Genomic DNA, 55499 nt, shown 5'->3' on the forward strand with positions numbered 1-55499 from the left:
GCGCCGTCGCGGACGCCATGGGTGTGGAGTTCCGCCACGTGCCCCCGGGACCGTGGCGGATCCCTTCGACCGCCCACTGCCGAGGCCGGCGCCGTCGCGGACGCCATGGGTGTGGAGTTCCGCCACGTGCCCCCGGGACCGTGGCGGATCCCTTCGACCGCCCACTGCCGAGGCCGGCGCCGTCGCCGTCGCCGACCGCCAGGGACGGGAGGTCGATGACATCCTCGGCACCGAAATGCGGGCAGGCGGCACGCTGATGAACCTCTTCGCCGACAACCCTGGCCTCCTCCACACCGCCCTGACCCGCCTGCCTCCGGCCTGGCACCGTCTCGACGCCTACCTCGCCGGCCGCACCGCCGTCGCGGGGATCATGACCGCGCCCCTGGCGCGCAGCGTCACTGCCCTGGCCACCCGGCTTCCCCGCCACGCCCGCGAGCACGCCCGCCTGTGAACCGCTCCGCCGCTGTCACGCCTCACAGGTCGGCTGCGTCCACCACGTCGCCCAGGTCGACGAACTTGAAGCCGGTCGCGGTGCGCGTGCCGCCCTCGCCGTCGGGGACGTCGGGGGTCTCGTGGCCGTCCTGGACGACCAGCAGGCCGTTCGGGTAGCGGCTGCCGAGCGGGGCGTTCAGGACGGCGGCGCCGTCGCACTCCTGCACCCCGTCGAGGGTCGCCGAGGCCGCTCCGACGCGGAAGCCGCCTTCGTACTCGTTGTCCTCGCTCACCTCGCGGTCGTACAGGGCGAAGGTGTCGTCGCCCTGGCTGGAGGCGAGCAGGTAGCCGTCGCCGTCGGACTCCTGGAACAGGGTCAGGCCCTCGACATCGGCGGACAGCCGGTCACCGCCGTAGCCGGGGTCGGCGCCCGCCGCGCACTCCTCGGTCTCCTCGTCGTAGACGCCGGGCACGCCGTACTCACGGACCTTGTCCACCAGGACCGGCTTGCCGGTGAGGTCGGCGCGGATCCGCCAGATGCCGATGTCCTCCTGGCCGGCGTAGAGCGTGCCCGTGGCGGGGTCCACCACCATGCCCTCGACCTGCGGGAGCTCGCCGGGCTCCGCGCAGGGGGACCAGGTGGTGCCGTTCGGGAGGCGGAAGGACGCGGGCAGGTCGAGTGTGCGGACCTGCTGGTAAGTGACGGTCCCGCTCGCGGTCGGCTTCAGTTCGACCAGCGCGAGGCGGGTCCGCTCCCGCCGGCTGACCAGGGCGTAGGAGCGTCCGGTGGACTTGTCCTGCCAGGTGGCGAGGCCGTAGGCGGTGCGCTGGTCGTTGATCTCGGCCTGGTCGGTGGAGAAGACCGGGGCGGTCGCCGGGTCGGTGATGTCGGTCAGCGGGCCGCCGGGCTTCGACGGGTCGATGCGGTAGATCCGCAGCCGGTCGTTGCCTCGGTCGCTGACCACGGCGACATCGGCCCGGCCGGTGGAGGTGCGCAGACCCGTGACGAGGTCGACGTTGTTGTACCGGCCCGGGGCGTCGTCCTCGGCGGGCGGGTGGGGAGCGGGCAGCGACTGCACCAAGCGGGCGCCCAGGTCGTACACCCGCAGGCCGCCCTCCTTGGCGGTGGCGATGACGAGGCTGCGGTCGGGGTCGGCCGCGTTGCGCCAGATCGCCGGATCGTCCGCGTCGGAGTTGCCGCCCGCCTCGTCGTCGTAGAGGGCGGGGGTCTCGCTGACGGGGGTGACCGTCGGCAGTCCCCCGTCGTCGGCCCCGGCCGGGGCGCGGGTCAGGAGGGCGAGCACGGCGGTGCCCAGGACGAGGGCGGCGGTTCTGCACGGAGTGCGGTGCGTTCTCACAACCACTTCCTTGGTCGATGTCGAGGACATGCCGATCGTGCGGGGAGAACTTTGCGTGGAGGAGACTGTGATCTGTACTCGTGATCACAGGAAAGACGATTGCCCGCCAACTGCCGTTCAGCTCACGCCGTACCCTGACGCCATGCGCATGCGCCCCACTCTGAGCTGGACGCCCACCGAGGACCTGCCGCCGGGCACCACGGATGCGGAGCCGGTCGCGGATGCGCTGAGCACCGGACGTGTGCTGGTGCTCAGCGGCGCGGGCATCTCCACGGAGTCGGGCATTCCCGACTACCGGGGCGAGGGCGGGAGCCTCAGCCGGCACACACCGATGACCTACCAAGACTTCACCGCCAGCGCCCGGGCCCGGCGCCGATACTGGGCGCGCAGCCATCTCGGCTGGCGCACCTTCGGTCGCGCCCGTCCCAACGCCGGGCACCGGGCCGTGGCCGCTTTCGGGCGGCACGGCCTGCTCTCGGGGGTCATCACGCAGAACGTCGACGGCCTGCACCAGGCCGCCGGCAGTGAGGACGTGGTGGAACTCCACGGAAGCCTGGCCCGGGTCGTCTGCCTTGCCTGTGGCGCCTTCAGCCCGCGCCGCGAACTCGCCGAGCGGCTGGAGGAGGCCAATCCGGGCTTCGCGCCCGTGGCCGCCGGAATCAACCCGGACGGTGACGCCGACCTCACCGACGCGCAGGTCGCGGACTTCCGCGTGGTGCCCTGCGCGAGCTGCGGCGGCATCCTCAAACCGGACGTGGTGTTCTTCGGTGAGAACGTTCCGCCCCGACGGGTCGAGCACTGCCGCGAACTGGTCCGTGAGTCGGCCTCGCTGCTGGTCCTCGGCTCCTCCCTGACGGTGATGTCCGGGCTCCGCTTCGTCCGCCAGGCGGCTCAGGACGGGAAGCCGGTGCTGATCGTCAACCGGGAGCCGACCAGGGGCGACCGGCACGCCTTCACCCGGGTCTCGCTCTCGCTGGGAGCAGCGCTCACCACCGTGGCGGAGCGGCTGGGCATCACCGTCGGCTCACAGGCGGCGCTGCGAAGGTGACAGCAGGCGTCTGATCCCGACCCGCGAAGCGCATGGCGAGGAACGCCCCGAGGTACAGGACGGCGACGACCAGGAGCAGTGCCTGATAGCCCGTCACCAGGGCGAGGTACTCGATCGCGCCCCCGGTCATCGCGCCGAGCAGGTTCGCGCCGAACGCGGAGGTCGGGTCCGGGGCGAGGGCGAGGCGGTCCGAGAAGATGAGGTTGGCGCAGAAGATCGGGGTGAAGGCCAGGGCGATGGCGGCGGCGAGCCGGGCGGCGAAGGGCAGGGACAGCACCGCGCTCACGGGGACGAGCCAGACCACCGCTAGGGAGCCGAAGAGCAGCAGTTGCAGCAGCAGTTGGTTGACCTTCCGCAGCCTGCGCCGGACCTCCACCGCCGCGAGGACGGCGACCAGGACGCCGAAGAAGACGAGGGCGTTGACCAGCCAGGTCGTGCCGAAGTAGAGGGCGAAGCCGATCACGTTCTTGGTTTCGAGCAGCAGGAAGGCCGCACCGAGCAGGAACATGTCGGTGTAGCGGAGCGTGCCGCGGATGCGGACCCCGGCCAGGCGCACCGACAGGAGTGTCACCAGCAGGATCGCGCCCAGGGCGCCCAGGTAGAGCGTGGGGATGCTCCGGTGCAGCAGGTACGGGAAGGGGTGGTCGTCGCTCGCGGCCGCCGGGACCGCGCCGCTGGGCTGCCAGGTCTTCGCGCAGGACTGGTCGGCGGGTGTCATACCGGCCACCAGCACGGCGGCGTTCCTCTTGAACGTCGTCATGCAGGGGGCGTGACCGTAGACGTCGTCGAGGCTCCCTGCGAAACGGTCGACCAGCCAGCTCTGGCGGTAGTAGTTGTACATGGCGAACGCGCCGTTCGGCGCCAGGTGATCGCGTGCGGCCTCGAAGGCCTGCCGGGTGAACAGGTAGCTCTCCAGGCGCAGGTTGCTCGCACCGGCGACCAGCGTGAGCGAGTCGGGCAGGGCCAGGACGATCAGGTCGTACTTGGTGTTCGTCCGCTCCAGGAAGGCGCGCCCGTCGTCGATGTGCACGTGCACCCTCGGGTCGTCGTAGGGCCTCGCGGGGTGCAGGTCCGAGCCGATCTCCTGGAGCCGGGGATCGATCTCGACCGCGTCCACACGCTGGGCTCCGTACGCGAGTGCGACCGCGACGTCGTTGCCGTTTCCGGCCCCGATGATCAGCACGCGCTTGTGCGGGTTGCGGGGTGTCTGGTCGTACGCCTGGCGGTAGGGCGAGTCCTTGCGCATCAGCACCGGCAGCGGGGCGGTGCTCTGGTGAGGGACGCCGTTGGCGGAGATGTACCAGGTCCGGGTGGTGGTCGGCGAGGGTTCGAGTTCGATCTTGTAGTAGGGCGACCAGGAGATGCCGCTGGTCGCCGTCTCCAGGAACAGGGCGCCGACCATCGCCGTGAGGGGAATGCCGTACAGCAGGGTGTTGCGGCGCCCTCCGAGGACCAGCAGGGCCGCGGCGGCGAGTACGCCCCACGCGACCGACGGGGCACGCAACCAGGACAGCACGGCGAAGGACAGGGAGCCGGTGATGCTGCCGAGCAGGTCGTAACGGTAGGCGTCGAGCGAGGGAAGCAGGCGGAAGAGATCCGCGGTGATCTTTCCGATCCCCGCCATGATCAGCGCCGTCAGCAGGAAGATGGCCGGAAGTGTCACCCACTCGGGAAGGCCGGTGGTCTTCACGGCGGTGAAGTAGAGGACCTCGCTGCTGTTCTGGCGCACCTGCACCGGGTATTCGCGCACCAGAATGACCAGCAGCGCGAGCGGAACGGGTGTCCAGCGCTTGAGCCACTGTCCGCGCTCGGCGGGGATCAGGAAGCCGATGCCGATCCCGAGGAACGATCCCAGCAGGATGAAGTTCGAGAAGTAGCTCAGGTGGACGACGTTGGCACCCGCCCATCTGATGAGCGCCAGCTCGACGAAGAGCATGGTGGTGCTGGCCAGTACGAGCCTCCAGCGCACCGATCGCACTGTTTGCCCTGACTCGGTACGCTTCATGGTCATTTACGGTGCCATCCCTGGTGCGGTGAGTCGAGGTGCCGTGCCGTGCCGCGTGTCACTCCCGCGCGCCCGCCGGGCCCGCCAGCATGGCGACGGTCGCGGAGAACAGCCACGGCAGCCGTTGCGCGACCGGCACCAGCGCCGCGCGCAGCGGGGGCTTCCGCGTGGCGCCGAGGAGCGCGTGTGTCAGCCAGCGGTAGCGCCGGGTGAGGCGCCGCCACTCCCGCTCGTAGGCCACCGGGTCACCGCTGGTGATGGCCCGCACCGCGGCAGGTGCCTGCGCGAGTGCCAGCGCGATGCCCTCGCCGGTGAGCGCGTCGACGTACCCGGCGGCGTCGCCCACGAGCAGTACCCGGCCGGCGGTGCGCGCGCTCGCGACCTGGCGGAGGGGTCCTGCTCCCCGTACCGGTCCGGCGAGGCCGGCCCCGGCCAGCCGCTCCCGCAGCTCGGGGAAGGCGGCGAGGTGGTCGTCGAACGGCCGGCGGACGGTGGTGAGCACCGCGACGCCCACGAGGTCGTCGGCCACGGGGGTCACGTAGGCCTCCGCTTCACGGGCCCAGTGCACCTCGACGTGGTCGCTCCAGGGGGCAAGCGCGTAGTGGCGCCGCAGCCCGTGGCGCGGAGGGGACCGGCGCGGCCGGTTCAGCCCGAGAGCGCGGCGGATCGGCGAGTGCAGGCCGTCGGCGGCTACGAGGTGGCCGGCGCGGGTGCCGTCGACCACCACCCCGTCCTGGTCCTGCTCGACGTGACGCGCGGTGCGCTGGTCGACGCGTACGCCCGCTGCCAGCACCGCCTCGCGCAGCAGCGCGTGCAGCGTCGTACGACGCACTCCGCGCCCCGGGCCCGCCCCGAAGGCGGCGTCGACCCGGCGGGAACCGGCGACGTAGCGGATGCCTCGCAGGGAGTGCCCCGGCGGGTGCACGCCCAACGCGCTCAACGCGGCGACGGCGCCCGGCATCAGGCCCTCGCCGCACGCCTTGTCGACGATGCCGGCCCGCTGCTCCCAAACGGTGACGTCGAGCCCCGCGCGGGCCGCGTGCAAGGCCGTGGCTAGGCCCGCGGGTCCCCCGCCGACGACGAGCAGGTCCATGCGCGCCTCCTCAGGCCAGCCGTGTCAGGGCAGCGTCCTCGGCGCGGACGCGGGTGGCGAGCAGGAGCCCGTTGAGGGCGGTGAAGACGACCGCCGTGATCCAGGCCGAGTGCACGAGCGGAAGCGCGAGCCCCTCGACGGCGACGGCGACGTAGTTCGGGTGCGGGATCCAGCGGTAGGGTCCGCCGGTCACTCGCGCGGCGCCGGGTACGACGATCACCCGGGTGTTCCACTGCCGGCCCAGCGTGGCGATGCACCACCAGCGCAGCCCCTGCGCGAGCGCGACGAGGGCGAGCATCGACCAGGCCAGGACGGGGACGACGTCCGGCCGGCGCAGCCACACCTCCGCGAGCGCGCCGACGAGCAGGCCGGTGTGCAGCACCACCATGAACGGATAATGCCCCCGCCCGGACTCCACGCCGCCCCTCGCGAGACTCCAGGCGGCGTTGCGGTGGGAGACGGCCAGCTCGGCGACCCGCTCCAGGCCCACGGCCAGCACCAGGACGGTGAACCAGGCCTCGCTGCTCACTGCCCACCACCCGGGGCGCGCAGGAGTACGAGTTCGGAGCAGAAACCCGGGCCCATGGCGAGCATGAGGCCGTAGGAGCCGGGCGGCGGCGGTCGGTCGGCGAGCGTGTCCGCCAGGACGTGCAGCACCGAGGCGGAGGACAGATTGCCGATCCGGCGCAGCGACTCCCAGGTCACGCTCAGCGCGTCCCGCTCGACGCCGAGGGCGTCCTGCAACGCATCGAGGACCTTGGGGCCGCCGGGGTGCGCGACGTACCAGTCGAGGTCGCGGCCGGTCAGCCCGTGGTCGGCGAGGAACCCGCGGACGTCGTCGCCGACGTGTCGGCGCACCAGGTCGGGGACCGCGGAGTCGAGGACGACTCTGAACCCGCCGGAGCCGACGTCCCAGCCCATCATGCGTTCCGAATCGGGGTAGAGGCGGCTGCGCGAGGCGAGTACTTCGGGAGCGGCGGGGTCGTCGTTCTGTGCGAGAGGGTGCTCGCGCCCGACGGCGACCACGGCGGCGGCGCCGTCCCCGAACAGACCGCTCGCCACGGCGTTGGCGACCGAGGTGTCGTCGCGCTGGAGCGTGAGGGAGCACAACTCGACGGACATCAGCACCGCGACGGCGTCGGGTCGCCCGCGCAGCAGGTCGTTGAGGCGGGCGATGCCGGCCGCGCCGGCGACGCAGCCGAGACCGACGAGGGGCAGGCGCACCACGTCGGGGCGCAGTCCGATCTCCGCCGCGACGCGGGCCTCCAGGGAGGGCACGGCCAGGCCGGTCACCGTGCAGGAGACGATGTAGTCGACGTCGGCCGGTGTGAGGCCGACGCTCTTGAGCGCGTCGACGACCGCGCGCCCGCCGAGTTCGACGCCGGCCCGGATGAAGACGTCGTTCGACTGGCCGAAGTCCTCGATCCGGCCGTACTCCTCCAGCGGCAGCACGGTGTGCCGCGTCTCGACGCACACGTTGCGGTGAAGCCGCTCCACGACGCCGCGATCGACGGTCCGTCCGACCAGGGTGGTGGTGAAGGACTCGGTGATCCTCTCCTGCCGGTGGCAGTGCTCGGGCAGGGTGCCGCGGACGCTGAGGACGCGCATGTTCATGCTGGCTCCTGGAACGGGACGGTGGGGCGCGGGGAGCACCCGGCCGAGGCCGAGCACGAGCTCGGCCGTGACGGTGAGCGCGGGGGCTGGGGCGGTACTGCCGGGGCGGTCGTGGCGCGGGGCGGGCCGGCGCCGGCCGGAGCGGTGTGTGCCGGTGCCATCAGGCGGCCGCCAGCAGCACGACGTCGAGCAGGGCGATGGTCACCGCGGCTCGGAAGGCAGTCCGCCCGCGGCCCAACCAGGTGAGCCCCGCGAGGACGGTGACCAGTGCCAGGGCCGTCCACGCCCACGCCGGAGGGGAGCCGGCGGGACCGGTGACGGCGAGCACCGAGGCGGCGGTGAGCAGCGCGGCGGCCAGGGCGCGCGAGGGGAGTTCGCCGATCCGATGCGGCAGGCCGCGGACCCCGGTTGCCGCGTCGTCGGCCAGGTCGGGCAGCACGTTGAGCAGATGCGCTCCGACGCCGAGCGCGGCGCCGGCCGCGGTCATCCACCAGGGCGCCCAGTGAGGGGGCGAGGCGGCGAGGGTGACGACCGAGGGCAGCATCCCGAAGCCGCAGGTGTACGGCACCCATGACCAGGGGGTCGCCTTGAGGCCGAAGTTGTAGGCGTGGCCCGCGCCGGTGGCCAGGACGGCGTTGACCAGCGCGCTGCGCCAGCCGACGAGCGCGGACAGCACGAGGGAGGCCGCTGCGGCCACGGCGAGGGCGCGTGCCACCCAGCCGACCGGGAGGGAACCGACGGCCAGCGGCTTGTCGGTGCGGCCCACGGTGCGATCGCGCGAGAGGTCGAGCAGGTCGTTGCCCCAGCCGATGGTGAGCTGGCCGGTGAAGACCGCCGCGGTGACGGCTGCGGCGTCCATCGGGCGCAGGCCGCCGCGGAGCGCCAGCAGGCCCGTGCCGGCGGTGACGGCCAGAGCGGGCCCGCCGTGGGCGGCGGCGAGCAGTGCGAGCGCGCGCGGCGGTCCGGGGCGGGCGGGAGCCGTGCCGGCGGTCACGGGCATCGCCCCACCGTGTCCTGCGCCCGGCGGATCGCATCACTGGGGGCACGGGCCACCGTGCCCAGGCCCAGCATGGTGCCCTTGCCGCACCCCTCCGCTCTGTTTCCGGTCGCCCGGGACCACGGCCCGCCGTCACCGGTGATCACGTTGCGCATGCAGCATCGCTCCCACGTTGTCCGCCCGCTCACACGGGGTGGTCCGGCATCCGGTGGAACGGGCATGACCGGGAAGCGGAGCCGGTGCGGCTTCCGAGACGGTCGGCTAGGTGTGCTGTTCGGGGACGTTGGTGACGGGCGACACGCCTTGAGCGGTCCTTGAAAGGGGTGAGGGCCTTCTGGTTTCGGTGTGGACTGCGAGATCTACAACCGACTGCCAGGAGGCCCTCGTTGTCCCACCGTAACGCCCCGCTGACGCCGACCGGCCGGCTGCGTCTGGCTCGGTGTGTCGTCGAGGACCGCTGGCCGATACGGCGGGCCGCGGAGCGCTTCCAGGTCAGCCACACCACCGCATGTGCGGATCGTTCCCGCTCATGGGCCCTCCCCGCCCCGGCGACCGGACCGTGCCCACGAGGGCTCGCCCCAGCCCGTAGATCATTCGCTCGTCAGGACTACTCTGTCAGCCAGGGCCGGCGGCGATTTTCGGCCTGTCGGGTGACGAAATCAGTCACGTAGGCCGACGACATCCTGTCGAGGAGGACCGTTGCACCACGACGAACGGGCAGACCGGCCCGGTAGCCACGGCGAGCACCAGATGCAACGTGAGTTGGGCACGGTCGGCCGCGCCGACCGGTTCTACGACGAGCAGGTTCTGGACCGGCTCAACCCCCGTATGAAGGACTTCGTGGCCCGCCAGGAGATGTTCTTCCTCGCGACCGCGGACCGTCACGGCGAGTGCGACAACACCTTCCGGGCCGGTCCACCGGGGTTTCTCCGGGTACTCGACGACACGACTCTGACATACCCGGAGTACCGCGGGAACGGCGTCATGGCCTCGCTCGGCAACATCCGGGAGAACCCGCACGTCGGCCTGCTGATGATCGACTTTTCCCAGGACCGCATCGGCCTCCATGTCAACGGCCGCGCACAGCTGGTCACCGATGACATCATGCGCCAGAGGATCCCGGACCTGCCGGTAGATCCCGTACCCGGCCGCCGCCCGCACATGTGGGTGGAGGTCGAGGTCGAAGAGGCGTACATCCACTGCTCGAAGCACATACCGAGGCTGGTCAGAGCACCGGTCCGGCCGAACACCGGCAGTGCGGGCCGTTCCGCCGCCGACGACGAGCGGGCCTGGGGCACCGACGACGTCAAGCGCAAGGGTGGCGACTACTTCGGAGCGGCGGCCCGGGAGCGCGGACTGACTCCCCGCTGAAGGGTGCCGCGGTCCGCATCCGCCGGTGGACGATGCCCATGGCTTTCCCGCGAGCTTGGCGACGGACCCGGAAGCCGGTCGCGGCTGCCGGGTCGTCGGTTCGGCGCTGACGTAGCTCAATGGCCCTTCGAAGCAAACCAGTCGATCAGGCCGCGGGCGTCGAGCTCGGGCATCTCGTCGACGGCGGTCTCGGCGCTGCGGGGGAACATGGCCCGCTCGTACTCGGTGAGCGCCGTCTCGATGTCGCCGGTGTGCGCGGCCAGGGCTTCACCGAGTTCGGCGCCGTCGAGCATGGCCAGGTTGGCGCCCTCGCCGTTGGGAGCCGCGAGGTGGGCGGCGTCGCCGAGCAGGGTCACCCCCGGCACCCGGTCCCACCGGTGCTCGGCCGGCAGAGCGTAGAGGGGGCGCAGCACCGGCGGGACGTCGCTGTCGGTGATCAGCGCGGTGAGCTCCGGCGCCCAGCCGTCGAATTCCTGCGCGATCCGCGCGGTGGCCGTTGCGGCATCGGTGAAATCGATGGCGGCGAACCAGTCCTGCGGCTCGGACAGCATCACATAGGCGTGCAGAGTGTCGTTCTTCTCCCGGTGAGCGAAGATCTCCCTGCCCGGCGAAGGGGCCATCAGCATCCCTGCGCCGACCGCCTCCGCAGCGGCCGGGTGCCGGGTGCCGGCGTCGAACAGGTAGGTCTCGACGACCGATTTACCGATGTACTCGGGTGTGGCGGAGGACAGCAGCGGCCGGACCCGTGACCACGCGCCGTCCGCGCCGACGAGCAGGCCGGTGACGACGGTGCCGCCGTCGGCGAACGTCACCTCGTGGCGGCCGTCGCCGAGGGCACGGGTGCGGCTGACCTTGTGCCCCCATCGCACGGTGCCCGCCGGGAGAGAGTCGAGCAGGACCTTCCGCAGGTCGCCGCGCTGCACCTCGGGGCGTCCGCCCATGCCATCGTCGGGCTGGTCGAGCAGGACGGTCCCGTCCCGGTCGAGGACACGCGTCGCCTGGCGGCCCTCCAGAACGATGGCCTGGAACTCGTCCATCAGCCCGGCCGCCTTGAGGGCGAGTTGCCCGTTGTAGTCGTGGATGTCGAGCAATCCGCCCTGGGCGCGCGCCGATGGGGAGGACTCCGCCTCGTAGATCGTGACCGGGATTCCGTGAACGTGCAGGACGCGGGCCAGCGTGAGTCCGCCGAGTCCGGCGCCGATGATCGTGACTGCGGTGTGCATGGTGGCTCCTTCGGGATCGGGCCGCGCGGTGAGCTTCGGGCGGCGTCTCTCGAAAGGTGCCAGCCGCCACCGACGAGCCACCGACATCGCACCGACAGCCCCCGACAGTGCTCCGACCTGGCACCGACGCCGCAGATCAGCCGACTGTCAGGGGAACACCCCGGCCCCTGAGTTGAGCCCGCGACCGAGTGGCGACGGCGAGCGGTGGTCCGGCGTTTCAGCGGGTACGCCCGCGGCGGCGGACGACAAGGACGACGGCGCCGAGCAGCACAGCCCCGGCTGCGACGGCGAACAGCGTGCGGTCCGCGGCGGTCGGACTGTCACCGGACGGTGCCGCCGCGGGGCGTGCGGCCTGCGCGCCGAAGGCGAAGGTGACGCTGTCGTTGGAGGCGTCCGGGTCGTGAAGGGGGATACCTGCCGGGCCGGGACGCACGGTCGCCCTGCCCTTGGCGCCGTCGTACCCCTTGGCCGGCTTCACCCACAGTTCGAACAACTGGCTCTTGCCGGCGGCGACACCGAACGGCACGCTGCACACGTAATGGCGGTGGCCCGTCTCGAAGGGGGCAGTCGTGGTGCTGCCGACGCGGACCAGGCAGGGGCCGTAAGGGCCGTCCTCCTGCTCCATGTGAGCGGTGCCGCTGACGACCACACCCTTGGGCAGGACGACGTCGACCACGGCGACGGACTTGTCGTCGATCCCGTACGCGGAGGCCGGTCCGTGGTTCACGGCGTTGATGTCCAGGAGCCATTCGCCCGCCCTGCGGGCCGGCTTGGTCGTGGCACCGGCCGCGAGATCCGCGGAGTTGTCGGCCGCGACGGTGAACCGGCCCTCGCCACCGTGCTCGAATCCGCCTCCCCCGCCGGACGCCCGTACCAGGGTGAGCGCCGGCCCGGTGCCCTGGTGACTGCCGCCGCCGGGCTGTTCGCGCGGCTTCAGCAGTCTGACCTCGTAGTCGGTCACGGCGGTCAGGACGCGCTTGCCGACCGTGGCGGTCAGGGGGCTGCTCAGCTCCACGGTGCCCCCCGCGGGCACGGAGCCCGAGGAAACCGGGAAGACGCATGTGACGGATGTCCGGCCGCCGGGTTCCCGGGGTTCATCGCCTTCGCCGTAGGCGCAGTTGGAGAACTTACGGTCGAAGACCAGCCCGCCCTCCGACTCCCCACGCAGCATGATGCGCCGGTCCGTGGCCAGATTCCCGGTGTTGCGCAGCCGGAGCGGCACAGTGATCCGGGAACCGATCCTGGCGTGCGTCACGTCCGGCACCTTGCCGACGTCCAGTTTCGGGATGCCCACGACCACTTCGGCCTTCGCGGTGGCGCCCGTGGCACGGTCGGCGGTGAGGGTGTACCTGATCGTGCCGCCGGCGCCGGGTGCGGCGTCCGCGTCCGCACGCAGGGCGAACTCGACCGAACGGCTCTGTGACGCCTTCTTGTTGACGCAGCGGAAGACCCGCCCGTCTCCCGTGCACCGCGGATCGTCGACCGTGACGCTCGCGATGCCCGCCAGGTCGCGCGCATCGATCACGAGCGAGTCGTTCGTGGGAACGGGGACCTGCGCCCCGCCGTCCCAGAACATCCAGTCCACGGTGGCCGGCTGCGCCCCCGGCCCCACGTTGATCTGCTCTTCGGCGTTGATCGTCGCGTGCGCCTGAGTCGGCAGGGGGGACGGTGTCGGCGACGGCGCGGCAGACGCATCGTGGCCTATGGCGACTGCTCCGGGTGCGCTGGGCGCCAGGGCGAGCACCATGGCAGTCAACACTGCCCCGAACACCGTGCGCTTGGGGTTCATGCACGTTTGATACGCGAGGTGCCCTGATAGTTGCACCCGGACATGCGGGCCAGGCCTGCCGGTTGAGGGTGTGTGCCGTATCACGCAACCCAACGCGCCTAAGTTGCGCACATCACAGCGGAAATGTCCATTTAGCGTCCATGCTCGAAACGGACGCCGACGCCCGAAGTCGAACTCATCGGCATCCTCTGGGCGCAAGAGCCCAAAGTGACCCACGGCACAGCACTAGTGACGTTCCCCTGTCAGCCCCTGTTTTCCCTGGAAGGTGCCCCGATATGGCCGCTTACCTCTGTCCCCCTGCCGTGATACACGGCGAGCACCCCGTAACGACCAGCCAGATCGTGGCAGAGGTGAGCGGCCGGCACCCGCACGCGGCGTGGACGCCGCGGATCGACGGCATCGCGGCCAGTACGGGCATCGAGTCCCGCGGATGGATGCTGCCGCTGGAGACCGCGGTCGCCCCCGGCAACGGCAGCGGCCTGCGGGCTGTCGGCGTCGAACCGGCCCAACAGGCGCTGGCACGCGACGGGTTCACCCAGCAGGACGTCGACCGGGTGATCGCCGCCCTCGAGACCATACCCGCGCCGCAGACCGTTCAGGAGCGCACCGCGCCCGCCTGGGAGGCCGTGCAGTCCTACGGGGAGCGTGCGGCGCGCGGGGCCCTGCAGACAGCCGGGCTGGACGCCGCGGACGTCGACTGCGTGATCACCAGCCACTCCACCACCCCGGCGCTGCCGGGGCTGGACGTCACGCTGGCCAACAGACTTCCGCTCCGCAGCGACGTGATGATGCTGCCGGCGACGCAGTGGGCCTGTATCGCGGGCACCCGTTCCCTGGCGCTGGCGGCGGATCTCGTGGCCGCGGACCCCGACCGGGTGGTCCTGGTCGTGATCGCGGAGGCGCTGAGCACGACCTACCAGCCCGGGGACGACACCCTTGAGTCGCTGATCGTCCGGCTGCTGTTCGCGGACACCGCGGTCGCCGCGGTGGTCACGGGCCGCCCGAGGCCCGAGTCGGTGCTGCGGCTGGACGCCGCCTGGCACCACACCCTGCCCGGCACCCAGGACCTGCACCGCCTGGAGACGCGGGCGGACGGCACCCACTTCGTGATGGACCGGCGCGGGCCGCGCGCCGTGCAGGAGACGGTCACCGCGATGTGGGAGTGGCTGCGCGTCCGTTACGAGGACGAGCCCGGCTCCTGGCACCCCGACGTCCTGCTCGCGCACCCCGGCGGGACCCGGGTACTGGAGTACATGGAGCAGACGATGCCCGACGCATGGCCGTCGGGGCTGCTGGACTACAGCCGGGACAGCTACACCAGCGGCAACCGCGGAGGTGCCGCCGTGTTCGACATCCTGCGGCGGGCGTATGACGCCGGACGGCTGAAGCCCGGTGCTCGCGCCGTTCTGTACGCGGCGGCACCGGGGCTCACCGCCACCGCACTGGAAGGGGAGTGGCTGTAGGGCGAGGCCGCGCCGGCGGACCGCCGGCGCGGCCCGCCACGCCCGCCGTGGCCTCGCCGCGCTACCTCGCGATTTCCGCCCAGACCACCTTCCCGGTGTCCGTCCACCGCACCCCCCACCGCGTGGTGAGGCGGTGCACGACGCCGAGGCCACGACCGCCGTCGTCGAGCAGGCCGCCCCGCCTCAGACGCGGCCTGCCGTTGCCGGTGTCGCCCACCTCGCACAGCAGGCCGTGACCGGTCCTGATCAGCCGTACCGTGAGGGGGCCGGAGGCGAAGCGCACCGCGTTCGTGACCAGCTCACTGACCAGCAGCACCACGCTGTCCCGGGTGTCGTCCCTGGTGCGCCACTGCCCCAGGAGCACGGAGACCTGCGCGCGGGCACGGGCGGGGGCGTCCTGGCGGGCGGGCAGCCGCCAGGTCGCGGTGTCCCCCTTGCGGTAACCGATCATCCGCGCGAGCAGCAGGGTCACATCGTCGCGCTGGCGCGCTGGCGCCAGCGCGGCGACGACGTGCCGTGCGGCCTGCTGCAGGGCGTCCCAGGGGTGCACCGTGGACACGGCGTCCGCCAGCCTGCCGATGCCCTCGTCGATCGACACGGCGGGGTCCTCCACCAGGCCGTCGGTGTAGAGCGCGAGCAGGGAGCCCGGGGGTGCGTCGAACATGTGCACGTCGAACGGCTCCCGCAGCGCGAACTCGGCGCCCAGGCCGGGGTGCGGGTGGACCGCGAGCGGGCCCGCCGTCCCGTCCGGGGAGACCAGGACCGGGGGGAGGTGGCCGGCGCTGGACAGCGCCACGTGGTGGCTGACCGGGTCGTAGAGGGCGATGCAGCAGGTCGACCCGAGGGCGCTGTAACCGGCCGCCAGCCCGGACTCCGCGTCGTCCAGCAGCGACACGGTCTCGTCCAGGTGCTCCAGTACCTCGTCGGGCGCGAGCCCCGCGGACAGCAGCGCGCGGGCCTCCATGCTCAGCTGGCCCATGGTTGCCGCGGCTCCCAGGCCATGCCCGACGACATCACCGACCACCAGCGCGGTACGGCCGTCGGGCAGCGGAAAACTGTTCACCCAGTCGCCGCCGACGCCCGCACTGTCGGGAGTGGCGGGCTGGTAGACGCTGGCGATCTGGATGGTGTCGCCGCCGGTCCGGGGCAGGAGCCGGCGCTGCAGCGCCAGCACCTGCGTGTGCTCGCGCTGGTGCTGACGAGCCAGGTCGACGTGATGGGCGGTCCTGGCCACCAGCTCCTGCAGGTCGAACAGCTCGCCGTCGTGGAAGGGGCAGTCCGCCCGCCGCCAGACCTCCGCCACGCCCAGGACGACGGGCGGCTCGCCGTCCAGGACCAGTGGTATGCACGCCACACCCGCCGACCGGTCACCGGGGACCAGGGCACGCATGACGCGTGGACTGCCGAACACCCGCTCGACCGCTTCCCGGTCGGGTATGACGATGGTCTGCGGGACGTCGTCCCGCAGGACCGCCTGCGCCAGCAGGCGACTCGCCTCTCCGGGAAGATCGTCGCCCGGGGTCACGTAGCCGTGGGGCCACGCCCGGTCCGGCACCAGGGCCGCCCGCCGCAGCCGGATGGGCCCCTTCGCCCGCCCGGTGACTCTCTCCCCCGTCCACACGGCGAAGTCGAGGTCGACGGCGGCCACGTCTCCCCAGGCCAGCAGCGACTGCGCCAGCGACTGCGCGGTCTCACCGATGTCCAGCGAGGTGCCGATCGCGGTCTCGGCGGCGTAGAGGTGCAGCCTCCTCGCCATGGCGATCACCGAGACGGTCAGGCCCTCCTCGGGCGCCGCGGCGGGCAGGATGCTCAGCGAGACCACCAGCTCCGACCCGTCGTCGCGCCGCAGGCGCTGGATCCGGGCGACGTGCGCCTCACCGGTCTCCACGACCTGCCGCAACCGCCGTGTGACCGTCGGTACGTCCCCGGGGGGCAGGAGATCGACGAACGGCCTCCCGGCCACGGCGTCCAGACCCGCGAAGACGGGGGCGTCCAGATTGCAGCGGGTGATGATCAGATCCCTGTCCAGGTTGAGCGCGCCGAGGATCTGCTCCTGACGTCCGTTTGCCGGGGTGTCGGGTACGCGCCGGCGCGAGGTGCGGTCGCCCTGCGCGTCGGCAGGACCGGTGGCCGCTGCTCCACCGCGCGGGATGTAGCGCCCCAGGGCTCTGCTGACCAGGTCGAACGCCGAAGAGGACGAAGGGGAGGGTGTGGAGTCCATGCGGCTCTCTCAGCAATCCCCGGCGAGGCACCGGGGCAGTACTCGGACCCGTGCGGCTGGTCCCCGAGATCCCCGACCGCACACCTCATTGAATAACACCGGGCACCGCTTCGCCTACACCAGCGCATCATATGGTGAACACGGACAGTGAGGGAGCTCGGTCCTCAGGCCGGAGAATCCCCGGTGACGTACCCGTCGGCGGTAGCGGGCGCCGGGAGGACGCAAGGCAGCCGCATGCAGGGCCCGACTCGGTAGGCGGGTCGTCTCCGGCAGCTCCTCCTCGGATTCGGCCGCGGAGCCCTGCGCACCGGGGGCGGGCGCGGTCGGCCAGACGAACGCCGGCCCTCTCGCCGTGCCGGTGTGCGCTCAAGCCGGGTCCAGGTCGGCGTGCACCGGATGATGGTCCGAGTACGGGGTGGGGCGCACCCGGTGCCCGAGCGGGGTCATGCCCCGCAGGAAGACGTAGTCGAACTTGCTCTGCCAGTCGGTGGTCGGCTCGCAGGTGCCGGCGGGCGCGGAACGACACCCTGGGTCGGCGTCCGCGGCCAGCGCCCACATCGGGGCGAGCTCGGAGGCGTCCGGCACCGCGTTGAAGTCGCCGAGAACGATGGCACGGTCGTGCCGGGCGACCTCGGTGGCGAGCACGCCCACCTGGTCCGCCCGGACTTCCTCCTGGCGTCGTTGGGCGAGGTGGGTGTTGAAGACCCGGACGGACCGGCCGCCCACCGTGGTGGTGACCGCCATGTACCCACGGTCCTCGGAGCCGCCATCGGGGTATTCCACGCTGACGCGGTCGGTCATCGGCGCCGCCGAGAGGACCGCCTGGCCGAAGGCCCCCGGGCTCCACGGCAATCCCCCGCAACGGCCCCAGTTCTGCAGGACCGTCCCGTACTCGACGTGGTAGACGAGCCCGTGCAGGGTTTCCAGGTACTCCCGGATCATCTCGACGTCGCGCACACACGCTTCCTGCACGCCGATGACCTGGGGCGCATACGCCGCGATCTCCGCCGCCCGGCCGACGTTGCTCACATTGCAGGGATTGCAGATGTTCCAGGTCATGACCCGGTTCGGTACGGCCTCCCTGACGGCGGTGACGGGCAGTGCCCTGCCGGAGACGGCACCGCTCGGCGCACTGGGGCCGACGAGCACCATGCAGACCACGGTCATGGCACCCGCGAGCAGTCGCATGCCCCTTCCGAACACCATCGCCTCCTGAACGCGGGTCTCCATGGCATCTGACGCATCCAGGCATGAGGTTATGGGACGGTGCCGTCAGCAATCCGTGCTTCGGGCAAGCTCCTTGCGCGACCAGACCGACCCCGTCCTCCCTGCCGTGCGGGTGGTCGCCTTTCCGCTCAGGACGGTCCGTAGCCGTTCGCAGTGGTCGCCGTGAGCGGCCTGGGTGTGCTGCCGGAGATGGCGAGCTTGCGGGGCTTGAGCGCTCGATGGGCACGGCCTCGTCGCCGGCCGGGACCGGGGAGCGGCGCTCCCGCCGGGAGGTCGGCGTCGGCCGCGGCGGCATGCGCACCGGCCCGGGGCCCTGACAGGCGAGGGACCGGTGGGCGGGCGCGCGCTACCGGGAAGGCCGTTCCGGCTGTCCGCCGTCGGCGTCGAACACCTTGGTCCAGGTGGCGCCGCAGCGGCAGCGGGAGTGCTCGATCAGTTCGCCTTCTTCGGACACGCTCAGCCCCTGGCTGAGTCGCACGTGCACATGATCGCCCATGAGGAGCCGCTTTCCTTGACGTCCGTAGTGGGAATCAGACTGGAGGAGCGTCGCTTTTGCTGGCAATGTCATAGATCACACTATCTGTAACTGTCAGCTCGCAGAAGCGAGGAGGTGGCCAGGATGCAGGCGCGGGAGCAGCGAGCGGATCTGTACGCGGTGCTGGGGGTGGAGCCCTCGGCGACGGCCGAGACGATCACCTCCGCCTTTCGCGCCCGGGTGCGTGAACTGCGCCCCGACACCCGCGTCGACGCGGCCACCGCCGAGCGGTTCGGTGAGGTGCGGGAGGCCTACGAGACCTTGCGCGACCCGGCGCTGCGGGCGGCCTACGACCGGTCCCGCGAGCGGGCGCACGACCGCGGGCGTACCCCGGCTCCGCCCGTGCGGCCCGCGTGGCCCTCCGTCGTCCGGCTCGGGGCCGCCCGCCCCGAACCTGCGCTGCGCGCCGGTCCCGTCCGGTGGGAGCGGACGCCCCGGTGAGTTCCGTAGACCCCCGAAGGCACAGGGGAGGCAGTGCCGGGCGAGGAGGGAGAAACCAGATGGCACGGGCGGTCGGTATCGACCTCGGTACGACGAACGTGAAGTCGCGGGCCGAGCAGCCCGCGGGTGCCGCCGGGGCGACCGCGCGCGACGGTGCGGCCGGCGGCTCGTCCGAGGACGACGTGGTGGACGCGGAGATCGTCGAGGACGACGAGCCGGAGGCTGGCTGACGATGACCGGGAGCAGGCCGCAGTACACCGAGCTGGCGGAGCTGCGGCGCCTCGTGGAGGAGCGGACCGCCGACCTTCAGCGGGTGAAGGCCGAGTACGACAACTACCGCAAGCGGGTCCGGCGGGACCGCCTGGCCGTGCGTGAGATCGCGGTGGCCAACGTGCTCCGGGCGCTGCTGCCCGTGCTGGACGCCGTGGACCGGGCGTGTGCGCACGAGCCGCTCACGCCGGGTCTGGAGGACATCGCCGGCAGCCTGGAGGAGCAGCTCGGCTCGCTGGGCGTCACGTCGTTCGGCGAGGTGGGCGACCCATTCGATCCCGCCTGCCATGACGCCGTGGCGCACCACCCCTCCCCCGGCAGCGACCGGCTCGTCTGCTCGGCGATCCTCCGGCCCGGCTATCGCCTGGGCGACCACCTGCTGCGCCCGGCCCACGTGGAGGTCGCGGGGCCGGCTCCACCGGCGGGGAGTACGCACGGGGGCGACCGGGGCGTACGCCCTTCCCCCGCCGGTGGTGCGCCGCCCTTCCCCGTCGCGCGCAGCTGAGGCCCGGCATTACCAGCGGTGACCGGCGCATACGTCGCATACCTGGGTACAGGGAGAGAGGGCATCGCACAGATGCCGTCGACGCTCCAGCAAGCGGAGGTGACGAACGATGCAGCACCACGAGTACCTCGCCCGCGTCCGCGAGCTCGGCGAGTACGGCAGCCAGGACGAGGCCGCGAAGGTCACCGAGGCCGTGTTGAGCGTGCTGGCCCAGAGGATCAGCCCTGGTGAGGTCGATGACCTCGCCTCCCAGCTGCCCGGACCGCTCGGGCAGACGCTCGCGGATGCCAAGCCGCCGCAGGCCGAGAGCTTCGGGATCGAGGAGTTCTGCCGCAGGGTCGCCGAGCGCATCGGCGCCCGGCCGCGCACCGCCGAGTGGGATGCCAGTGCCGTCCTGACCACGCTGGCCGAGGCGGTCAGCGGCGGCGAGCTGAACCAGATCCTCAGCCAGCTTCCCTCCGGCTACGCCGGCCTGTTCGGCAGGGCCGACCTCGCCGGCTGACACGACCGGCCGGTCGGCGTGGGCCCCAGCACGGCGTACGCCGGCCGGCTGTCGGCCTCGTCGCGAACGGGCTCGGTCATTCACCACCGTGCGGAACGTACAGCGACAGGGGCGTCCGCATGTCGGGGCACGAGCGGGAGCTGTCCGAGGCGCAGCGCGAGCACTGGCAGCGGACCTACGACGAGCACCCCGGAATGTACGGCGAGGAGCCGTCCGAGGCCGCCGTGCACGCCGCCGCGGTGTTCCGGACGACCGGCGCCCGCGAGGTGCTGGAGCTGGGCGCCGGGCACGGCCGTGACGCGCTGTTCTTCGCCCGCGAGGGCTTCTTCGTACTGGCCACCGACTTCAGTCCGGCCGGGCTTGGGCAACTGCGCCGGGCCGCCCACGCCCAGGACGTGTCCGCCCGGATCACGACGGCCTGGCACGACGCCCGTGAGCCGCTGCCCCTCGCGGACGCTTCGATGGACGCCGTGTTCGCGCACATGCTGCTGTGCATGGCGCTGTCCACCCGGGAGATCCGTGCGCTCGTCGCCGAGGTTCGCCGCGTGCTGCGCCCGGGCGGCGTCTTCGTCTACACCGTCCGGCACACCGGGGACGCGCACTACCGGGACGGTATCGGGCACGGCGACGACATCTGGGAGCACGGCGGCTTCGCCGTCCACTTCTTTCCTCGCGAGCTGGTCGACGACCTTGCCGACGGCTGGGACCTTCGAGAGGTTCACGCATGGGAGGAGGGCGGCTTGCCGCGGCGGCTGTGGCGCGTCACCCAGACGGTTCCGAAGCCCGGACGAGTCACGTGAAACAGCGGTGAAAACTGACCTGCCGGCCGTGGGTCTGAAGGGCATCGCGTGCGTGCTGCCCGAGGCGGTGCCGGCCGGGCGCCGCCACGGCCACCGGGTGCACGTCAAAGGCGTGCTGCTGAGTTCGCGCGCACCCACCGCACCGTCCTGGTGACGTCCACCGTGGAGGAGTTCCGGCAGGTCGCCGCGATCGCCTCGGCGGCCGGGCTCGGCGTCGTCAACGGCGGCTACACCTACGACCGTGCGCCTCCGCCCGCCCCCGGCCCGGCACCACCGTCACGCTGACGCCGCGCGCCGACAGGCGAGCCTGCGCCAGTGGCTCACGGGGATGCGCGACCGGTACGAGAAGGCCGGCCTCGGCCTTGCGGGGCGGGCTCCAGCTCGGCCTCGGCCTTGCGGAGCCGGCTCCAGCTCGGCCTCCGGGACGCGCAGGCCGCGTACACGGACCTGGCCGAGGGGCTGCGACTGGCCGCCGAGTGGCCCGCGGACGCGGTCGACACCAGCCGCCTCCGCGGCGATCTGGCCGAGGCCTGCACGCAACTGGGCCGCCCCGACGAGGCACTGCGGCACCTGACGCACTCCGCGGAGGTGGAGCTTCGCCGCGGCAGCCGGACGGACGCGTTCTGCACGTACAGCAGCGCGGCTCAGCTCAGCCTCGACCCGGGCCGCGTAGAGGACTGCATCGCTCTGCTCGACTCCCTGCTGGCCGAACCGGACGTCACCGCCGGAGAACTGGACGACCGGCTCGTCGCACAGCTGCGGCTGACCCGCGCCCGCGCGCTGCACGCGGGAGACGATCTCAAGGCCGCCACGGCGGAGTTCGTCGCTCTCGCGGCCGAGTCGGCAGGCTGGGACGACGACCCGGGGAGCCATGCCGTCATCGCCTCGGAGACCGCCGTACTCCTCGGCGAGTCCGGCGAGTTCGGCCGGGCCCGCGAAGCGGCCGAGCAGGCACTGGCCGCCCACGCGCGGGACCCGCGCTACGAGCAGCTCAGCAACTGCCTGCGTGAACTCGCCCGGCTCCAGGGCCAGCAGCAGGGCCCCGACGGCCTGGCCGGCGCCCTCGCCTTCCTCGCCGACGCCGGCCGGATCGCGGATGACGCCCGCGCCGCCGGGTACGAGGCCCGCGGCCGTTCCCTGGACACCGCCCTGGCCTACGAGTACGGGCGGGTCAACGCCTACACCGGTGAGTACGAGGACGCCCTGGCCGCCTTGGAGAAGGCCCTCGCCCTGCTCGGCGAGCCGGGAGCGGAGCAGGGCCACGCCGCGGAGTGGGCCGAGTGCGTCCGTCTCGCGGCCGTGGTGGAGGGCCTCTACCTGGAGCGCCGGGCCCCTGCCCTCACCCGCCTCGACGCGGCGGTCTCCCGCCTCACTCCCCTGGGCCACACGGACGAGACCGAGGCACTGGCCTCTTTGGCGGCCCGGCTGCGCGACGAGGAGTGACATGGCTCTCCGGTGCCGGGGCGGGGCGGGCTGTCGCCCCGCCCCCTGCCGTTCGACCCCCGGTAATACCCTCAGACCCGATTGAGCCGGGCGGCGATTCCGTGGCCGATCAGCAAATAGATGACCGCGGGAAGGCCGTAATTGAGGACGACACGCAAACCCTCTGTGTCCATCGTGAAAATGTCCTGTGCCCATCCGGACAGCCAGTCCGCCATTCCGTGCACGAACTCGACGAAGGGATTCGCCTGGTTCGCGTCGAGCAGGTAGAGCACGATCCACAGGCCCAGCAGACCAGCCGCCACATCGGCGATCGTGCAGATGGCAAGGGCCGTCCGCCGCGACGTGGTCTGGTCGCGCGCGGGGCGGCCGTGCCCCGGGGGCTGGTCGTAGGTCTGGTAGCCGGAAACCGGGTCGGTGTGGTTCACAGGAAATTCCCGTCTCGCGCGTGAGAGGTTTACAGGGGGTCGTACCAGGCAGTGGGATTCAGCTTCGGACTGGCTCGTTTCTGCCTACTTCTGCGTCGCGCGAGCAGCGTCGTGTTACACCTCGAACTGCGGCGGAGCGAATACGGTTACATTTCGGGCCGTCGCGCGGGCGTTCCGCCGGCACAGGAGGGCGTTCGGTAATCGGCTTGTGACTGCCGGCCGCATGGCCAAGGCTGACTCACGATGATGCCCTTGACTGAGATCGATCGACTCAAGCAGACCGTGTCCGAAGCATGGGACAGCCCGATCGCCGACGATGTCGCCGCCCAGTGGGGTTACCCGGCCGGCACTGCCAAGTGGTGGCGTTCCAGCGCCTCCCATGTGTTCGTGCTCCCGGACAACGGCCGACGGCGTTATCTGCGGTTCGTGCCCGACTCCTACCGGGGACCGAAGTCCCTGGCCGCGGTGGCTGAACTGATGGCGCGGCTCAGCGACGGCGGCTCGGCGGTGGTGCGGCCGGTCGCCGCCCGGTCCGGGGCACTGACCGTGACCGTGCCGACCGGTCTCGGTGCCGTGCACGCCATGGTCGTCGAACCTGCGCCCGGCGCGGACCTCGACGTCGGCGAACTCACCGCATCGCAAGCATGGCAGTGGGGGCGGGCGCTGGCCCGTCTGCATCACGATGCCGCAGGGTTTGCTGCCGGGCTGCCCGAGTCCTTCGGCGAACTTCCGTCTGTCGGCGCCCTGTTCGCCGATGACGCCGAGTTGGTCGAGGCGACGGCGCGGCTCGCCGACGTGATGCGCGAGTTACCGCGTTGCCGGGACCGCTGGGGTGTGGTGCACGGTGACTTCGAGCTGGACAACATGGCCTGGGAAGCGGACGGGCCGATCGCCTACGACTTCGACGAGGCCGCCCTCTCCTGGCACGCCGCCGACATCGCCTACGCCGTGCGCGACCTGACCGACCACACCGGTCGGCCCGCGCCTGTGCACCGGGCGCGGTTCGACGCCTTCCTCGACGGATACCGCAGCGTGCGCCCGTTCGACGATGAGGACTTGGGGCGCCTGCCGCTGTTCGCCGGCCTGCATGCCGCGGCTTCTCTCGTGCGCATCACGCGTGCGCTGGGCGGACCCGCCCCGGGGGAACCGGATTGGCTGGGCGAGCTGCGCGACGATCTGACCGAGATGGCCCGCGCGCACCGGCAACTCGCGATCGACATCGGCCGACACTGTGTCAGAGGTCGAACTCGAGGTGCTCCACGTCGGTGAACTCGACTTCGAGGCCGTGGGTGAGGCGGCCGTTGTCGCGGAAGTGCACCTCGCCCAGTGCCTCGGCCGCGATGTCGCGCAGCTGCTGTTCCGTGCCGCCGGCTTCCTTCGTCTCGAAGAGGCGGACGGCGTACTGCGGGGGCAGGGCGACGGTGAAGTGGCGCAGCCGGGCGTCGTCGGTGGAGCCGGGGGCGGCCGGGTAGCCGAAGCGGGCGCGGGTGCCGATGACGATGCCGGCGGTGGTGGCCGCCGTCTGTTTGGCCCCGGCCCGGATCTGGGGCTGCCACCGCGCCGTGACCTCGCGTTCCATTGTGCTGTCGCGCCGGACGACACAGGCCGGTGTCGCGCATGACGCGGTCGGCGGTCGCCTCGAGGGTGCTGTCGGCGCCGATGACCGTCTCGACTCCGCCGGGCAGCACATCCAGCGGGGTACCAGTCGCGGAGTCGGGTCTCGTCCACCTCGTCGGCGATCGGCTTGGTGGCATGCCGGGCAAGGGTCTCGTCGAACGGTTCGTCCAGGTAGGAGCGGCGGGTCGGGCCGCGGTGGTCGGCGCTCAGCCGGCCGAGCATGTCGCCGTAGCGGTCGGCGGAGAGGCTGCCTTCGACGACGACAGGGAACCCGGCGTCCAGGGCCAGGCCACGGCCGCACTTCTCGCGGCAGACCGGCCGCGACGGACGACTTGCCCGAGGCGCTGATGCCGCGCAGGACGATCAGCCGGGTTTCCTCGCTGCCCACCTTCACGCCGGTCGCCCTACCGACGGTCGACGGCCCCACGAGCGGAGTGGCGCAGGCAGGAGAGGGCCACCACGAACGGCCAGACCGACTGGAGGGTCGTGACCGCGCGTTCGGCGACACCGGCGACGCCGTGGAGTTGCGTCTCGACCAGGAACCATGCCGCGCCCACCGCCATCACCGCGGTGGCTCCGAAGGACGGTAAGGGCCGCAGGGCCCATGGGACGCCGTCGCCGGTCCGGACGGCCAGGACGGGCCATGCCGCCAGGACGGTGAAGCCGACGGCGGCGACCGAGCCGTGTCCCAGGGAGCCGCCGCTGCTCGGCGCCGGGACCATGGCCACCGCCAGGGCGGACACTCCCCCGGCCGCGAGGGCCAGCCGGCCGGGGGTCGCGGCCGGGCGCAGTCCCCAGGCGCTGAGCAGGTGGCAGACGCCCAGGGTGATGAACGCGCCCGTCATCACCCAGTAGCCCGAGCCTCCGGGGGCCGCCAGGACGCTGATGGTCTGAGCGGCCGGGTCGTAGGCGGGTCCTTGCAGTGCCGCCGCCACCATCCAGCCAATGATCAGCACGGCGGGGGCGCACCCCGACGACAGCAGAACCCATTTCGGAACAGATCGCACCGGAACACCGTAAAACGGATCACCCGCTCCCCTCGTCCCACTACCGCCGCTCCGGGCGGGTCCGTCCGGGGGTTTCGCGGCACGATGGACTCGTGCGCCGACGGCGCCCGTGGCGGTCCGGTGCTCGGCCCGCGGAAAGGTGATCGGTCATGGAGCTCACGCTGGTGGTGCTGATCATCATCGTGGGGCTGACCTTCGACTTCACCAACGGCTTCCACGACGCGGCGAACGCGATCGCCACCTCCATCTCCACCAGGGCCCTGACGCCGCGCGTGGCGCTGACCATGGCCGCGGTGATGAACTTCTGCGGCGCCTTCCTGGGGACCGAGGTGGCCCAGACCGTCGGCAGCGGGATCATCGGCGCGCCCGAGGGCGACTCGGGTCTGCTGCTGGTCCTGTGCGCGCTCATCGGGGCCATCGGCTGGAACGTGTTCACCTGGTGGCGGGGGCTGCCGACTTCGTCCTCGCACGCGCTGATCGGCGGGCTGGTCGGTGCCGCGCTCGCCGCTTCGGCGATCGTGCACTGGTCAGGGATCGTGGACAAGGTCGTCCTGCCGATGCTGCTGTCCCCGCTGGTCGGCGTGGCCCTCGGCTATCTGCTGCACGTGGCCATCCTGTGGACGTTCCGTCGTTCGACGCCCCGTCGGACCACGCGCCGCTTCCGTATGGCACAGACCGTCTCCGCCGCCGCGATGGGGCTGGGACACGGGTTGCAGGACGCACAGAAGACCATGGGGGTCATCGTGCTCGCCCTGGTCACGGCGGGCTGGCAGGACGACTTCTCCGTTCCGGTGTGGGTGATCGCCGCCGTGGCGGCCGCCATGGCAGCCGGTACCTACACCGGCGGGCGTCGCATCATCACCACGCTCGGCCGGCGCATCGTGCACCTCGATCCGCCACGCGGGTTCGCCGCCGAGACCGCCGCCGCGACCGTCCTCTACATCACCGCGTTCCTGGTGAAGGCGCCGATCTCCACCACGCAGACGATCACCGCGGCCATTCTGGGTGCCGGTGCCACCCGGCGCGCCTCGGACGTACGCTGGCAAGTGGCCCGCTCCATCGTCACGGCCTGGGTGCTCACGTTCTTCGGCGCCGGGATTCCCGCCGCCGCGCTCTACCTCCTTCTGCACACCGTCACCGGTCTGTGACGCCCGCCAGGAGGCCCACATGGTCGTCTCTCCGCCGCCCCGACAGTCCCCTGACCTACCTCCGGACGGACTTCCGGCGCCCGGGCGTTTCGCGCATCTGGACCCCGGCGACGGTGCCTGTCTGATGGAGAGCGCCGCGTTGCTGGCCGGCGGCGGGTTCACCGACAGCCCCGCCGGTACGCATCCGGCGCTCGCGGCTCTGGCCCGCGTGGTCAACGACAGCGTCGGTGACGCCACCCGGCACGCCCTGTGGCCGCTGGCCGCCGAACTCGCCGACGCCCGCCCCCCGGACAGGGCGTACACGTCGCTGCTCGTCGGCTCGGTCGTGGACGCGGCGGGCGTGCTACGCCCCGCGTCCCGGCGTCTGGCCCGGCAGGGCCGTGCCTGCCGTCGGCGGAGCGAGAAGCTGGCTCACGCCCCAGGCGGCGGGCTGCCGGGCCGTGCCGCCGATCTGTTGTGGTGGCGCGGCCCGGGGCGGCGGTACCTGGAACACGCACTCCGGGTGCTGTGCGCCGCGCCCGACGCGGATCAGCGCCTTGCCCGGCTGCTGCGCAAGACCGTGGCGGAAGCCCGGGATCGTGCGGCCGGGGACGGCCTGGCGCGGGGCGGGCGGGTGCCGGCCGTGGACGACAGCGCCGTGGTCGGGGAGGGGCGCGAGGGTCGCTGCAACCGGTAGGCGCGCGGGCCCGTCCTAAAGGGCACCATGATCCCTCCAAGCTTCGCCGGCCCCTGGGCCGCGCCGGTTCGGCAGTTGCTCGACTTCGCCTGGACGCAGACCCGGGCGTGCGCGTTCCCCATCGCGCTGCTGTCCGGCGTGGCCGTGTCCGCCCTGCTGCCCGACCTTCCCGTGGCGCGCTACGACCTGCTGGTGGTCTACGGCGTGCTGCTCACGCTGGTGTTCTGGCTGCGTGGCTGGGAGAACGGGCGGGACGTCGCCGTCATCACGGTCTGTCATGTCATCGGCCTGGCCTTCGAGCTGGTGAAGGTGTCGCTCGGTTCGTGGAGCTATCCGGAGCCGGGCGTGCTGAAGTTCGCCGGCGTTCCGCTGTACGGCGGGTTTCTGTACGCGGCCGTGGGCAGCTACGTGTGCCGGGCCTGGCATCTGTTCGATCTCGGGCTCGCGCGCTACCGCCCGCGGGCGACGGCAGTGGTGGCCGCGGCCGTCTACGTCAACTTCTTCAGCCATCACTGGCTGCCCGACGTCCGCTGGGTGCTGGCGGGGCTGCTGCTGGCCGTCACCGCGGGGACGTCGGTGTGTTTCACGGTGCGGGGTGTGCGCCGGCGGATGCCGCTGGCGCTGTCGTTCGCCCTGATCGGTTTCTTCCTGTGGGCGGCGGAGAACCTCGCCACCCTCGTCGGTGCCTGGCGCTATCCGTACCAGGAGCACGGCTGGGAGCCGGTGGGGGTGGAGAAGTTCGGCGCCTGGGCGTTGCTGATCAGCGTCACCTTCGTCCTGGCGGCGGTGGGGCGGGCGCGGGGAGCGCGAGTCGTCGACGGGACGTGATCCACGTATCATCCTATGGGAATAAATTGGGTGATTTGCCTTCGAGGGTCGTCACCGACCGTGACCATCCCCGCCGGAGTGATCCATGGCCCGCACCGGCACGACGGACGACGGCGACGAGCTGCTGACCAGGCTCGGGGCGCTGACGGCTCAGGCGCGTGCGCAGGCCGAGATGCAGCGGTCGCGGGTCGAGCTGGCCATCGCGCTGCAGCGCGGCATGCTCCCGCGCGACCTGCCCGTCGCCCGCCGCCTGCATCTCGCCGTGCGGTACGCGCCCGCGTGCCAGGGGCTCAACGTGGGCGGGGACTGGTACGACGCCTTCACCCTGGGAGACGGCCGGATCGGCCTGTCCATCGGTGACGTCCAGGGCCACAACATCGAAGCCGCCGCCTTCATGGGACAGGTGCGGGCCGGGCTGCGAGCCCTGGCCTCCGTCACCAGCGAGCCGGGCGAGGTCCTGGCCCGGACCAACGAGCTGCTGCTGTCACTGAGCTCCGACCTGTTCGCCACCTGCACGTTCATGCGGCTCGACCCGTGTGCCGGCGTGCTGGAGAGCGCGCGGGCCGGGCACCTGCCCTGCGTCTGGGCCACCGCCGACGGGAAGTCCGGCGTCACCGCGGACGAGGGCGGGCCGCCGCTGGGGATCCTGGCGGGGATGTCGTATCCGGTGACCCGGTACGAGCTGACCACGGGGGGCATGTTCGTACTGCTCACGGACGGTGTCGTGGAGGGGCCCCGCCTACCGCTCGAAGAGGGCCTGGACCAGGTGATGCGGCTCGCGGGCATCGCGGCGGTGACGGGCATGGACGTGGACGCGCTCGCGGCCGCCCTGATCAGGGGCGCGGAGCGGGTCGGGCACGACGACGACGCCGCCGTCCTGGTCGTCGGCCTCGACGGACCCCAGGCTCAGCCATAGGGCCGCAGGGCCCCGCTCTCACCTCGCCGTCGCGGCGGCGCCGGTGTCTCATGGCTGCTGTGGTGGGTAGCCGGGATCTGCGTACGTCGGCCGTCGTCGCTCTGCAGACGCTGGCCGTCGCCGCCTGCTACTACGTCTCGGGGCAGCTCGGTCTGATGCGGGAACTGGTCGTCGAGGGCTCGGTCGTCACCCCCATCTGGCCTCCGACCGGCGTCTCGGTCGCCTTCCTGCTGATCTTCGGGCTGCGCTGCTGGCCGGGGATCGCCCTGGGCGCCTTCTTCGTGATCCTCTCCCTCACGCCTTTGGACCCCTGGGTGTTCGGCGTGCTGGCGGGCAACACGGTGGCCCCCGTCGTGGGATACCTGCTGCTGCGCCGGACGGGTTTCCGGACCGATCTGGCGCGTCTGCGGGACGGTCTCGCCCTGGTGTTCCTGGGCGCGCTCACCGCCATGCTGATCAGCTCGACCATCGGCGCGGGCATCCTGCTCGCCTCGGGCAGACTCGAATGGCCGGGCTTCTGGGCAGTGTGGCTGGCCTGGTGGGTGGGCGACGCGATGGGCGTGCTGATCGTCACCCCGGTGCTGCTCCTGCTGACTCGCGTCCGCCCGCCGCTGCGCCTGTCGCGCTGGAAGGAGGCCTCGGGTCTGGCGCTGATCGCCTGCTGCGTCGTTCCGCTGGCCGCGCACAGCTCGCTCAGCCTGATCTTCCTCGTCTATCCCCTGCTGATCTGGGCGGCTCTGCGGTTCCAGCTGGCCGGCAGCATGCTGTGCGCCCTCTTCGCGTCGGTCATGACCACGGTGGCGGCGACCGACCGGGCCGGGCCGTTCGAGCGGCTGACCCAGGTGGAGGTGATGATCAAGCTCCAGGCGTTCAACGGGGCGATGGCCCTGACGGCCTTGATCCTGTCGGCCGTGATCACCGAGCAGATCCACACCCGGCGCTCGGTGGAGCGCGCGTGCCAGGAACTGGTCGAGGTCCTGGAGCACCTCACCGCGGGCGAGTCGGCGGACGGCCGGGCCCTTCTGGAGGACGGTGGGGTCGGGCGGAGCAGGGCGAGTGACCGTACGCCTCGCGGGGACCCGCCGGGTGGCGGCGACCGCGGCATAGGGGCGACGCCATGACGGAGGTGGAGGTGCTGCAACTGCTGGTGTCGCCCGCGCACCGGCTGGCCGGACGGCCGTCGGACGGCCCCTCCCCCGGCCCGTCCGACGAGCGCGTCCCCCGTGTGGAGGTGCGCCGCGGCCTGGGGCTGGTCGGCGACCGTTACTACGCCCGGCCGGCCCACCGGAACGCGGCGGTGACCTTCATGGCCGCGGAGAACCTCCCGGCGGACGCCGACCTGAGGCACACCCGCCGCAACGTCCTGCTCCGCGGCGTCGACATCGACTCCTGTGTCGGATCGACGATCGCCCTCGACTGCGGCACCGGGCCGGTGCTGTTCGCCGTGAACCGGCCGGCCCGGCCGTGCGCCTGGATGGATGTGACCATCGGCCCCGGCGCCCAGCGCGCCCTGCGCGGGCGGGGCGGTGTGCGGTGCACGCCGCTGAGCGACGGGGTGATCACGCTGGGCCCGGCGACGTTCCGCGTCGTGGCCGGGACCGGTGACACCGGGCCCTGAGACCTGCGGCCGGGCCCGGCGCGGTCAGCCGGCCGCCGGGGGCGTGCGGATGGCGGCGATGTCGAGTTGCAGACGCACCTTCTCGCTCACCATCGCACCTCCCTCGGCCAGCCTGCTGTTGTACGTCAGCCCCCAGTCGGAGCGGTTGATGGTGGTGGTGCCGTCGAATCCGACCCTTTCGTAACCGAAGGGGTCGGTGACGTGTCCGATATAGGTCATCTCCAGGACGACCGGCCGCGATATGCCCTTGATGGTGAGCTCGCCCGACATGTGAAAGAGGTCGGCGCCCATCTGTTCCACCGCGGTACTGGTGAAGCGCATACGCGGATAAGTCGCGGCATCCAGGAAGTCCCGGCCGACCAGGTGGGCGTCGCGTTGTTCCACGCCGGTGTCGACGCTGGCGGTGAACAGGGTGAGGTCGGCCCGCGATCGGGCGGGGTTGCGCGCGTCGAAGTAGAGGCGGCTTTCGTACTCAAGGAAACAACCGCGCACGGTGGTCACCATGGCATGCCGGACGGAGAAGCCGATCCTGCTGTGAGCGGGGTCGACGACCCATTCGCCGGTGAGATTCGCCAGGTCGGGGTCGGGCAGGACCGCGGTGGGGGAAGCCGGTGCGCCGGCGGGACGCTGTGGGGGGACTGGCGGCGTGTGCCGGCGGGACGGCACGACGCGGTTGAACAGGTTCATGATTCATCTAGGTACTTGAGTTTGGTTATTGCCGCAAGTCCCCTTGGCGTTTACGGCTGTTGCGGAGGAGCGCCTGACCTTTTTGCCGCTGCTTTGCACAGAATCCACACATGCCTGCCGCCAGGTGCCGACCAAATAACCATCCGGAAGTCCCGGAATTTTCACTTCGGGCATTTCGGCGATTCGGCCGGTGTCACCTCGATCGCGAGGTCGTTGTCGACGGTGAAGTAGGGGCGTGAGGACGATCCGCCCGCCGTGAGCGCCGGGTAGACGAAGACGTGCTTGCGGTCCGCCACGTCGTCGAGGAGCCGGCCGATCCTGACCGGCGGCGCGTCGGCTGCGGGCCGGACGAAGGCGTCCCAGATCCGGCCCGGGGCTTCGTCACCACCCGTCAGGTCCTCCTGGCCGGCGGTGAAGGAGAAGCCCCTGCCGTCGTCGTCGATCCGGGGCCGCAGGTCCCGTACGGTGGCGGTCCCCCGCAGGCGCAGCCGGACGGTGGCGTCCTCGTGGAGGTCGGTGCCGTGCAGGCGGGCCTCGACGGTCACGGCCTGTTCCGTGACGTCGACGGTGCGGGCCTCCGCGTGGGCGGTGCGCCGCCATGCCCTGAGCGCGAGGAAGCCGTCCTTCGTGACGTACGGGATCCTGACGGCCACCGGTGACGGCCGATCGCGGAGGTGACCGTCGACGAGGGCGCGCAGGTCTCTGAGGCCGGGGCGCAGCCTCTGCCGTTCGGCTCCCGGTTCCGGCAGCAGGTACAGGTCCCAGCGGCCCTCGTCGAGAGCGGGGTGCGGTTCCAGTACGGCGCGCAGGTCGCCGTCGGCCCGGCCGGGCTCCAGGTCGAGGAGGCGGAGCGTCGTCTCGGGGCGACCCTTCTTGGGGCGCAGCCGGAGGAGCAGCTGGGGGCGGGGGGCCGGGGCCGGCGGGAGGCGGAAGGTGATGCGGCCGTCCGTGTCGATCGCGCAGTGGGTGCGCAGGTGGGTGTCGAGGTGTGTGGTCATCGGCGTCCCTTGCGTATCGCGCGCAGTGCGCCGACGGCCGCGGCGTGGGCCGCGTCGCGGGCGGCGTGGCTCCGGCCGATCAGTGCGCTGTTGCTCCGGTGGTCCTGGGGGGTGGAGGTCGGTCGGTCCGTGGTCCGGGCCGTGAGGGCGTCCTCCAGGATGCGTTCGGCATGGGCGACGACGGGGCCCGGGGCGAAGCGGTGCGCGTTCTGCAGGGCGGTGTGGCCCATGCGGCGGCGCCGTTCGTCGTCGCCGACGAGTTCCAGCAGGGCCGAGGCGAGGGCGTCGGCGTCGCCGACCGGCACCAGCCGGCCGTCGGCTCCGTCCTGGATGATCTCGCCGGGGCCGTAGGGGCAGTCGGTGCTGACGACGGGCAGTCCGCAGCGCATCGCCTCGACGATGGTCATGCCGAACGGCTCGAAGTTGGAGGCGGCCGCACCGATCGAGCCCTTGGCCCACTCGGCCTCCATGGGCGTGGCGGCCCCCATCAGGAACACGTTGTTCCACAGGTGGAGCCGTTCGATGAGTTCCCGCAGTCTGGGCTGTTCCTCGCCCTTGCCGTAGATGCGCAGCTGCCAGTCCGGGAAGGCGGCGGCGACCTGGGAGAACGCCTCGATGAGCAGGTCGTAGCGCTTCACCGGGACCAGCCGGCCGGCGGCGATGACGATCTTGGCGGTGCCGTCGGCGGGAGGCAGCGCGGGGTCGGGGACGCTGTTCGGGAGGGCCTCGACGTGGACGCCGGGCAGCCACATCTTGCGCCGGTAGGCCGCGGCGTCCGCTTCCGTGACAGTGGTGATCACGTCGAGGCGGCGGTAGGCGCGGCGCAGTGCGGTGCGCAGGGCGGGTGAGTGGTTGTCGAGGGTGAGGTGCTCCTGGCCGACGCGAAGGACGCGCTGCGGGGCCTGCCGCGCGATGTGCACGTTGAGGCCGGGGCGGGTGCCGATGACGACGTCGGTGTCGATCGCCTCCAGGCACTCGCCGATCCGCTGGTCGGTCAGCTCGCTGTACTGGTGGTGGCGGTACTCGGCGGACGGGAAGACCTTCGCCGGTCTCTGGTGCAGCGGATGGTCCGCCTCCTTGCGCAGGTCCACCAGCGCGCGCAGCCGCACCCGGGGATCCAGGACGAGGTTGGGATGCTCGCGGTGGCGTAAAGCGGAGACGATCTCCACGTCGTGCCGCCCGGCGAGCGCCCCGGCGAGGTTGAACGTGGTGGTGATCGTGCCTCCGATTCCATAGGCGTTGTGAATCAGGAAAGAAATCTTCATGTCCGCGTAGACGGCGCCAACCACCCGACAGTTGTTCGCCGTTATCACTCTGTGGCCTGCAGGAATACGGGTACGGACCGGCCGGTTCCGGAGTGATCTCGGACATAAGTGGTCTGGGCCATACCGGTCTGCCGCCCGCATGTGCATAGCTTGATGTGTTTGCCCGCGGCGGCGTCGCGTCATCGGGTGCACCGTCGTCATCGATCTCCAGGGAGACCCATGCGCCCCCGCATAACCCCCCTCCCGCGCATCACCTCCCTTCCGCCCCTGGCCCTGGCCGGCGGCGCGCTGGCCGTGGGTGCCGGCGGGCTGTATCTCGCCGGGCTGATGCTGACGGGCGGGGAGATCGACTCCGGCACGACGGTGCGCGGGGTGGAGATCGGCGGCCTGAGCCGTGCGGAGGCGGTGCGGAAGCTGGAGCGGCACCTGGACGCGGCGGGGGCGCGGGAGCTGCGCGTGAAGGTCGGTGACCGCACGGGCACGGTCGATCCGCGGCGCGCCGGGCTCTCCTTCGACGCCGAGGAGACCGTCGACCGGGCGGCACGCACCGGCGCCGGCCCGGTCAGCGTGATCGGCGCGTTCTTCCGCTCGGGCGGTGCCGTGGAGCCGGTCGTGCACCTCGACGAGGACAAGGCCCGGGCCGCCCTCGCCCAGGTGGCGAAGGGGCTCGACCAGAAGGTCCGGGACGGTGCCGTGGCCTTCGACGACGGGCGGGTCGAGGTGGTCGCACCGCGCACGGGGTACACGCTGGACGTGGCCGGCGCGGTCGGCCCGCTGCGCTCCTCCTTCCTGCGGGGCGACACCCGCTCGGTCACGCCGCTGCCCGCCCGCGAGACCCGGCCGAAGGTCACGGCCGACGAGGTACGGCGGGCGGTGCGCACGTTCGCCGATCCGGCGATGTCGGCGCCCGTCACGCTCACCGCGGGCGGCAAGCGGTTCACGGTCGGACCGGCCGTCCTGGGCGAGCATCTGGCGATGCGGCCGGACGGCGGCGGACGGCTGAGACCGGAGCTGGACGCCGAGGGGCTGCGCGATGATCCCGCCGTGGCGGGCCCGCTCATGGACGTCACCACCACCGCCCGGAACGCGAAGCTCCGGCCGGACGGCGACAAGGCCGTGGTGACGGAGGACGCCAGGGTGGGCCAGAAGGTCACCGACAAGGCACTGGGCAAAGCGGTGCTGCCGCTGCTCACCAGGTCGGGCGCGGACCGCAGCGGCGCGGTGGCCGTCGACCGGACCCAGCCCGAGGTCACCCGCGAGAACGCGGCCGAGCTGGGGCTGACGGAGAAGATGTCCTCCTTCACCGTCCACTTCGAACCGGCGGAGTACCGCACGAAGAACATCGGCAGGGCCGTGGAACTCATCAACGGCTCCCTGGTCAGGCCCGGCGAGACGTGGAGCTTCAACCGGACCGTCGGCGAACGCACCGAGGCCAACGGCTTCGTCGAGGGCATCATCATCCTCAACGACCAGTTCACGAAGGCGTCCGGCGGCGGCGTCTCGTCCGTGGCGACGACCGTGTACAACGCGCTGTTCTTCGCCGGGGTCAAGCCCGTGGAGCACGGCGCGCACTCCTTCTACATCGAGCGGTACCCGGAGGGCCGCGAGGCGACGGTCGCCTGGGGCAGCCTGGATCTGAGGTTCACCAACGACTCCGGCAAGGCGATCTACATCCAGGCCGAGTCCACGGACACGTCCGTGACCGTCTCCTTCCTCGGCACCCGGAAGTACGACGAGATCAAGTCGGTCAAGGGCCCGCGCACCGAGGTGAAGAAGCCCGGGAGGAAAGTGAGCGACGACAAGGAGTGCGTGCCGCAGACACCGCTCGAAGGGTTCGACGTCACCGTGGAGCGGGTCTTCTACGACGACGGCCGGGAAGTGCGGCGGGAGCCGTTCCGTACGCACTACACGCCGCGTGACGAGATCGTCTGCGAGTGATCCATCCGGCGGTCGCCTTCCCGCTCCCCTTCTTCTGGAACTCTCCTTTCCCGCCGGGGCGTTGACCCTCACCAAGGGCCCCAGCACAATGAGCGCCCAGTGCTGAGAGCGCTCTCAAAGGAGACCCATGACTGGCAGACAAGGCCCGGCGCTGAGCCGGCGTTCGCTCATCGGTGCCGGCCTCGGCATCAGCGCCGCGGGGATCGCCGCGGCAGGCTCCGGGCAGGCCCTGGCGGCGGGTTCGGACAGCGCCGGGGGCGCGACGGAGGCCGGCCCGCTGTCGGCCCCGGCCAGGGGGCGCGCCTTTCTCGCCGCCGCCATGGACGCCTACCCCGACCACGGCAGCGTCCGCCTGACCCAGAGCTACACCGACCAGGCGGGCCTCTTCAGCACCGCGTTCACCTACGACAACGCCCTGGCGATCCTGGCCCACCTCGCGGCCCGGAGGCCGGAAAGCCTGGCCAGGGCGACGGCGTTGGGCGACGCCCTGCTCTACGCGCAGACGCACGACCCGGCGTACGACGACGGCAGGCTCCGGCAGGCCTACAACGTCGGGCCGTACACCTTCTACGACGGCTCGCTCCAGCCCGACGGCTTCGTCCGGGCGGACGGCACCGCCAACGTCGGTACGCAGTTCGGCTTCACCGGGACGGCCGTGGGCGACATGGCCTGGGCGGGCATCGCGCTGAGCGCCCTCGCCCGCCGCACGGGGGCGCGTCGTTTCCTCAGCGGTGCCGTACGGATCGGCGAGTGGATCGAGCGGACCGGCCGTACCGACGAACCGCTCGGCGGCTACAAGTTCGGCGTCGACGGGGCGAATCAGCGGCTGCCGTTCACGTCGACCGAGCACAACACGGACCTGGTGTGCCTCTTCGGCCGGCTCGCCCGGCTGACCGGCGAGAAGGCGTGGCTTCAACGGCGGGCGCGGGCCGAGGCCTTCGTGCGCCGGATGTGGGAACCGGCCAGAGGCTTCTTCTACACCGGCACCAACGACGGAGTGACCATCAACATGTCCCCGGTCCCGGAGGACACCCAGACCTGGACCCATCTCGCGTTCGGCTCCCGCACGGGCGGGTACGCCCGCTCCCTGGACTGGGCCGTGGCGGAGCTGGCCGTACTGGATCACTCCGGCCGCACGAACAGCACGGTGCCCGCGGGACAGTCGTACGAGGGGGTCACCTTCAGTTCCGCGAGCCTGGTGGCGAACGAGGAAGCGCCGATCGCACCGGGCCAGCCCAGACCCGACCGCAACGGTGTGTGGTTCGAGGGGACGGCTCATCTCGCGCTCGCCCTGCGGGACCGCGGGAAGCGTGGTGACGAGGCGCGTGCCCGGCGGCTGCTCACGTCGACCGAGCGCGCCCAGGAGCTGCTGGGCGCCGGTCAGACCGTCGGCGGCAAGGCGCTTCCCGAGCGGGCCGGGGTGGTCTCCGCGAGCAGTCCGCTGGACACCGGGTTCGGCTTCGGCTACTACCCGTACCGGCACACGGGTGCGACGGCCTGGTACCTGATGGCGGCGGCGCGCTTCAATCCGCTGCGGGTGTGACAGGCCGGGCCCGGCCCGCTGTGGCGCACAGCGGGCCGGTTGCTCTCAACTGACGCGGTGCACGGCCTGGTCGGTCAGTTCGTAACGGGCGCCGACGATCGCCAGCCGGCCGGTGCTCACCTTGGCGGCGAGGTCGGGCTCCGCGGCCAGCCGGGAGCGGACGAGGCGGACGTTGGCGTCGACCGTGGCGTCGATCCGCGCGTCTCCTTCCGTGCTGTGGTCTATGGCCGGGCGTATCTGGTCGGCGAGGTACTGGATGTGGGCGGGCAGGCGCCCGCCGGACTCCTCCGCCTCGACCGCGGCACGCACCGCGCCGCACGACTGGTGCCCGAGCACCACGACCAGCGGTATGCCCAGTTCCAGGACGCCGTAGGCGACGCTGCCGAGCACGGCCTCGTCCAGGACCTCCCCGGCGGTGCGCACGGTCATCAGGTCACCCAGCCCCTGGTCGAAGACCAGCTCCGGGGGCACGCGGGAGTCGATGCAGCCGAGCACGACCGCGAAGGGGTGCTGGGCCGTGGTCAACGCCTTCCGGATCGCCGGGGTTTCGTGTGGATGGCGCTCGCGGAAGGCGCGCCAGCGACAGTTGCCCGCGGCCAGTTCCGCGAGGGCCTCCTGCGGGGTGCTCGGCCGTGGTCCGGTGCCGGGCCCGCTCGTGGCGGCGGCCGGGCGGGCGGCTGTGAGGCCCGCGCCGAGCGCGGCGGCCCCGGTCAGCGCGGTGCGCAGAAGAGTGCGGCGGACGGTGCCGCCTGTGGTCGGCCGTGGACCGGCGAAGGAGTGCGGTTCAGGGCCGGTGCCTCTGTGGGCGGTGGCATGTGAGTTCACGGCCAGAACGTATGCCCGACCGCGCGCCCGACCGCGGTCCTTGCCGTTTCATGGTGAGAGTTGGGTAAGTGATGTTCTTACTTTGAACGGTTTTTGACGGACGCTCAGGCAACCGGCAGAACGCCCGGGCCTCCCGGCCCGGGCGCGCTGTCATGCGGAGGTGATCAGACCAGGTCGAACCGGTCCAGGTTCATGACCTTGACCCACGCGGCGACGAAGTCGTTCACGAACTTCTCCTTCGCGTCGTCGCTCGCGTAGACCTCGGCGAGCGCCCGCAGCTCGGAGTTCGAGCCGAAGACCAGGTCGGCGCGGGAGCCGGCCCACTTGACCTCGCCGGTGGCGGCGTCGCGACCCTCGAACGTGGTCTGGTCCTCGGAGGTCGCCTTCCACGTCGTGCCCAGGTCGAGCAGGTTGACGAAGAAGTCGTTCGTCAGCGAGCCGGGCGTCGCGGTGAGGGCGCCGAGCTGGGACTGCTGGTAGTTGGCGCCGAGCACCCGCAGGCCGCCGACCAGGACGGTCATCTCGGGGGCGCTCAGGGTCAGCAAGTTCGCCCGGTCGAGCAGCAGGTACTCGGCCGGCAGGCGGTTGCCCTTGCCGTGGTAGTTGCGGAACCCGTCGGCGGTCGGCTCGAGCGCCTCGAAGGACTCCGCGTCGGTGTGCTCCTGCGTCGCGTCCACACGGCCCGCGGTGAAGGGGACCTCCACCTGGAAGCCGGCTTCCTTGGCGGCCTTCTCGACGGCGGCGGAGCCACCGAGGACGATCAGGTCGGCCAGGGAGACCTTCTTGGCGCCGGAGCCGGCGTTGAACTCCTGCTGGATGCCTTCCAGGACCCGCAGGACCTGGGCCAGCTCGTCGGGCTCGTTGACCTCCCAGCCGCGCTGCGGCTCCAGGCGGATACGGGCGCCGTTGGCACCGCCGCGCTTGTCGCTGCCGCGGAAGGTGGACGCCGACGCCCACGCGGTGGACACCAGCTGCGAGACGGACAGACCCGACTCCAGCAGCTTGGTCTTCAGCGTCGCGATGTCCTCGGCGTCGATGACCTCGCCCTCGGGCTCGGGCAGCGGGTCCTGCCACAGCAGGGTCTCCTCCGGGACCTCCGGGCCGAGGTACAGCGACTTCGGGCCCATGTCACGGTGGGTCAGCTTGAACCAGGCGCGGGCGAAGGCGTCCGCGAACTCCTGCGGGTTCTCATAGAACCGGCGGGAGATCGGCTCGTAGATCGGGTCGAAGCGCAGCGCCAGGTCCGTGGTGAGCATCTTCGGGCGGTGCTTCTTCGAGGAGTCGTGCGCGTCCGGGACGATCTCCGGGGCGTCCTTCGCCACCCACTGGTGGGCGCCGGCCGGGCTCTGCTCGAGCTCGTACTCGAACTCGAAGAGGTTCTTGAAGAACCCGTTGCTCCATTGGGTCGGCGTCGAGGTCCAGGTGACCTCCAGGCCGGAGGTGATGGCGTCGCCGCCCTTGCCCGTGCCGTAGGTGCTCCGCCAGCCCAGGCCCTGCTCCTCCATGGAGGCGGCCTCGGGGTCGGCGCCGACGTGGTCGGCCGGGCCGGCGCCGTGGGTCTTGCCGAAGGTGTGGCCACCGGCGATCAGGGCGACGGTCTCCTCGTCGTTCATCGCCATGCGGCGGAACGTCTCACGGATGTCGCGGGCCGCGGCGAGCGGGTCCGGGTTGCCGTTCGGGCCCTCCGGGTTGACGTAGATGAGGCCCATCTGGACGGCGCCGAGCGGGTTCTCCAGCTCACGGTCGCCGGTGTAGCGCTTGTCGTCGAGCCAAGTGGTCTCGGGGCCCCAGTACACGTCCTCCTCGGGCTCCCAGACGTCCTCGCGGCCGCCGGCGAAGCCGAAGGTCTCGAAGCCCATCTGCTCCAGGGCGACGTTACCGGTGAGGATCATGAGGTCGGCCCAGGAGATGCTCTGGCCGTACTTCTTCTTCACGGGCCACAGCAGACGGCGGGCCTTGTCGAGGTTGCCGTTGTCCGGCCAGCTGTTGAGCGGGGCGAAGCGCTGCTGTCCGGCGCCGGCGCCGCCGCGGCCGTCGCTGATGCGGTAGGTGCCCGCGCTGTGCCAGGCCATGCGGATCATCAGGGGGCCGTAGTTGCCGAAGTCGGCCGGCCACCAGTCCTGCGAGGTGGTCAGCACCTCGGCGATGTCCTGTTTCACGGCCGCGAGGTCGAGGGCCTGGAACGCCTCGGCGTAGTCGAACTCCCCACCGAGCGGGTTGGCCACCTCGGGATTCTTGGCAAGGATCTTCAGGTTGAGGCGCTCCGGCCACCACTGACGGTTGCCGCCCCCCTGAGTGGGATGCAGGGCGCGGCCGTGCGCCACGGGGCAGCCGCCGCTCGTCTCCTCCTGCTTCGCGTCGGTGACGATCGCGTCGTGGTTCTCAGTCATGGAAATCCTTCCGGACGGGGTGGAACACGGTGCTCGGGTGGATCACATCGCTCAGGTACTGCGGGCGGTGGAGCAGGCGGGGCACAGGCCCCAGTAGATGACCTCGGCCTCGTCGACGGCGAAGCCTCGGTCGTCGGACGCGGTCAGGCAGGGGGCGTGGCCGACCGCGCAGTCGACGTCGGCGACGGCCCCGCAGGACCGGCACACGAGGTGGTGGTGGTTGTCACCGACCCGTCCCTCGTAGAGGGCCGGGCTGCCGGGTGGTTCGAGGCGGCGTATGAGTCCCGCCGCGGTGAGTGCGTGGAGCCCCTCGTACACGGCTTGGACGGAGATGTGGCCGACGCGGCCGCGTACCTCGGAGGCGATCGCCTCGGCGCCGAGGTGGTCGCCGTCCCGCACGGCCTGGAGCAGTGCGACGCGGGCGGCCGTCACCCTCAGGCCGGCACCGCGCAGTTCCTCGGCGGCGGTCGGGTTCCGGGATGCGGTCATGACGGACAACCTAGCCGCACAAACACGAATGATTCAAGAAAACGAACGGTTCAATTTTGGTGTCGCGCGGGTGCCGCTCGGATGGGCGCGTGTACGGCTTGGCCTGGCACGCCTGTTGACGCACTGTGAGCTCGGTCACAGCATCGATGATCGCGCTTCGGTGCGGTGGCGGGATGGTGTCAGCCGTGTCCGTGTCGCGCCAGCACCGCCCGTGCGGTTTCGGCCATGGCCTCGTCGACCATCCGGCCCTCGAAGGCGAGGGCGCCGATGCCGTCGCGCTGGGCGGCTTCCACGGCTGCGACGAGGCGCGCGCAGCGGTCCAGCTCGTCGGGGGTGGGGGCGAAGACCTCGTTGATCACGGGGACGTGGGTCGGGTGGACGGCCATCATCCCCTCGTACCCGAGGGCCCGGTTCTGCTCGGCGAAGGCGCGCAGGCCCGTCAGGTCGGCGATGTCCGTCCACAGTCCGGTCACCGGGCCGGGCGCTCCGGCGGCGCGGACGTCGAGCAGGACGCGGGAGCGCAGGGCCAGGGTCTCGGTGCCCTGAGGGCTCCAGCGGTAGCCGACGGCGCGTTCCACGTCGCCGCCGGGTGCGGTCAGGGCGCCGACGTGGGCGACCCGGGGGGCAGCGGCGGCGATGTCGTAGGCGTCGTGCAGGGCGCGGGCGGATTCCAGCAGCGGGACGAGGGCCGTCGAGCCGGCCGGCAGGCCGTGTTCGTGTTCGCACCAGCCGATGAGACGGTCCGCGAGCCGTACGTCGGCGGCGGTGTGCACCTTGGGCAGGACCACCCCGGCCAGTCCCGGGCGTACGACGGCACGCAGTTCCCCGGCGGCGGTCCAGTCGTCGAGCGGGTTGACGCGGACGAACAGGGCCATGCCGCCGGACGGTTCCCCGGCGGCCTCCGCCAGGGCCTCGGCCACCCGGGCCCGGGCGAGCGGCTTGTCGGGGGCGGGAACCGCGTCCTCCAGATCGAGAACGGCGGCGTCCGCCCCGGCCGCGCGCGCCTTGGGCAGCCAGTCCGTGCGGAGGCCGGGGACGAAGAGGAGGGAGCGGAGCGCAGGCCGGGGGGTGGTCGTGGTGCCGGGCGTGGTCGCGCCGTGGGCTCCGGTCGCGCTGTGGACTCTTGTCGCGCTTTCGGGCGTGGTCACGCTGTGCGGCTCAGACGACATCGTTCTTCTCCAGCTCGGCCAGTTCCTGGTCGCTCAGGCCGAGCCAGCCCCGGTACACCAGGTCGTTGTCCTGCCCCAGCGCCGGCCCGGTGCGCCAGACGCGGCCGGGACGCCGGCGGAAGTGCGGGATGACCGCCTGCATGCGGACGTCGCCCAGGTCGGGGTCGGGCACGGTGACGATGTCGCCGCGTTCGGCGTAGACCGGGTCGGCGGCGATGTCGGCCGCGTCGAACACCCGGGAGGCCACCACCTCGGCACGGGCGAAGGCCTCCAGGCACTCGGCGGCGGTGCGGCCGGCCACCCATGCCCGCAGGCCGTCGTCCAACTCCCCGCGCCGTGCGTGCTGTTGCTCCGACGTGGCGAACTCCTCCTCCGGCAGGCCCAGCAGCCGGGCCACATTGCGCACCGAGCGCAGGGTCGCGGAGGTGACGGTGATCCACTGCTCGTCCCGGGAGCGGTAGGTGTTGATCACGGCGGCGGGCGCGACGGCCAACTGGTTGCCGGAGCGCTGGGGCACGGTTCCCAACTGGTCGTGGACGATGACCTGCCACTCGACCAGCCGGAACAGTGGCTCGAACAGGGCGAGGTCGATCCACTCGCCGTCGAAGCCGGGGTCGTGGTCGCGCCGGTGGAGGGCGGCGAGGACGGCGTAGGCGCCCATGAGGCCGGTCACGGCGTCGCCGTGCGAGAAGCCGGTGTGGACGGGCGGCCCGTCGGGGGAACCGGTCAGATGGACGACACCGCTGCGGGCCTCGCCCATCTTGCCGAACCCCGGGGCGTCGGCCTGACTGGAGGTGGCGCCGAACCCGGAGATCTGGAGCAGGACGGCCTTGGGGTTGATCCGGTGCACGGACTCCCAGTCGAGGCCCCAGCGGCGCAGACGCCCGGCGCGCAGGGTGACGATGACGACATCCGCCCAGGCGACGAGCCGGTGGGCGACCGCGCGGCCCGCTTCGTGGTGCAGGTCCAGCGTGACGGAACGCTTGTTGCGGGCGGCCACCTTGAACCACAGGGGAACGCCGTTGCGCCGGGGCCCCATCGCGCGGGCGGCGTCACCGGCGCCCGGGGGTTCGACGTGGACGACGTCCGCGCCCTGGTCGGCGAGCATCGAACCCGCGAGCGGGCCGGCCACCACATGAGCGAACTCGACCACCTTCAGTCCGCACAGCTGGCCCTGCCCGGTGGTGTTCGGCATGTCCTTGTCCGACACGGATGCGTCCCCTCGGCTGCACTGGTCCGGTTCTTCAGACTGCCGAGGAGCAGAAATGCCTGTCCAGCAAAAGAAGACCATCAATCCATGCGACTGGTGCATGAATCGGGGCCGCTCGACGGTGACTCAGGCCCAGGAGACTCCCGGCGGCAGGTCCCGGCCCCGGGCGCGGAAGTCCTCGAGCGTCTCCAGGAAGTGCTCGGTGACGCGCGGGAGGGTACGGCGGGCGCGCAGCGCGATGTCGAGGCGCCGGTCGACCACGGGCTCGACGAGCGGCCGGAACACGAAGGGCCCGGTGCCCAGCAGTGGCAGCACCAGGGCGGGCAGCGCGCTCACACCGAGTCCGGCGGCGACGAGTCCGCCCACGGTGGCGACACTGCCGGCCTCCGCCGCCGGTACGGCGTGCGCGTCGACCTGGCCGAACGCGGCGTCCGTGAGCCGCCGTACGCTCGAGTCCCGTCCGACGGCGAGGAACGGTTCGCGGGCCAGGTCCGCCCAGCCGACCTCGTCGCGGGCGGCGAGCGGATGGTCCTCGCGCAGGACGGCGACGAAACGGTCACGCACCAGCGGCCGGTGCTCCAGCCGCGCGGGCGGCAGGCCGACCGTGGTGATGGCGAAGTCCGCGTCGCCGGACAGGACCCGGTCCAGTACGGCCCGTTCCAGTCCGTCGAGCAGCCGTACGGCCACGCGCGGCCGGTCGGTACGGAAGCCGGAGATGACCTGCGGAAGCAGCACGGCGGCGACGGAGGGCAGGGTGGCGACGGTGACGGTGCCGGACTCACCGAGCAGGAAGCGGTCCAGTTCGTTCATCCCGGCCCGGTGGGCGCCGAGGATCTGCTCGGCGATCCGCAGCGCCTCGGTGCCCGCGGCGGTCAACTGCACGTTGCGCGTGTCGCGTTCGAGGAGTTGCGCGCCGACCTGCCGCTCCAGGTCGGCGACCGCGCGGCTGAGGGACGACTGTGAGACGCCCAACTGGGCGGCCGCCGCGGTGAAACTGGTCGCCCGGGCGACGGCCGCGTACGCCGTGAGTTGACGCAGGGTGGCATCCATGGCCGGGAAGCGTACGCCGGAGCGAGCCGATTGATGCGGGGATCGCATGGACAGATACCGGTTTGATGCTGGACAGGGATCATCCGGCGCTCGGACACTCTCGGCTATCCCCGTACGCCCCGCCACACCCAGCTCTCCGCGCCGGGGACCGCGACCCGAGAAAGCGAGCCACCATGCCGGCAGCCCTGGGCTTCGCCACGATCGCCCTGTTCCTGTTGCTCACCATGACCAAACGGGTCTCGGTGCTGGTCGCGCTCGTGGTGCTTCCGGTGCTCGCGGCGCTGGCGGGCGGCTCCGGGGGCGAGCTGGGCGGGATGGTGCTCGACGGGCTGTCGAAGGTGGCCCCGACCGGCATCATGATCGCCTTCGCCGTGCTGTACTTCAGCCTCATGGTGGACGCGGGTCTGTTCGATCCGCTGATTCGCGGTCTGCTGCGGCTGGCCAAGGGCGATCCGCTGCGCGTCACCGTCGCCACGGCCGTCCTCACGCTGTGCGTGGCCCTGGACGGGGACGGGGCCTCCACGTTCCTCATCACCGTCTCCGCGCTGCTGCCCGTCTACCGGAAGCTGGGCATGAGTCCGCTGGTGCTGTCCGGGGTCGTCTGCCTGGGGGCGGGCGTGATGAACATGATCCCCTGGGGCGGGCCGACGGTCCGGGCCATGGCGGCACTGAAGCTGGAGAGTTCGGACGTCTTCACGCCCGTGCTGCCCGCGATGGGGTTCGGGATCGCGTGGGTCCTGGTGGCGTCCTGGCTGATCGGCCGCCGGGAGCGGCGGCGGCTCGGCGCACTCACCGGGCCGGGCGAGGAGGCCGCCACCGGCGAGCCGGTTCCCGCGACGGCCCCCAGGTCCGAGGACGGGCCTGTTCCCGCGAAGCCCCCCGCCCCCGGTGACGAGCCGGTTCCGGCGAGGCCCCCCGCCCCCGGTGAGGGGCCGGGCGCCGTCCGGCTCGCCGCGCCCACGCCGCGCCGGCTGACGCTGTTCAACCTGCTGCTGACCGTCGTGCTCGTCGTGGCGCTGATCCTGGAGGTCATGCCGCTGCCGGTGCTGTTCGTCCTCGGGTTCGCGGTGGCTCTCCTGGTCAACCACCCCACGTGGGAACAGCAGCAGGCGCTGCTCGACCGGCACGCGAAGAACGTCGTGCTCGTGACCATCATGATCTTCGCGGCCGGTGTGTTCACGGGGGTCCTCACCGGGACCGGGATGATCGACGACATGGCCGAGGCGCTCGTGTCCGTGATACCGGACTCCCTCGGCGGCCATCTGCCGGTCCTCGTGGCCGTCACGGGCATGCCGCTGAGTCTCGTCTTCACCCCGGACGCCTACTACTTCGGTGTCCTGCCCGTCCTCGCCGAGACGGCCCACGGCTTCGGCACCGACCCGGCCGAGGTCGCCCGGGCCGCCGTCCTCGGCCAGATGACGACGGGTTTCCCGCTCAGCCCGCTCACGGCCGCCACGTTCGTCCTGGTCGGCATGAGCGGCGTCCAGCTCGGCGAGCACCAGCGCTTCATCTTCCGCTGGGCCTTCGCCACCACGCTCGTGATGACCGCCGCCGCCGTCCTGACCGGCGCCCTCTCCCTCTGACGGGGAATCGGCATGCCCCCGGGGGGAGCCGGCCGTCTACCGGTCCGCCGATGAGCTCAGACGTTCGAGCTGGGCGGCGGCCGTCGCCGCCCTGCGATCCGCCTCGCGGACGCGGCGGTCGGCCGTGCGCGCCCGTTCCCGGGCCGACCGCTCGGCGAAGCGGGCCTGCTGGTGCTCCTCCCTGGTGCGGGCCAGTTCGGCGGTGAGTTCGTCGACGCGCCGCTGGAGGCGGTCCACCTGCTGTTGCGCCTCCTGTGCGGCCTGGCCGGCGGCCGCCGCCTCGTCCTTCAGCGCCCGCAGCTCCCGGTCGGCGGCCTCGGCCTCCCGGCGGGCCTGCGCCAGCCGTCGCCGCTGTTGCTCGCCGGCCTTCCGGTCCGGACGGGAGGGGGCCGGAGCGGCGGACGGGCGGCGCTGCGTCGTGGCGCGGTCCGGGGCGGCCCTCTCCTCGACGGCGACCGCCGCGGCGGCCGGGAAGCCGACGGCGGCACTGAGCGGCTTGGCCAGCCGGCCGCTCGCCCAGGCCTCGGCGGCCTCGGGGTCGGCCAGGACGGCGTGCAGGGTGTTCTCGACCTCGCGCTGCACGCCTTCACCGATCGGATGTCCGGCCTCCGCGGCGAGCTGCCGGGCCTGAGCGGACAGGGCGCGGATGAGCGCGTGCTGCTGCCTGCTCAGTTCGCGCAGCTGGGTGCGGTCCAGCGACTGGTGGGCCTGCCGCAGCCCTTCGCCCAGGCGGAGCAGGGGCTCGACATCGCCGGGCCGGCTGCGGACGAGGAGGTTGCCGGCCCAGGCCGCGAGGCTGGGTTTGCGCAACGCGCCGATCCGCTCGGCGAGTTCCCGGTCGCCGGCCGTGCGGGCGGCGGCCACGGCCGATGAGCGGGCGGCGGTGAACTCCTCCGGCCGCAGGGCGTACAGCTCGTCGGCCACAGCGTCGAAGTCCATGAGCGTCCCTTTCGGTGGAGGCGCTGCTCCGATCCTCCCAGGCGAGGCCGCGAGGGGCTCGTGGAGCGCGCCATTCCGGCGGGGCGGAACGCTCCCGCGGTACCCGGTTCATGATCCGGAAATCGACGGTTTAACATATGAGCGCCGCCTAGCTCGAAAGATGGATCTGTGACTGTCAACGACGACTCGTTCACCAACTGGAAGAACCGCGAGGAGATCGCGGAGTCGATGATCCCGATCATCGGGAAGCTGCACCGGGAGCGGGACGTGACCGTCCTGCTGCACAGCCGCTCCCTGGTGAACAAGTCGGTGGTCAGCATCCTCAAGACCCACCGGTTCGCCCGGCAGATCGCCGGCGCGGAGCTCTCGGTCACCGAGACGCTGCCGTTCCTGCAGACCCTGGCCGAGCTCGACCTCGGGCCGTCCCAGATCGACATCGGCATGCTCGCCGCGACGTATCGCGAGGACGACCGCGGTCTGTCGGTCGCGGAGTTCACCGCCGAGGCCGTCGCCGGTGCCACCGGGGCCAACAAGATCGAGCGCCGCGAGGGCCGGGACGTCGTCCTCTACGGCTTCGGCCGCATCGGCCGGCTCGTGGCCCGGCTGCTGATCGAGAAGTCCGGCTCGGGCAACGGTCTGCGGCTGCGGGCCATCGTCGTGCGTGGCGGTGGGGAGCAGGACATCGTCAAGCGCGCCTCCCTGCTGCGCCGCGACTCCATCCACGGCCAGTTCCAGGGCACGATCACCGTCGACGAGGCGAACAGCACGATCGTCGCCAACGGCAACGCGATCAAGGTCATCTACGCGAACGACCCGTCGGAGATCGACTACACGGCGTACGGCATCAAGGACGCCATCCTCATCGACAACACCGGCAAGTGGCGCGACCGCGAGGGCCTGTCGGAGCACCTGCGTCCCGGTATCGACAAGGTCGTGCTGACCGCGCCCGGCAAGGGCGACGTCCCGAACATCGTGCACGGCGTCAACCACGACACCATCAAGCCGGACGAGCGGATCCTGTCCTGCGCGTCCTGCACGACGAACGCGATCGTGCCGCCGTTGAAGGCGATGGACGACGAGTTCGGGGTCCAGCGCGGGCACGTGGAGACCGTCCACTCGTTCACCAACGACCAGAACCTGCTGGACAACTACCACAAGTCCGAGCGCCGGGGCCGCAGCGCGCCGCTCAACATGGTCATCACCGAGACGGGTGCCGCCTCCGCCGTCGCCAAGGCGCTGCCCGACCTCAGGGCGAAGATCACCGGCAGCTCCATTCGGGTCCCGGTACCGGACGTCTCCATAGCGATCCTGAACCTCCAGCTCGCGCGCGAGACCACCCGGCAGGAGGTCCTCGACTACCTGCGCGAGGTGTCGCTGACCTCGCCGCTGAAGCGCCAGATCGACTTCATCAGCGCGCCCGACGCCGTCTCCAGCGACTTCATCGGCTCGCGTCACGCCTCGATCGTCGACGCCGGCGCGACCAAGGTCGAGGGCGACAACGCCATCCTCTACCTCTGGTACGACAACGAGTTCGGCTACTCCTGCCAGGTCATCCGTGTCGTGCAGCACGTGTCCGGGGTGGAGTACCCGACGTACCCGGCTCCGGCGGTCTGAGCCCTGAGGACCACGCGGGGCGTGTCCGGCTGGCACGCCCCGCGTTCTCATGCGTCAGGAGCGGGTCTGCTCGATCCGGTACTGCCGTGTCTTCGCGCCGTCCTCGCGGTCACCGGGCCGGAGGCGCGCACCGGGACGTCGGCGAGGAGTGTGCCCTCGGTGCCGACGGGCACGGTCTCGCTCGCGTCGGTCGCGCGCCTCGCGCAGGTGAAGGTGATGGTGTCGGACGGGTTCTTCGTGCCGGACCTCCACTTCGACCAGGCCTTCTCGGACGAGTTGCCGTTGCGCGGCGGATCTGATCGGCGAGCACTGGCTGACCCACCGCGGTCTCGTCCCCGCGTCGAAGCGGGCGGCCCGCGTGGCCGAGCTGCTGGAGATGGTCGGCCTGCGCGCGTCGGACGCGAGCCGTCACCCGCACGAGTTCTCCGGAGGACAGCGGCAGCGGATCGGGATCGCCCGCGCCCTGGCGCTGGAGCCGGAGGTGATCGTCTGCGACGAACCCGTCTCCGCGCTGGACCTGTCGGTGCAGGCACAGGTGCTCAACCTCCTGTGCGACCTGCGGGACGAGCTGGGCCTGTCGTACGTGTTCATCTCGCACGACCTGTCCGTGGTGCGGCACCTCGCCGACCGGGTCGCCGTGATGTACCTGGGCAGGATCATGGAAACCGGACCGACGGAGGAGGTCTACGAGCGCCCACGCCACCCGTACACGGAGGCGCTGCTGTCGGCGGCCCCCTCCCCCGTGGCCGGCGGCGGACGCAAACGACAGCGCATCCCGCTCACCGGTGAGATCCCCTCCCCGGCCGAACCACCGTCAGGATGCCGCTTCCGGACCCGGTGCCGGCAGGTACGGGACCTGTGCGCCGAGACAAGTCCCCGCGGCACCGCCCCCGGGGTCCGTGCACGGTGCGGCGTGCCACTTCCCTCTGGAGGAGACACCGCCGGTGGCTGTGTGAGGGCGGTGCCCTCGTCAGCCGACGGCATCCACCAGGAACTCCTGGTCCCGTGACCCCGTGCAGCGCTGCTGGGCGATCTCGGCACCCGCGGCACGGTCGTCGGCGCCGTTGACGCCGAGACACATCCCGTTGTGCACCACGTGAATCCGGTATTCGTTCCCCTTGGCCCCCTTGGACCCGTCAAGGGGTTCGAAGAAGAAGTGCTGGCTGGTGCGGTCCGCCGAGCAGCTTTCCCAGGGCCAGGGTTCGAGCAGTCCCTCGACGACATGCCCGCTGCCGAGCGCGGTGAGACAGCCGTCGCCGTACACCGGGTGGCGCCACTGGATGTAGTACGAGCCTGTGTTGCCGACCGACACCAGTGCGAGGTCCGGTGGTGTGGCGTCGGCGCAGGGGCGCTGGACGGCGACCTGGCTTCGGTAGCGCCCCTTGCGGTCGTGGCCCTCGGTGACGCACAGCCTGGGGGCCAGGGCGGGCCGGACCCTGGATCGGCCTGGCTCCGGGCCGTAGTCGCCGGTGGTCAGAGGGGAGGCCGAGGAGGAAGCGAGGCCCGCTGCGACCCCGGCCCCACGCGCCGACGCGTCCCGGCCGCCCTCCTCGCCGGGCAGCAGGGCCCAGGCCCCCACAGCGGCGAGCAGCAGCCCGGCAATGGCGGTGGCGGCGAGAGTTCGTCGGCTTCGGACTCGGCCGACGCCCCGGGCCCGGTTCGCGGCCGGGTTCTCGGCTGGTGACCGGGCGGAGTCCGGCGCCCCGTCGGACGTCGGCCCTTCGTCGGCCGGCGTCGGCCCTCCACCGTCAGGCCTCGGCCCGTCCTCCGCCCGCGGCGGCTCGGCGACAGTCAGCCGGTCCCTGGCCTCCAGCCACGCGCCGACGTCCTCACCCCTCCCACACGCGCGGACGAACGCGGCGACCACCTCCGCACGCGGCAGCGAGTCCCGGCGCAGCGCGTCGGCCACGGTGCTGCGCGCGAGCACGTCCCCGCGTCGTTCCGCGTTCGCTTCCAGCCGGCGGTAGGTCAGGCCGGCCTGTTCCTTGAGCCGGCGCATGCACGCCACGAACTCGGCGGCGCTGCGCGCCTCCTGCGGCAATGGACGCTCTCTCCCCATGTCCGGCCATCCTCGTCCCGCCCCGGGTGGTGGACAATCCGGGATTCGGTCAGTTCAGGAGTTCACGGTGTCCCAGTCGCACTCCACGAGCCGGCCGTGCTCACGGACCAGGGGCCGGGTGAGCCGGTCCGGAGAGGCGTTGGCCTGCCAGCCGTAGAGGTCCTTGGGACCCAGGCGTCCGCGGTTCACCCGGTCCGCGGCCCGGCCCCGCGCTCCCACGATGCGGCCCTCACGCACCGCGATGTCCATCGCGTCCCGTTGGAATGCAGCAGCGAGGCGGACTGCACCCAGCGCTCCACGTCCTGCTCGGCGACCCCGGCCCGCACGTGCGTGTCCGTCCGGGACGGCCAGGGCGTGCCGGGGGCGTAGGGGGTGCGCGCACCCCAGGGATCCGCTATCCGGTCGGCCGAGGTGTCCATGGTCCCATCTCCCACAGCAGAACGTCCCGTGACCAGTGCCCCGCGGTGCCCCCGCGAGTCCGGTGACACTGAGTACACAGCTTCGTCACACAGGGCACGCACCGTCGCGGGAGACGATCACCCGGTCGTTCGATCGTGGGCACCTTCGCCACTGGGCTGGCAGCCGCCAACTCCCCCTCCCTAGGATGTACTTCCTGTCCGGCCAGTTCGTTGGCGCGGCACCACGCAGGGGGAACGATGCACTCCGAGAAGCAGTTGTCCACCGAGATCGACGCGAGCGTGCCGACGGCAGCGCGCATGTACGACTACTACCTGGGCGGCAAGGACAACTACGCGGCCGACCGTGCGGCGTGCGAGGAGCTCGACAAGGTCGTGCCCAGCACGCGCCGCCTGGCCCTGAACAACCGGCGCTTCCTCCAGCGGGTCGTGCGGACCCTGTCCGAGGAGTACGGCATCCGGCAGTACCTGGACCACGGATCCGGCCTGCCGACGCAGGACAACGTGCACCAGGTCGCCCAGCGCATCGACCCCTCGACCCACGTGGTGTACGTCGACAACGACCCGATGGTGCTGGTCCACGGCCGGGCGCTGCTGGAGCAGGACGAGCGCACCAGCGTCATCCACGCGGACATGCGCGAGACGGACCTGATCTTCGACCACCCCGACACCCAGCGGCTGATCGACTTCTCCGAGCCGGTGTGCGTGCTGTTCAACTCGGTGTTCCACTGCATCCCGGACAGCGACACCGACGGGCCGCTCGCGGTGGCCCGCCGCGTGCGGGAGCGGCTCGCGCCCGGCAGTTTCCTGGTGATGTGCCAGCTGGTCAGCGAGGACCCCGAGGTCCGCACCTTCGTCACGAACTTCATGGACCAGGCGACCCAGGGGCACTGGGGCCGCGTGCGTGAGGAGAAGGACGTCGCCGCGTACTTCGAGGGTCTGGAGATCCTGGAGCCGGGGCTGGTGGAGGTGTCCACGTGGCGTCCGGACACCGAGGTGGCACCCCGTCAGCTCACCCACGAGTGGATCGAGTTCGGCGGTGTGGGGCGGATTCCCCTGGAGAAGTGACGCTGACTCGTCTGGAGAAGTGACACAGCCGCCGCGTGCGGGACGCCTGTCGTCCCGCACGCGGCACTCGCGGGTCAGGCGTAGCGCTGTTCCATCGTCGTGCGCAGCAGTTCCAGGGAGTCACGGGGCCTGAGCGCCTCGTCCGCAAGGCGGTCGAGCGCGATCCGGTACTCCTCCGTCTCGTCGCGGTCCTCGAGGAAGTTCGCGCTCTTGATGTGCTCCAGGTAGACCACGTCGGGCAGGTCGAGGCCGCCGAAGCGCAGATACGTGACCGGGATGGCGGGCGCCGAGGCGTTCGTGACGTTCAGCGGGACGATCTGCAGGGTCACGTTGGGGCGTTGGGCCATCTCGACGAGGTGCGCGAGCTGCTCCCGCATCACCGCGGTGCTGCCCAGGACGCGCAGCAGCACGGACTCGTCGATGACCGCCCACAGCTGCGGTGCGTCCGGCCGGAACAGCAACCGTGCCCGGTGCCTGCGCAGTTCGACGCGCCGCTCCACCTCGCCGGACGGCGCGTTCGGCAGGCCCCGCTCCACCACGGCCCTGGTGTAGGCGGGTGTCTGCAACAGGCCGGGCACGTACTGGATCTCGAAGGTACGGATGGTGGCGGCGGCCTCCTGGAGTCCGACCAGGCGGTCGAACCACTCGGGCATCAGCCGCTTGTCGTACCGCTGCCACCACCCCGGCTCGCCGGCGCGCTGCAACAGCTTGAGCAGCACCGAGGCCTCGTAGTCGTCGGTGCCGTACAGCTGGAGCAGGGCACGGACGTCGTTCTCCGTCGGCGGACGGCGGCCCTTGCCGGACTCGATGCGGGACAGCTTCGCGGCACTGAAGCCGACAGCGCGCGCCGCCTGGTCCTGGGCCAGCCCGGCGTCCTCACGGAAGCCTGCCAGTTGTACGCCGACCAGCATCTTCAGCAGAGTCGGCGCAGGCTCGGACCTGTCCAGATAGGGTTCCAGACGGGAGATGCGATGCGACGCGGCGGACATCCTGACTCCCAGCAGACCGGCACAAGGGCGATTTACACTATCGCACTCCGCCGGGCGTGCCCGCATCCCTCAGAGCAGCCCCATGGAAGTGGGGAGTTGAGCTCCACTTCACCACGCGGGCTTCACAGCAGGTGGTCGAACTCGCCGTCCTTCGCCCCGGCCAGGAACGCCGCCACCTCCGCCGCCGTGTAGACGAGCGCGGGCCCGTCGGGGTCACGGGAGTTGCGCATCGCGATCCCGCCGTCGACGAGAGGGGCGACCTCGACGCAGTTGCCCTCGGCGTTGCTGTGCCGGCTCTTGATCCAGCAGGCGTCCAACGAGCTTGCCTGCACTCCGTTCCGCACTGGTGGCACCGCGGTCTCCTCGCTGTTCTGGTTCACGTCCCGGCTTGCGTACCCAACACGGCTGGATTCTCACGCAATTTCGCGTGCAATTGCACGCGAGCGCCTTCGGCGTGGATAATAGCCGCGGCGTCAACCCCTGTGCCGGCGCCGCGTCCTGACCTCGCATCGGGGAGATGACGTGTCATCAGCTGCGCACCACGTGCTCCGGCCGCCCAGCGGGGCTGCGGCACAAGCAGCCGCACCCGCCACGAGCACCGGATTCCCGTCCGGTCCGCCCGCGGTGACGCCGTACGAGGCGATGCCGTACGGGACTTTGCCCCCGATGCCGGAGACGATGCCGCAGCCCCCCGGGGCCCTGGCCGCCTCGGCCGCCCTGCGCGTCGAGTGCAGCAGGGAAGGGTTCGCGCGAGCCCGGTCCTTCACCCGCGAGACGCTGCATTTCTGGTCGCTCGACCACCGCTGCGACGACACGACCCTCGTCATCACCGAACTCGCCGCCAACGCCGCGACGCACGCGGCGCCGGGGACGGCGGGCACGACCGGTGCACCGGCCGCGCCGGAGATCCGGCTCGGATTCCTCCTGGACCCCACGCACCTGCTGGTCACCGTCTCCGACCCCGACGACCACCCGCCCGTGTACGCCCCCACCGGCTCGGCCCTGGCGGAGCACGGCAGGGGCCTGGGCATCGTCGACGCCCTGTCCGAGGAGTGGGGCTGGACCCCCTGCCCTCCGGCGGGCAAGACGGTCTGGGCCAGGTTGTCGGCCTGTCCACCCATCTGACACGACTGCCGCGAAAGGCCCCTCGCCATGCGCAGCGCTTCGACGGAACACCCGAGCAGCGAGCGCCCACAGCGCCCCGACGCCCCGTCCGGGGTCGCCCGGACCACGCCGCTCACGGCCCTGGACCGAGTGCCCTGGGGCGACATCCAGGACTCCACCGGTTCGGCGGCGGCCATTCCCCTCCTGCTCAACGGCATCGCCTGGGGTGACGCCGACACGGCCCGCTCGGCTCTCGACGACCTGCGCAGGCGGATCTGCCAGTTCGGCTTCGTCGTGGAGCAGGCCACGGCCGCCACGGTTCCCTTCCTGTGGGAGCTGGCGAAGCTGCCGCAGGTGACCTGCCGTGCCCAGATCATCCGGCTGCTCAAGAGCATCGCCGACGCCCGGCAGTGGGAGAGCACCGCCGCCGTCTATCCGAAGCTGCTGAACCGCCGGGAGAACCCGGTGGTGTGGGAGCGTGCGGCACGCCAGGCGGTGCGGGCCCGGCGCGGTGAGCTCGGCCGGCTGATGGCGGACGAGGACACGGAGATCGCCCGGGCCACGACCGAGCTCGCTCGTTCCCTGAGCGCCTGACGGTATTCGGGTGCCGGGCGCCGGGAGTCGTGACGAAACGGTGAGGGCCCCCTGCCACCATGGGTGATGCCCCTCGCCTCGCGCGGCCGGGCAGTGTAGACATGGCAGCATGGTCCGACTCTTGGGTCGATCCGGGACTCGATCGCCCCTGCGGCCCGGCGCTGCGCCGTCCGCTCGGCAGCGGCGGGAGGCGGGCCCGTCACGGTGGCAACCGGTGGCGGGACTGCGGTCGGTGCTGGGCGGACGCAGCGTCGCCGGACAGGTGTTCCTGCTCGTCGTGGTGATCGTGCTGCTGCTGGTGGTGGCGGCCGTCGTGGCGCTGGTCCTCCAAGTGCGGCACGACACGACCCAGGAGGCCCGCAACCGTTCCCTCGCCGTCGCGGAGACCTTCGCCAACGCGCCGGGCACGGTGGAGGCGCTGAAGAGCCCCGACCCGACGGCGGTGCTCCAGCCGCGTGCCGAGGCCGCCCGTGAGCGGTCGAAGGTCGACTTCATCGTCGTCATGAACACCGACGGGATCCGCTACTCGCACCCCAAGCCGGACCGCATCGGGAAGAAGTTCGTGGGGACGATCGCGCCCGCGCTGGCCGGAGAAGCGGTGACCGAGGAGATCGAGGGCACCATCGGCCACCTCGTCCAGGCCGTGGTGCCGGTGAAGGACGCCGACGGGCAGGTCGTGGGGCTGGTGTCCGCGGGGGTCACGACCAAGAACATCGGCGGGACCGCCGACCGTCAGCTGCCGCTCGTGCTGTCCGCCGCCGCGGCGGCGCTCGCCCTGGCGACGGCGGGTGCCGCGCTGGTGAGCCGACGGCTGCTACGCCAGACGCACGGGCTCGGGCCGCACGAGATGACCCGGATGTACGAACACCACGACGCCGTGCTGCACGCCGTCCGGGAGGGCGTGCTCATCGTCGACGACGGGGGCACCCTGCTGCTCGCCAACGACGAGGCGCACCGGCTGCTGGGACTGCCCGCCGACGCCGAGGGCCGGCACGTG

The 55499-nt window shown here is 71.7% G+C and carries 52 protein-coding genes and 6 pseudogenes (1 of these 58 running past the window's edge); 29 read left to right on the plus strand and 29 right to left on the minus strand.

Annotated features, from left to right (window positions below; all coding sequences use genetic code 11):
• Window positions 1–235: 235 nt before the first annotated feature.
• Complete coding sequence (locus tag AC07F0_RS28215; protein WP_478982903.1) at window positions 236–451, plus strand: hypothetical protein; 216 nt, start codon at window positions 236–238, stop codon at window positions 449–451.
• Between the two features lie 22 nt (window positions 452–473).
• Here the strand turns inward: AC07F0_RS28215 and AC07F0_RS28220 are convergent, their stop codons facing one another.
• Window positions 474–1790 carry a phytase gene (locus AC07F0_RS28220; protein WP_478982904.1) on the minus strand — a complete coding sequence of 439 codons (1317 nt, stop codon included), beginning with the start codon at window positions 1788–1790 and terminating at the stop codon, window positions 474–476.
• Window positions 1791–1932: 142 nt separating this feature from the next.
• On the opposite strand from AC07F0_RS28220, the gene AC07F0_RS28225 reads away from it, so the two are divergent.
• Window positions 1933–2838: an NAD-dependent protein deacetylase gene (locus tag AC07F0_RS28225; protein WP_478982905.1), complete on the plus strand. Its 906-nt coding sequence runs from the start codon at window positions 1933–1935 to the stop codon at window positions 2836–2838.
• On the opposite strand, the gene AC07F0_RS28230 is transcribed toward AC07F0_RS28225, so the two are convergent.
• From AC07F0_RS28230 to AC07F0_RS28250, 5 genes are all read right to left on the minus strand, one after another.
• A complete protein-coding gene (locus AC07F0_RS28230; protein WP_478982906.1) occupies window positions 2804–4807 on the minus strand; it encodes a spermidine synthase in 2004 nt (667 codons plus the stop codon). The two genes, AC07F0_RS28225 and AC07F0_RS28230, sit on opposite strands and share 35 nt — an antisense overlap.
• A 94-nt stretch (window positions 4808–4901) precedes the next feature.
• Window positions 4902–5936, minus strand: coding sequence for an NAD(P)/FAD-dependent oxidoreductase (locus tag AC07F0_RS28235; protein WP_478982907.1), 1035 nt, complete (start codon window positions 5934–5936; stop codon window positions 4902–4904).
• Window positions 5937–5946: 10 nt separating this feature from the next.
• Entirely contained in the window at window positions 5947–6465 is a 519-nt protein-coding gene (locus AC07F0_RS28240; protein WP_436726109.1) for an isoprenylcysteine carboxyl methyltransferase family protein, read from the minus strand.
• Complete coding sequence (locus tag AC07F0_RS28245) at window positions 6462–7550, minus strand: type III polyketide synthase (protein WP_478982908.1); 1089 nt, start codon at window positions 7548–7550, stop codon at window positions 6462–6464. The genes AC07F0_RS28240 and AC07F0_RS28245 overlap by 4 nt, the downstream gene beginning before the upstream one ends.
• A 160-nt stretch (window positions 7551–7710) precedes the next feature.
• Window positions 7711–8550 carry a UbiA family prenyltransferase gene (locus AC07F0_RS28250; protein ID WP_478982909.1) on the minus strand — a complete coding sequence of 280 codons (840 nt, stop codon included), beginning with the start codon at window positions 8548–8550 and terminating at the stop codon, window positions 7711–7713.
• A gap of 383 nt (window positions 8551–8933) precedes the next feature.
• On the opposite strand from AC07F0_RS28250, the pseudogene AC07F0_RS28255 reads away from it, so the two are divergent.
• Window positions 8934–9059: pseudogene (locus AC07F0_RS28255) on the plus strand (IS481 family transposase); the annotation flags it as partial.
• A 238-nt stretch (window positions 9060–9297) separates the two neighbouring features.
• Window positions 9298–9918: a pyridoxamine 5'-phosphate oxidase family protein gene (locus tag AC07F0_RS28260; protein ID WP_478982910.1), complete on the plus strand. Its 621-nt coding sequence runs from the start codon at window positions 9298–9300 to the stop codon at window positions 9916–9918.
• 116 nt (window positions 9919–10034) lie between these two features.
• On the opposite strand, the gene AC07F0_RS28265 is transcribed toward AC07F0_RS28260, so the two are convergent.
• A complete protein-coding gene (locus AC07F0_RS28265; RefSeq protein WP_478982911.1) occupies window positions 10035–11141 on the minus strand; it encodes an FAD-dependent oxidoreductase in 1107 nt (368 codons plus the stop codon).
• Between the two features lie 217 nt (window positions 11142–11358).
• Window positions 11359–12930, minus strand: a complete 1572-nt coding sequence (locus AC07F0_RS28270; RefSeq protein WP_478982912.1) for a hypothetical protein — start codon at window positions 12928–12930, stop codon at window positions 11359–11361.
• A gap of 275 nt (window positions 12931–13205) precedes the next feature.
• On the opposite strand from AC07F0_RS28270, the gene AC07F0_RS28275 reads away from it, so the two are divergent.
• Window positions 13206–14393 carry a beta-ketoacyl-[acyl-carrier-protein] synthase family protein gene (locus AC07F0_RS28275; protein WP_478982913.1) on the plus strand — a complete coding sequence of 396 codons (1188 nt, stop codon included), beginning with the start codon at window positions 13206–13208 and terminating at the stop codon, window positions 14391–14393.
• A 61-nt stretch (window positions 14394–14454) separates the two neighbouring features.
• Here the strand turns inward: AC07F0_RS28275 and AC07F0_RS28280 are convergent, their stop codons facing one another.
• The 3 genes from AC07F0_RS28280 to AC07F0_RS28290 all read right to left on the minus strand — a co-directional run bounded on the left by AC07F0_RS28280 (window position 14455) and on the right by AC07F0_RS28290 (window position 18337).
• Complete coding sequence (locus tag AC07F0_RS28280) at window positions 14455–16614, minus strand: ATP-binding SpoIIE family protein phosphatase (RefSeq protein ID WP_478982914.1); 2160 nt, start codon at window positions 16612–16614, stop codon at window positions 14455–14457.
• Window positions 16615–16980: 366 nt separating this feature from the next.
• Window positions 16981–17844, minus strand: coding sequence for an endonuclease/exonuclease/phosphatase family protein (locus tag AC07F0_RS28285; RefSeq protein ID WP_478982915.1), 864 nt, complete (start codon window positions 17842–17844; stop codon window positions 16981–16983).
• A 343-nt stretch (window positions 17845–18187) separates the two neighbouring features.
• A complete protein-coding gene (locus AC07F0_RS28290) occupies window positions 18188–18337 on the minus strand; it encodes a hypothetical protein (protein WP_436726096.1) in 150 nt (49 codons plus the stop codon).
• A 123-nt stretch (window positions 18338–18460) separates the two neighbouring features.
• On the opposite strand from AC07F0_RS28290, the gene AC07F0_RS28295 reads away from it, so the two are divergent.
• From AC07F0_RS28295 to AC07F0_RS28330, 8 genes and pseudogenes are all read left to right on the plus strand, one after another.
• Window positions 18461–18817 (plus strand): J domain-containing protein, encoded by a 357-nt coding sequence (locus tag AC07F0_RS28295; protein ID WP_478982983.1) that lies wholly within the window; start codon window positions 18461–18463, stop codon window positions 18815–18817.
• Between the two features lie 59 nt (window positions 18818–18876).
• On the plus strand, window positions 18877–19047 hold the full coding sequence (locus AC07F0_RS28300) for a hypothetical protein (RefSeq protein ID WP_478982917.1): 171 nt from the start codon (window positions 18877–18879) through the stop codon (window positions 19045–19047).
• Between the two features lie 2 nt (window positions 19048–19049).
• Window positions 19050–19592: a nucleotide exchange factor GrpE gene (gene grpE / locus AC07F0_RS28305; RefSeq protein ID WP_478982918.1), complete on the plus strand. Its 543-nt coding sequence runs from the start codon at window positions 19050–19052 to the stop codon at window positions 19590–19592.
• Between the two features lie 109 nt (window positions 19593–19701).
• Window positions 19702–20094: a DUF2267 domain-containing protein gene (locus AC07F0_RS28310; protein ID WP_436726093.1), complete on the plus strand. Its 393-nt coding sequence runs from the start codon at window positions 19702–19704 to the stop codon at window positions 20092–20094.
• Between the two features lie 119 nt (window positions 20095–20213).
• A complete protein-coding gene (locus AC07F0_RS28315; RefSeq protein ID WP_478982919.1) occupies window positions 20214–20894 on the plus strand; it encodes a class I SAM-dependent methyltransferase in 681 nt (226 codons plus the stop codon).
• A 7-nt stretch (window positions 20895–20901) separates the two neighbouring features.
• Window positions 20902–21048, plus strand: coding sequence for a hypothetical protein (locus AC07F0_RS28320; protein ID WP_478982920.1), 147 nt, complete (start codon window positions 20902–20904; stop codon window positions 21046–21048).
• Complete coding sequence (locus AC07F0_RS28325; RefSeq protein ID WP_478982921.1) at window positions 21045–21179, plus strand: hypothetical protein; 135 nt, start codon at window positions 21045–21047, stop codon at window positions 21177–21179. The genes AC07F0_RS28320 and AC07F0_RS28325 overlap by 4 nt, the downstream gene beginning before the upstream one ends.
• Before the next feature lie 99 nt (window positions 21180–21278).
• Window positions 21279–22337, plus strand: a pseudogene (locus AC07F0_RS28330) (hypothetical protein); the annotation flags it as partial.
• A 71-nt stretch (window positions 22338–22408) separates the two neighbouring features.
• Here the strand turns inward: AC07F0_RS28330 and AC07F0_RS28335 are convergent.
• The gene (locus AC07F0_RS28335) at window positions 22409–22762 is read right to left on the minus strand and encodes a hypothetical protein (protein ID WP_478982922.1); all 354 of its coding nucleotides are present in this window, start codon (window positions 22760–22762) and stop codon (window positions 22409–22411) included.
• Between the two features lie 246 nt (window positions 22763–23008).
• On the opposite strand from AC07F0_RS28335, the gene AC07F0_RS28340 reads away from it, so the two are divergent.
• On the plus strand, window positions 23009–24031 hold the full coding sequence (locus AC07F0_RS28340) for a phosphotransferase enzyme family protein (RefSeq protein ID WP_478982984.1): 1023 nt from the start codon (window positions 23009–23011) through the stop codon (window positions 24029–24031).
• Here the strand turns inward: AC07F0_RS28340 and tpg are convergent.
• The 3 genes and pseudogenes from tpg to AC07F0_RS28355 all read right to left on the minus strand — a co-directional run.
• Window positions 23997–24341, minus strand: a pseudogene (gene tpg, locus AC07F0_RS28345) (telomere-protecting terminal protein Tpg); the annotation flags it as partial. The gene AC07F0_RS28340 and the pseudogene tpg overlap by 35 nt on opposite strands.
• 22 nt (window positions 24342–24363) lie before the next feature.
• Window positions 24364–24773: pseudogene (locus tag AC07F0_RS28350) on the minus strand (P-loop NTPase family protein); the annotation flags it as partial.
• A 10-nt stretch (window positions 24774–24783) separates the two neighbouring features.
• On the minus strand, window positions 24784–25386 hold the full coding sequence (locus AC07F0_RS28355) for a DUF998 domain-containing protein (protein WP_478982923.1): 603 nt from the start codon (window positions 25384–25386) through the stop codon (window positions 24784–24786).
• A 149-nt stretch (window positions 25387–25535) separates the two neighbouring features.
• On the opposite strand from AC07F0_RS28355, the gene AC07F0_RS28360 reads away from it, so the two are divergent.
• The 6 genes from AC07F0_RS28360 to AC07F0_RS28385 all read left to right on the plus strand — a co-directional run bounded on the left by AC07F0_RS28360 (window position 25536) and on the right by AC07F0_RS28385 (window position 30572).
• Entirely contained in the window at window positions 25536–26534 is a 999-nt protein-coding gene (locus AC07F0_RS28360; RefSeq protein WP_478982924.1) for an inorganic phosphate transporter, read from the plus strand.
• Window positions 26535–26553: 19 nt separating this feature from the next.
• Window positions 26554–27210: a hypothetical protein gene (locus AC07F0_RS28365; protein ID WP_478982925.1), complete on the plus strand. Its 657-nt coding sequence runs from the start codon at window positions 26554–26556 to the stop codon at window positions 27208–27210.
• Between the two features lie 27 nt (window positions 27211–27237).
• Window positions 27238–28038, plus strand: coding sequence for a DUF817 domain-containing protein (locus AC07F0_RS28370; RefSeq protein WP_478982926.1), 801 nt, complete (start codon window positions 27238–27240; stop codon window positions 28036–28038).
• Between the two features lie 85 nt (window positions 28039–28123).
• Complete coding sequence (locus tag AC07F0_RS28375) at window positions 28124–28954, plus strand: PP2C family protein-serine/threonine phosphatase (protein ID WP_478982927.1); 831 nt, start codon at window positions 28124–28126, stop codon at window positions 28952–28954.
• 50 nt (window positions 28955–29004) lie between these two features.
• On the plus strand, window positions 29005–30075 hold the full coding sequence (locus AC07F0_RS28380) for an MASE1 domain-containing protein (RefSeq protein WP_478982928.1): 1071 nt from the start codon (window positions 29005–29007) through the stop codon (window positions 30073–30075).
• Entirely contained in the window at window positions 30072–30572 is a 501-nt protein-coding gene (locus tag AC07F0_RS28385; protein ID WP_436726086.1) for a molybdenum cofactor biosysynthesis protein, read from the plus strand. The genes AC07F0_RS28380 and AC07F0_RS28385 overlap by 4 nt, the downstream gene beginning before the upstream one ends.
• Before the next feature lie 24 nt (window positions 30573–30596).
• Here the strand turns inward: AC07F0_RS28385 and AC07F0_RS28390 are convergent, their stop codons facing one another.
• From AC07F0_RS28390 to AC07F0_RS28400, 3 genes are all read right to left on the minus strand, one after another.
• Window positions 30597–31259 carry a YceI family protein gene (locus AC07F0_RS28390; RefSeq protein WP_478982929.1) on the minus strand — a complete coding sequence of 221 codons (663 nt, stop codon included), beginning with the start codon at window positions 31257–31259 and terminating at the stop codon, window positions 30597–30599.
• 161 nt (window positions 31260–31420) lie between these two features.
• Window positions 31421–32257 carry a transferase gene (locus tag AC07F0_RS28395; RefSeq protein WP_478982930.1) on the minus strand — a complete coding sequence of 279 codons (837 nt, stop codon included), beginning with the start codon at window positions 32255–32257 and terminating at the stop codon, window positions 31421–31423.
• On the minus strand, window positions 32254–33522 hold the full coding sequence (locus tag AC07F0_RS28400) for a glycosyltransferase family 4 protein (RefSeq protein WP_478982931.1): 1269 nt from the start codon (window positions 33520–33522) through the stop codon (window positions 32254–32256). The genes AC07F0_RS28395 and AC07F0_RS28400 overlap by 4 nt, the downstream gene beginning before the upstream one ends.
• Before the next feature lie 219 nt (window positions 33523–33741).
• Between AC07F0_RS28400 and AC07F0_RS28405 the strand changes: the two genes are divergently transcribed.
• Entirely contained in the window at window positions 33742–35460 is a 1719-nt protein-coding gene (locus AC07F0_RS28405; protein ID WP_478982932.1) for a VanW family protein, read from the plus strand.
• Between the two features lie 127 nt (window positions 35461–35587).
• Window positions 35588–37003 (plus strand): Tat pathway signal sequence domain protein, encoded by a 1416-nt coding sequence (locus tag AC07F0_RS28410; RefSeq protein ID WP_478982933.1) that lies wholly within the window; start codon window positions 35588–35590, stop codon window positions 37001–37003.
• A 45-nt stretch (window positions 37004–37048) separates the two neighbouring features.
• Here the strand turns inward: AC07F0_RS28410 and AC07F0_RS28415 are convergent, their stop codons facing one another.
• The 6 genes from AC07F0_RS28415 to AC07F0_RS28440 all read right to left on the minus strand — a co-directional run bounded on the left by AC07F0_RS28415 (window position 37049) and on the right by AC07F0_RS28440 (window position 44136).
• Window positions 37049–37828, minus strand: a complete 780-nt coding sequence (locus AC07F0_RS28415; protein ID WP_478982934.1) for a carbonic anhydrase — start codon at window positions 37826–37828, stop codon at window positions 37049–37051.
• 164 nt (window positions 37829–37992) lie between these two features.
• A complete protein-coding gene (katG, locus tag AC07F0_RS28420) occupies window positions 37993–40218 on the minus strand; it encodes a catalase/peroxidase HPI (protein ID WP_436726079.1) in 2226 nt (741 codons plus the stop codon).
• 51 nt (window positions 40219–40269) lie between these two features.
• Window positions 40270–40707: a Fur family transcriptional regulator gene (locus tag AC07F0_RS28425; RefSeq protein ID WP_010038222.1), complete on the minus strand. Its 438-nt coding sequence runs from the start codon at window positions 40705–40707 to the stop codon at window positions 40270–40272.
• Between the two features lie 179 nt (window positions 40708–40886).
• On the minus strand, window positions 40887–41876 hold the full coding sequence (locus AC07F0_RS28430; protein WP_478982935.1) for an HpcH/HpaI aldolase/citrate lyase family protein: 990 nt from the start codon (window positions 41874–41876) through the stop codon (window positions 40887–40889).
• The gene (locus tag AC07F0_RS28435; protein ID WP_478982985.1) at window positions 41866–43071 is read right to left on the minus strand and encodes a CaiB/BaiF CoA transferase family protein; all 1206 of its coding nucleotides are present in this window, start codon (window positions 43069–43071) and stop codon (window positions 41866–41868) included. Before AC07F0_RS28435 ends, AC07F0_RS28430 begins: the two co-directional genes overlap by 11 nt.
• A 141-nt stretch (window positions 43072–43212) precedes the next feature.
• Window positions 43213–44136 (minus strand): LysR substrate-binding domain-containing protein, encoded by a 924-nt coding sequence (locus AC07F0_RS28440; RefSeq protein WP_478982936.1) that lies wholly within the window; start codon window positions 44134–44136, stop codon window positions 43213–43215.
• Between the two features lie 173 nt (window positions 44137–44309).
• Here AC07F0_RS28440 and AC07F0_RS28445 point away from each other — a divergent pair, with 173 nt between their 5' ends.
• Window positions 44310–45719 carry a CitMHS family transporter gene (locus tag AC07F0_RS28445; protein WP_478982937.1) on the plus strand — a complete coding sequence of 470 codons (1410 nt, stop codon included), beginning with the start codon at window positions 44310–44312 and terminating at the stop codon, window positions 45717–45719.
• Between the two features lie 36 nt (window positions 45720–45755).
• Here the strand turns inward: AC07F0_RS28445 and AC07F0_RS28450 are convergent, their stop codons facing one another.
• Window positions 45756–46658, minus strand: a complete 903-nt coding sequence (locus tag AC07F0_RS28450) for a hypothetical protein (protein WP_478982938.1) — start codon at window positions 46656–46658, stop codon at window positions 45756–45758.
• A 168-nt stretch (window positions 46659–46826) separates the two neighbouring features.
• Between AC07F0_RS28450 and AC07F0_RS28455 the strand changes: the two genes are divergently transcribed.
• Complete coding sequence (locus AC07F0_RS28455) at window positions 46827–48272, plus strand: glyceraldehyde-3-phosphate dehydrogenase (RefSeq protein ID WP_478982939.1); 1446 nt, start codon at window positions 46827–46829, stop codon at window positions 48270–48272.
• A gap of 250 nt (window positions 48273–48522) precedes the next feature.
• Window positions 48523–49228 (plus strand): annotated as a pseudogene (locus AC07F0_RS28460) (oligopeptide/dipeptide ABC transporter ATP-binding protein); the annotation flags it as partial.
• A 14-nt stretch (window positions 49229–49242) separates the two neighbouring features.
• Here AC07F0_RS28460 and AC07F0_RS28465 read toward each other — a convergent pair.
• Entirely contained in the window at window positions 49243–50331 is a 1089-nt protein-coding gene (locus AC07F0_RS28465; RefSeq protein ID WP_478982940.1) for an XRE family transcriptional regulator, read from the minus strand.
• 66 nt (window positions 50332–50397) lie between these two features.
• Window positions 50398–50750 (minus strand): annotated as a pseudogene (locus AC07F0_RS28470) (nitrate reductase); the annotation flags it as partial.
• 237 nt (window positions 50751–50987) lie between these two features.
• Between AC07F0_RS28470 and AC07F0_RS28475 the strand changes: the two are divergent.
• Window positions 50988–51815, plus strand: a complete 828-nt coding sequence (locus AC07F0_RS28475; RefSeq protein ID WP_436726067.1) for an SAM-dependent methyltransferase — start codon at window positions 50988–50990, stop codon at window positions 51813–51815.
• Between the two features lie 74 nt (window positions 51816–51889).
• Here AC07F0_RS28475 and AC07F0_RS28480 read toward each other — a convergent pair whose 3' ends face one another.
• Window positions 51890–52804 (minus strand): helix-turn-helix domain-containing protein, encoded by a 915-nt coding sequence (locus AC07F0_RS28480; protein ID WP_478982941.1) that lies wholly within the window; start codon window positions 52802–52804, stop codon window positions 51890–51892.
• Window positions 52805–52926: 122 nt separating this feature from the next.
• On the minus strand, window positions 52927–53157 hold the full coding sequence (locus AC07F0_RS28485; protein ID WP_466100991.1) for a DUF397 domain-containing protein: 231 nt from the start codon (window positions 53155–53157) through the stop codon (window positions 52927–52929).
• 313 nt (window positions 53158–53470) lie between these two features.
• Between AC07F0_RS28485 and AC07F0_RS28490 the strand changes: the two genes are divergently transcribed.
• The 3 genes from AC07F0_RS28490 to AC07F0_RS28500 all read left to right on the plus strand — a co-directional run.
• Complete coding sequence (locus AC07F0_RS28490; protein WP_478982942.1) at window positions 53471–53929, plus strand: ATP-binding protein; 459 nt, start codon at window positions 53471–53473, stop codon at window positions 53927–53929.
• A 27-nt stretch (window positions 53930–53956) separates the two neighbouring features.
• Entirely contained in the window at window positions 53957–54502 is a 546-nt protein-coding gene (locus AC07F0_RS28495) for a hypothetical protein (RefSeq protein WP_356924953.1), read from the plus strand.
• A 109-nt stretch (window positions 54503–54611) separates the two neighbouring features.
• On the plus strand, window positions 54612–55499 hold the 5' portion of the coding sequence (locus AC07F0_RS28500; protein WP_478982943.1) for a SpoIIE family protein phosphatase. Its footprint extends 1848 nt past the window's final position; 888 of the gene's 2736 nt are visible here — the first part of the coding sequence; its start codon is at window positions 54612–54614; the stop codon falls past the right edge of the window.

Source organism: Streptomyces sp. NPDC045955 (assembly GCF_056430805.1).

Coding starts and splice junctions, on each gene's coding strand:
- AC07F0_RS28215 (WP_478982903.1), top strand. CDS start 236: ATGCGGGCAGGCGGCACGCTGATGAACCTCTTCGCCGACAACCCTGGC.
- AC07F0_RS28225 (WP_478982905.1), top strand. CDS start 1,933: ATGCGCATGCGCCCCACTCTGAGCTGGACGCCCACCGAGGACCTGCCG.
- AC07F0_RS28235 (WP_478982907.1), bottom strand. CDS start 5,936: ATGGACCTGCTCGTCGTCGGCGGGGGACCCGCGGGCCTAGCCACGGCC.
- AC07F0_RS28245 (WP_478982908.1), bottom strand. CDS start 7,550: ATGAACATGCGCGTCCTCAGCGTCCGCGGCACCCTGCCCGAGCACTGC.
- AC07F0_RS28250 (WP_478982909.1), bottom strand. CDS start 8,550: ATGCCCGTGACCGCCGGCACGGCTCCCGCCCGCCCCGGACCGCCGCGC.
- AC07F0_RS28260 (WP_478982910.1), top strand. CDS start 9,298: ATGCAACGTGAGTTGGGCACGGTCGGCCGCGCCGACCGGTTCTACGAC.
- AC07F0_RS28265 (WP_478982911.1), bottom strand. CDS start 11,141: ATGCACACCGCAGTCACGATCATCGGCGCCGGACTCGGCGGACTCACG.
- AC07F0_RS28270 (WP_478982912.1), bottom strand. CDS start 12,930: ATGAACCCCAAGCGCACGGTGTTCGGGGCAGTGTTGACTGCCATGGTG.
- AC07F0_RS28275 (WP_478982913.1), top strand. CDS start 13,206: ATGGCCGCTTACCTCTGTCCCCCTGCCGTGATACACGGCGAGCACCCC.
- AC07F0_RS28280 (WP_478982914.1), bottom strand. CDS start 16,614: ATGGACTCCACACCCTCCCCTTCGTCCTCTTCGGCGTTCGACCTGGTC.
- AC07F0_RS28285 (WP_478982915.1), bottom strand. CDS start 17,844: ATGGAGACCCGCGTTCAGGAGGCGATGGTGTTCGGAAGGGGCATGCGA.
- AC07F0_RS28290 (WP_436726096.1), bottom strand. CDS start 18,337: ATGGGCGATCATGTGCACGTGCGACTCAGCCAGGGGCTGAGCGTGTCC.
- AC07F0_RS28295 (WP_478982983.1), top strand. CDS start 18,461: ATGCAGGCGCGGGAGCAGCGAGCGGATCTGTACGCGGTGCTGGGGGTG.
- AC07F0_RS28300 (WP_478982917.1), top strand. CDS start 18,877: ATGGCACGGGCGGTCGGTATCGACCTCGGTACGACGAACGTGAAGTCG.
- grpE (WP_478982918.1), top strand. CDS start 19,050: ATGACCGGGAGCAGGCCGCAGTACACCGAGCTGGCGGAGCTGCGGCGC.
- AC07F0_RS28310 (WP_436726093.1), top strand. CDS start 19,702: ATGCAGCACCACGAGTACCTCGCCCGCGTCCGCGAGCTCGGCGAGTAC.
- AC07F0_RS28315 (WP_478982919.1), top strand. CDS start 20,214: ATGTCGGGGCACGAGCGGGAGCTGTCCGAGGCGCAGCGCGAGCACTGG.
- AC07F0_RS28340 (WP_478982984.1), top strand. CDS start 23,009: ATGCCCTTGACTGAGATCGATCGACTCAAGCAGACCGTGTCCGAAGCA.
- AC07F0_RS28360 (WP_478982924.1), top strand. CDS start 25,536: ATGGAGCTCACGCTGGTGGTGCTGATCATCATCGTGGGGCTGACCTTC.
- AC07F0_RS28365 (WP_478982925.1), top strand. CDS start 26,554: ATGGTCGTCTCTCCGCCGCCCCGACAGTCCCCTGACCTACCTCCGGAC.
- AC07F0_RS28370 (WP_478982926.1), top strand. CDS start 27,238: ATGATCCCTCCAAGCTTCGCCGGCCCCTGGGCCGCGCCGGTTCGGCAG.
- AC07F0_RS28375 (WP_478982927.1), top strand. CDS start 28,124: ATGGCCCGCACCGGCACGACGGACGACGGCGACGAGCTGCTGACCAGG.
- AC07F0_RS28380 (WP_478982928.1), top strand. CDS start 29,005: ATGGCTGCTGTGGTGGGTAGCCGGGATCTGCGTACGTCGGCCGTCGTC.
- AC07F0_RS28385 (WP_436726086.1), top strand. CDS start 30,072: ATGACGGAGGTGGAGGTGCTGCAACTGCTGGTGTCGCCCGCGCACCGG.
- AC07F0_RS28390 (WP_478982929.1), bottom strand. CDS start 31,259: ATGAACCTGTTCAACCGCGTCGTGCCGTCCCGCCGGCACACGCCGCCA.
- AC07F0_RS28395 (WP_478982930.1), bottom strand. CDS start 32,257: ATGACCACACACCTCGACACCCACCTGCGCACCCACTGCGCGATCGAC.
- AC07F0_RS28400 (WP_478982931.1), bottom strand. CDS start 33,522: ATGAAGATTTCTTTCCTGATTCACAACGCCTATGGAATCGGAGGCACG.
- AC07F0_RS28405 (WP_478982932.1), top strand. CDS start 33,742: ATGCGCCCCCGCATAACCCCCCTCCCGCGCATCACCTCCCTTCCGCCC.
- AC07F0_RS28410 (WP_478982933.1), top strand. CDS start 35,588: ATGACTGGCAGACAAGGCCCGGCGCTGAGCCGGCGTTCGCTCATCGGT.
- katG (WP_436726079.1), bottom strand. CDS start 40,218: ATGACTGAGAACCACGACGCGATCGTCACCGACGCGAAGCAGGAGGAG.
- AC07F0_RS28425 (WP_010038222.1), bottom strand. CDS start 40,707: ATGACCGCATCCCGGAACCCGACCGCCGCCGAGGAACTGCGCGGTGCC.
- AC07F0_RS28430 (WP_478982935.1), bottom strand. CDS start 41,876: ATGTCGTCTGAGCCGCACAGCGTGACCACGCCCGAAAGCGCGACAAGA.
- AC07F0_RS28435 (WP_478982985.1), bottom strand. CDS start 43,071: ATGCCGAACACCACCGGGCAGGGCCAGCTGTGCGGACTGAAGGTGGTC.
- AC07F0_RS28440 (WP_478982936.1), bottom strand. CDS start 44,136: ATGGATGCCACCCTGCGTCAACTCACGGCGTACGCGGCCGTCGCCCGG.
- AC07F0_RS28445 (WP_478982937.1), top strand. CDS start 44,310: ATGCCGGCAGCCCTGGGCTTCGCCACGATCGCCCTGTTCCTGTTGCTC.
- AC07F0_RS28450 (WP_478982938.1), bottom strand. CDS start 46,658: ATGGACTTCGACGCTGTGGCCGACGAGCTGTACGCCCTGCGGCCGGAG.
- AC07F0_RS28465 (WP_478982940.1), bottom strand. CDS start 50,331: ATGGGGAGAGAGCGTCCATTGCCGCAGGAGGCGCGCAGCGCCGCCGAG.
- AC07F0_RS28475 (WP_436726067.1), top strand. CDS start 50,988: ATGCACTCCGAGAAGCAGTTGTCCACCGAGATCGACGCGAGCGTGCCG.
- AC07F0_RS28480 (WP_478982941.1), bottom strand. CDS start 52,804: ATGTCCGCCGCGTCGCATCGCATCTCCCGTCTGGAACCCTATCTGGAC.
- AC07F0_RS28490 (WP_478982942.1), top strand. CDS start 53,471: ATGCCGGAGACGATGCCGCAGCCCCCCGGGGCCCTGGCCGCCTCGGCC.
- AC07F0_RS28495 (WP_356924953.1), top strand. CDS start 53,957: ATGCGCAGCGCTTCGACGGAACACCCGAGCAGCGAGCGCCCACAGCGC.